Origin of the sequence: Sulfurospirillum sp. MES (assembly GCF_000789415.1) — a bacterium.
GTDB lineage: Bacteria > Campylobacterota > Campylobacteria > Campylobacterales > Sulfurospirillaceae > Sulfurospirillum > Sulfurospirillum cavolei.
In genome coordinates this window covers 345,098-402,768 of sequence record NZ_JSEC01000001.1, presented here as the reverse complement: position 1 = coordinate 402,768, position 57,671 = coordinate 345,098, and the positions used below count along the sequence as shown (strand labels likewise).

Here is a 57,671-nt window from a genome sequence, read left to right as displayed (position 1 = left end):
GGACTTCTTTTGGAGATGAACTTTTATTGTGTTCAAACCATAGCGTCGCATGGATCAAAATAGCGATTTTTGCGCTGATTTTTGCAGCGATTTTCTTTTCGAAACGTTTTTCTTTTCCTCTTCAAGACGAAAAATATACCGAACCTGTAGACGAGATCGCACAGCTTCAACAACTCTCCGATGTCCTACTCTCTTCGCTTTCGACCAAACTCAATACCGTCAAAGCATTGGAGATTCTTGAAAAAAACTTGTCCTTAGAAGCAACGCTTTTGTTTCTCTACGATAAAGAGAGCATGACGCTTTACAATGAAAACACTTTTATTAAAGTGCACTTTCGCACCAAAGAGATTCATCCTCTGCACACCAACCCGTACCAAAGCGAAATCGAAAAAATCGCGATTCAAATCTACACCAAGAAATCCGCGTTTTCCAAAGAACATGTTACGATCGATAAAAAGACTTTAACGCTTTTTGCTTTTGAGATTAAAGAAGAGCGTCATGAAAAGATTTTGGGAAACTTAATGCTGGCAAGCTTCGCGCCTGAAATCGTTGAAGCCCACATGTCGATCATTCGCCGTTTTCTTCAAATGCTAAGCTTTGCCCTTTCCCTTTCGGCAAAAAAAGAACTCTTGCAAAGTATGAATACGAGTTACGCCGGCGAAACGACGCAATACGATAAAACGCTTGACGTTTTTACCTATTTAAAACTCCAAGACGAAGTGCAACAAGAGTTTAAACGTCACAAACGCTACCACACGAATCTCACGCTCGTTCTCATCGAAATCAACGCCTTTAAAAATATCAGCAATATCTTTCCCGCCGCCGTTATCACGGGATTTAAAAGAGAATTTATTCAACTGGTGAAAAAAAATACGCGCGACATCGACGTCTTTGCAAAATGGACCGACGATCGTTTTGCGCTTTTGCTACCCGAAGTCGATTTTAGAGCGGGATTGGGCGTCGCTAAAAAATTTCAAGCCTTATTGGCTCAAACGAAGTTTTCCCATATCGGAACGATTAGTTGCAGTTTCGGCATTACCTCTTTGGCTCCCAAAGATACCTTATCGACGTTTAAACTTCGAGCGGAGAGCGCATTGAGCGTCGCTAGCACGCGCGAAGCAAGCGGCGCAATCGAAATCAAGTTGTTCGCGAGCTAAATCACGATACGTTTTAACGAAGCGGAAAGTTTGGTCGTAATTTCGTAGCTAATGGTATGAAATTGTTTTGCAAGCGGTTCTGCGTCATCAAACATACAGACTTTCGCGGCATCGCCGCCCACGCAAAAACTATCCATCGACATACGTCCTTTGGTTGCTTTGCCATCTGCCATCAACACGGGTTCAAACCCGTCGAAGCGGAAAAAACCGTCCCCGTAACCGATGTCGTACGTCGAGATCACTTCGTCCTCTTTCGCTTCGTAAATACCGCCGTATCCGACGCGTTCTCCTTTTTTAAGGATGCGCGTGCTCAATTTTTCCGCCCATAACGCCATAACGGGTTTTAAGTCGTACGTACCGATACGCGGATCGACCGGACTGTAGCCGTACATCGCAATCCCCGGACGTGCGAAGTCGTCGTCGCCTAAGGAGTTCGAGCGCAAAAGCCCCGCTGAGTTACAACAGTGAAAATGAATCTTCGGAAATGCGTACATGTTAGCAAAAGAGCGGATTTTTGCTTTTGCGCGTTCAAAATTGGAACGTTGCCAAAAAAACTCGCTCGTCAATTCGTCGGCACTGCGAAAGTGCGTAAAAACACCTTTGAGAAGCAACCCTTTTTGTGCAATCAATGCCAGTGCCGCTTCGATCATCTCTTCTTTAATGCCGTTTCGATGCATGCCCGTATCGATGCTCAAATGAATCGCCGCTCCGGGAGGAAGCGCATGCAATGCCTCTAGCGAATGCGTTGCAAACGAAATGCTCGGATGCAAGCTTTTATGCGTCGGATGATCGACTAAAGCCAAAACTTCGTCAAACATCGGAGCGATGATTTTAGCCTCGTCTATCGTCTTAACGGCGGCGCGGACGATGCCGTACTCTTGGCATAAACGCGCCATTAAGGCGACGTCGTGTCCGTAGGCATTGTCTTTTAAAACCGCCATCAGCTTTTTTTTGCCGCCGGCTTTATCGCTCAAAAGCGTGAGGTTATGGAAAAAATGCGCTTTGTTAATCGTAATATATGCCATCTCTAATGCCTTAATTCGAACGCTTTAACGACAAAACTCCTAATTTTGCGCGCTTGGTAATCAAGTTTGTAAAAGTGTTCGTAAACCGTTTTGGCATCTAACGTAGGATGGTTCGAAAAGTCAAAACCGATACCCTTTTCGTCTTTGGGAATCGTCTCGTCCATATACGCCAAAAAAGCTTCACGCGCTGCGATCAATTTGGCTAATTCTTCTTCAATCTCTTCGTGTTCTTGCATCTTTCTTTCCTATTTTTCCGCCAATATCTGCATTTTATCGCCGACCATCTCTATATACAGCTCTTTATCGCCTTTTGAAGCAAAAGAGGGACTTTTGTACGTTTGGTAAAACGAAACTTTGAACAGTTTTCGATCGTCTACGGTCGGATACGGCGAAATACTGATATTTTCAAACAGAATCGTTTTGTTCTCTTTGCGTGAGAAAATTTGTTGTTTCATCGCCGAAAATTTTGCTTTTCCGGAGCCGTCCGATTTTTTGAAATCGTTGGAATAGAGATTGAGATAGGTCGTGATGTCGTTGACCTTCCAAGCCCGTTGCCATTTATAAACTTCGCTTAAAATCGTTGCAACTTGTTCGCGCGTCATTTTAGGGACTTTCGATTCGCCGATAATGACGACCGCACTTTGTGCGTTAATCTCCGTATCAAGGGTTAAGATGGCGTTGTTTTCCATGACCACGCACCCTTTACTCAAATCGTCTCTGTCTTTTCCGTCAATCGGCATACCGTGAATCCAAATGCCGTCGCCCGTTTTATTGCGTAAGACGTCGAAAAGATTGGGATACGAGAGTGAAAACGCCAACGGGCCGTAAAATTGATTGGTCGGCTTGAAACGTTTAATGATCTCATACACGCCCACCGGCGTTTTAAGATCGCCGCGTTTGACTTTATCGCCGCCTTTGCCCATAATAACGTCGTCGTGAACGCGAACGAGTTTCAATCCGTCTTCTTCGACATGGAAGACGTCACAGCGTCTTTTCTCTTTTTCACACACGATCAATGACTCGACGTCTTCGTAGTAGCCGTAACTCACATCGATTCCCTTAAGTTGCTTCAACCAATGATCGCGCGAAACCGACTCTTTTTCGCTCGGCGTTTTGAATTTAACGAAACGTTTTTGACCCAATTTAACCGCCGGCTCTTTAGGCTCTTCTTTTTTCGCCTCTTTTACTTCTTTAAAGGGTTCTTTGACCTCTTTGATCTCTTTCACTTCTTTGACTTCGTACTCTCGTTTTAAAAGCTCCTCGACGGCTTTAATACCTTTTGTTTTGTAAACGTAGTAAATATCGTCTGCCGTAATCGCGGCATACAAACCTAAAGAGAAAAGAGACAAAAAAACCAAATAGCGCATACACAATCCTCTAACTTTAATAACAATTTTGGGTGCTATTGTATAAAAAAATCTCTTAAGCATCGCTCTTTTTTAGCGATAAAATTGATTTTCTTTTTTTACGTCTCTTTTACATTTCTTTGGTTATGATGATTTCAGACCTTAGAGGAGATACGATTAATGTCTGAAAACCTTTTTTTAGCGTCGTGTATCGTCGCCTTTTTAACGCTTTTCCTTCCTCTGCTTTTTTTAGCTTCGTCACGTTTAGGTCCTCGAAGCGAAACGAAAAACAAACACATGCTCTACGAAAGCGGCATCAGCTCTCCGATCGGCACGAGCGAGGGGCGTATGAGTGCCAAATTTTACCTGATCGCTATTTTATTCGTTTTATTCGACGTCGAAATTATTTTTATGTTTCCGTGGGCACTCAATTTAAGAGAACTCGGTTTTCTCGGTCTTTTTGAGATGCTGACGTTTATCCTGCTTTTAGCGGCGGGTTTATGGTACGTCTATCGTATCAAGGCACTCTCATGGCAGTAGGAGCCGAGGCGATTTTCGGCGATAGCGTCATTACGTCGACGCTCGAGAGCGCACTTTCATGGGCAAGAGAATCGTCGATGTGGCCGTATGTTTTCGGAACGGCGTGTTGTGCCATCGAGTTTATGAGCGTGGCAAGCAGCAAATACGACATCTCGCGTTTCGGCGCAGAAGTGGTGCGTTTTTCGCCGCGCCAAGCCGATTTACTGATCGTCGCAGGAACGATTAGCTACAAGCAAGCACCGATTTTAAAAAAAATCTACGATCAAATGTGCGAACCCAAATGGGTCATTAGTGCCGGAGCTTGTGCTTGTAGCGGAGGTTTTTACGACAATTACACTACCCTTCAAGGCATCGATGCGATTATTCCCGTCGACGTCTACGTCGCCGGATGTCCGCCGCGCCCCGAAGCTTTTTTAGACGCACTTTTGGCAATTCAAAAGATTCAAGCCGACGAACCTTTGCTCCTTGATCGTGCCAAACGCGTTTTTAAAGGACGCCTTGATGCCTAAAGCCTTTCTTGAACGCTTCGAAAAAGAGGTTTCAATCGACGCGTACGGTGCGTACAAACTCGATGCTTCTTTAATACTGAAAGCCTTACATGTACTGTATCAAAACGACGGTTACACGTTTTTAGTCGATATGACGGCCATCGATTATTGGCATCAGTCTTCGGCGTTACGACGTTTTGCGATCGTCTATCTTTTACGTGATCGACTTTTTTCCAACGTGATAACGCTTAAAATCGACGTGGACGAAACTTTAGCGGTCGATAGCATCGCTTCTTTATTTAAAAGCGCCAATTGGGCGGAGCGCGAAATCTGGGATCAATACGGCATTCATTTTAAAAACCATCCCAACCTCAAGCGCATTTTAAATCATAAAGAGTTTATCGGACATCCGTTGCGTAAAGACTATCCCATCACGCAAGGACAGCTCTGTCATAAAAGCGACGATTTGATGGACGAGATGACGCCTCGACTCAAACGCAAAGGCATTGAATCGCACGATGCGTTGATGTTTCTCAATCTAGGACCCGCACATCCGGCAAGCCACGGGACGATTCGCACGTTTGTGGCATTAGAGTCCGAAACGATCCGATGCGCCATCAGTGAAATCGGCTACTTGCACCGCGGTTTTGAAAAATCGTGCGAAAACCATACTTACAACCAAATCATTCCTTATACCGACAGGCTCAATTACTGTTCGGCGATTTTGAACAATATCGCTTTCGCGCATGCGGTGGAGGGTATTTTGGGCATTGAATTGCCCGATCGCGCCCAGTTTATCCGCGTCATTATCGGCGAACTTTCGCGTATGATCGACCATTTGGTCTGTTTGGCGGCGATCTTGGTCGATATGGGCGCGCTGACGAATTATTGGTATTTGTACAACCCCAGAGAGAACGTTTACGATCTTCTTTCCAAGCTCACGGGAGCGAGGCTGACCAACTCTTACATGCGCATCGGCGGTATGAGCCACGATCTCTACGAAGGGTTCGAACACGACTTACATGTCTGTTTGAAAGCCATCGATACGGGAGTCGGCGATACGCTCACATTGATAGAGCATAACCGAATCTTTCACGATCGAACGCAAAACGTGGGTATTATTTCCCAAGAAGAGGCAATCAACCGAAGCCTCAGCGGTCCCAACCTCAGAGCCTGCGGCGTGGCATACGACCTGCGCGTCAATGCGCCTTATTACCACTACGAGAGTTTCGATTTCGATATGGCGTTAGGCAGCGTGGGCGACGTGTACGATCGCATTATGGTACGTTTTGAGGAGATCAGGCAAAGCAAACGCATCATCGAACAAGCGATGAAACGCCTTCCCCAAGGTGCGGTGTGCGTTGCGGATCGCTCGATTTCGCTACCGCCCAAGCATGAAGTTTACGGCAATATCGAGGGCTTGATGAATCAGTTTAAGCTCGTTTTCGAGGGCGTCAAAGTGCCTCCGAGCGAGTCTTACCGCGCCATCGAAGGGGCTAACGGAGAGCTCGGCTTTTTTATCGTCAGCGACGGAAGCCCCAAACCGTATAAAGTCAAAGTCAGACCGCCGTGTTTTTATGCAATGGCGGCGTACCCGAGCATCATTGAAGGCGGTATGATCGCCGATGCGATACTTAGTTTAGGAAGTTTGAATATTATTGCAGGAGAGTTGGATCGATGAGTCGTTTTGGGTTTAATTGGGAGAACGAAGAAAAATTTGACGCGTTGTTAGAGCGTTATCCCGACAAACAATCGTTAATGTTACCCGCCTTGTGGATGGTTCAGTACCAAGAGGGGTGGATTAGCCTAGATGCGATACGTTTTATCGCCAAAAAATTAGAACGTACGCCTATGGAAGTCTATTCGGTCGCTTCGTTTTACACGATGTTTCAACTCCAACCCGTCGGCAAATACCATATTCAGCTCTGCCGAACACTCTCGTGCATGCTCTGCGGCTCGAAAAACATTCAAGAGTACCTTCAATATAAACTCGGCATCAAAGTAGGCGAAACGACGCCCGATCGACAATTTACGCTCTCACTCGTCGAATGCCTCGGCTCATGCGGTACGGCACCTTGTATGCGGCTCAACGATGCGTATATTGAGAACCTAACCCCTGAAAAAATCGACGAAATTTTAGACGGACTTTGCCATGATCGCTAAAGTGGTCAGCAAAAATTTCGATATTCCAAACGCCCATACCCTCAAAGTTGCGCGTGCCAACGGCCGTTATGCCTCCTTGGAAAAACTCTTTTGCCTCAGCCCCGATGAAACGATTTGCGAAATAGAACGAAGCGGACTTCGAGGCAAAGGCGGCGGCGGTGCCTTAACGGGAGAGAAATGGCGACTCATTCCGCCCCAAAGCTCCAAGCCCGTTTACTTGGTCGTCAATGCCGACGAAGGCGAACCGGGGACGTTTAAAGACCGTCAAATTTTAGAGTTTGACCCGCATTTGCTGATCGAAGGCATCATCTGCGCAAGTTACGCCATCAATGCACACCACGCTTACGTATACATTCGCGGCGAATACGTCTTTTGGATGAACCGCCTGCAACAAGCGATCGACGAGGCTTATGCGGCGGGACTTTTGGGAAATAGCGTCTTCGGTCGTGATTTTTCTTTACATGTCACGATTCACAAAGGTGCGGGAGCGTATATTTGCGGCGAAAAAACGGCACTTTTGGAATCGTTAGAGGGCAAGCGCGGACACCCGAGACTCAAACTCAAAGGCAAAGAACCCGAATGGTTTTTCGGCAATCCGACCGTCGTCAATAACGTCGAAACCATCGCCAGCGTGCCGTTTATTATTCGCGAAGGTTATGCGTCGTACCGTGCTTACGGTACGGAACAAAGCCCCGGAACGATGCTGTTTGGCATCAGCGGACATGTCAAAAAACCGGGCGTGTACGAACTGCCTTACGGGACAAGCATGAAACGCGTCATTTACGAGTTGTGCGGCGGCATCAAAGGGGATAAAAATCTCAAAGCGATCATCCCGGGAGGCTCTTCGGTGCAAATCCTCAGAGCCGATGAGATCGACGATATAACGCTTGATTACGAATGTCTCAAAGCACACGGCTCGGCTTTGGGCACGGGCGGTATGATCGTACTGGACGAGAGCGTGAGCATTCCCGAAGCAATGAAAAATCTGTTTGCATTTTACCATCACGAATCGTGCGGTCAATGCACGCCGTGTCGCGAAGGTACGGGCTGGGTCGATCGCATCTTAGCCAAAATCTTAGCGGGAGAAGGAAGCAAAGAAGACTACCAAACCATCCTCGATGCGGTCGATACGATGAACGGTAAGACCATCTGCGTTTTCGCCCCATCGGTCGCTTTTATCGCGCAAAGCTACCTTAAAAAATTTCCCGATGAGTTCGAGGCACTGCTTCGCGCACATTAGTATGTCGACATGCGATGCGTTGTTATTTGATAAACAACGACATGTAAGAAAGTCGTGCGGTGTCGATGAGAAAATCCACGCCCGGAAAGTAAGCGATAAAGGTATTGCCGATGCCGCCCCAGATGATTGCTAGGGCGATCAAACCGATCGTTAAGGGCGTAATACCCTTAAGGCTCGGTACGTCTTTCCAATCCGAATCGCACGCAGGGTAAAAATACATGAGCGCGATCAGTTTAAAGTAATAATACACCGATACAAACGTCGCCACCACGCCGCATACGGCAAGAAAGGTATAACCCGCTTCGATCGCTCCGGTAAAAATATAAAATTTACCCACAAAACCGATGGTGCTAGGTATTCCCGCCAAAGAGAGCATAAAGACGCTCAGCATCGCCGCCATGTAAGGATGCACATGGGCAAAGCCCCTAAAATCTTCGTACGTTACCCTGACATGTTCGTCCGCCGCAATATACGAAATCAGCCCGAACGCGCCCATTGCCGAGAGAAAATAAGCGACGAGGTAATAGATGATCGACGAAGCGGCACTTTCACCCGCGTAACCGATCGAGACGAAAGCGATCAGCAAATAGCCCGTATGCACGATGCTCGAAGCCGCCAGCATTCGCTTCAAGCTCTTTTGGATAATCGCCAAAAAACTGCCGTACAAAAGCGTTGCGATAATAACGACGATGAAAAGCGTATCCCACGTATCGCGGATCGGGTCGAAATCCACCAACATCAAACGAAGAATAAACCCGAAAATCGCCACTTTAAAGGTCGCCGCCATAAACGCGCTCACCGGAAGCGAAGAGCCGTCATACACGTCGATCGTCCAGTTTTGAAACGGAAACGCGGAGATTTTGAACAAAAACGTTACCAAAATCAAAGTCGCACCGATGATCACGAGTGAAACGTCTTTACCCATCAGCGTATCCAAGCGGTTTCCCATCTCTCCCAAGATCGTCGTACCCAGCCCCGCATACACAAACGCACTGCCTAAAAGAAAGAAGATGCCCGCCAAAGAACCTAACACGAGGTATTGAAAACTCGCTTCCACGCGTTTGTCGTGGACTTTTTGAAAGCCGATCATCACGTAGAGGCTTAGCGACGCGATCTCCAATGCGATAAAAGCACTGAGCAATTCGCTTGCATGCACCAAAAGCATCATCCCGAAAACCGAAAACAAGAAAAGCGAAAAAAACTCTTTTTTAAAGTGTCTCTTTGCCTGAAAATAGTGCGTGCCGATCAGTGAAGTTACCAATGCGCCGCTTAAAATAATCGCATCGAAATAGACCGAATAACTATCGACGATGAGCATTTTGTGAAAAAATTTCGGCAAAGGGAAAAAGGTGAACAACTCTCCGAACGACGTGAGCGTAAGGATCAAGCCGATCAGAAGCGTCACGAAAGCAAACACGGAACAGTGTTCCATACGAACTTTGGGCATCGCCGACAAAAGCATCAAAAGCACCGCGCCCAAGGCAATGCATCCAAGCGCGATCATGCATTCGCTCCTACATGTAAGATCGTATCGAGGTAATAGTGCAAGGTCGGCGTAATTTTTGCCAAGAAAAAATCAGGATAAACACCCATCGCGACGATCAAAAACGCCAAAGGAAACAGACCGACGATTTCGTGAAGACTCAAGTCGCGCATGTGCGAAACGTCGTTGCCGCTTTGCACCAAAATCGCTTTTTGAAAAACCCAGAACATATAACTCGCCGCCACCAAAACGGTCAATGCCGCTAAAACGCCCAAATAGGGATTGTAATGAAAAATACCCAAAACGATCAACAGTTCCGCCACAAAGCCGTTCGTTCCGGGAATGCCGACCGTACAAAAGAGCATGATCGCAAAGTAGACGCTAAACCACGGAGCGCGCTTGGCAATGCCGCCCAAGGCACTTAGCGGGCGAATCCCCAAATGGCGTTGCATCACGCCGACCAATAAAAAGAGCCCTCCCGTGGCAATCGCGTGAGCAACGATGAGAAAGGCACTGCCCGTTAAGCCTTGCATGTTGAGCGAAAAAACGCCCGCAGTGATCAGCCCCAAGTGCGACGCCGAAGAGTACGCGAGCATCTTTTTGATGTTATCCTGCACAATCGCCGCAATGCCGAAATAGATCAAACCGAAAATTCCCAAGCCGATAAAAAAGCGCGCGTAGGCGACAAAAAGATCGGGAAAAAGCGGCATCGTAAAGCGCACCAAAGCATACACGCCCAATTTTGCCATGATCGAAGAGAGTAAAAAAACGCCTCCGGTAGGCGAAGTCGAGTAGGTTTCCAAGAGCCACGAATGAAAGGGAAAAAGCGGGATTTTGATCGCAAAGGCGATCATAAAACCGGCAAACAAAAACATCTCTTGAGCCTGTGTCAAACTCGAAATCCGCACCAAATCCGAAAGTGCAAAACTCCATGCCCCGAATTCGTAGTAGTGCGACACGCCCAAATACAAAATACTCACAAACATAAAAAGCGACCCCATAATCGTGTAAACGGTGATCTTCAAGGTCGAAAAAACACGATTGCCCGAGCCGAAAAGCCCGATAATCATAAAAACGGGGAGCAGCATCGCTTCCCAAAAAAAGTAAAACAAAAACAGATCGAGTGAAAAAAGCGTACCGCTAATGCCCGATTGAATGAAAAGCATACTGATCCAATAACTTTTCGAACGTTCGTTGTGCCACAACAAAAGGTACGCACTCGGAAGCAACGTGGCGATGAGCATCAAAACGATCAGCGAAAAACCGTCGACGCCGACGCGATACGCGATACCGTAGCTTTTGATCCAATCGTATTGCTCGTAAAACTGCATCTGCGCGCTTGGCACAAAATGTTCATGCACGTAAAACGCCAACGCAAAAATAATCAAAGAGACGCCAAACGCTCCGTTACGCGTTGCTTTTGCGCCCACGGGAAGAACCAAAAGCACGCACGCAACCGCCATCGGTAAAAAAATAATCCAAGAGAGGATACCCATACGCTACCTCAATACTGCAAGTAAATAACACGAAGCCGCGCCGATACCCGCAATCATAATAAACGCATACAACCGAACGGAGGCATTTTGAACCCAAGCGATTCGAGTTCCCGCCGCGACAAATCCTCGACTCATTCCCATTACGACGCGATCGACAAGCTTTTTGTCCATTGTCTCGGCGATAAAACGGCTCAAGCGTTGAATCGACTGCACGAACAGTACGTCGTAGAGCTCGTCCACGTAAAATTTGCGGTATACGATTCCTTCGGGTTTGTATGCGACGCGTCTATCGTAAAAACGAAATTTTCGATAGGCGATTGCTATGCCTAAAAGAGCGGCAACGACGTTCAGTGCGATTAGTATTTCCTCGACAACGTGCGAAAGATGAAATGCCTCGCGCCTCCATGGGGCTAACCATTCGCCGATGAGATGCTTGCCGCCTAAGAGTTCGGGCAATCCTAAAAATCCCGCAAACGTCGCCCCCGCCGCTAAAACGACTAAAGGTGCTTTCATCACCCAATCGACGTCATGCGCTCTTGAATGCGACGCGTGCGTTCCTTCAAAAACGAGGAAGAAGAGCCGAAACATATAATACGAACTCAATGCCGCCGTCACCGTACCGATTAACCACAGTTCATAGTGACCGCTTCCAAACGCAACCGACAAAATTTCGTCTTTACTGAAAAATCCCGCAAACGGCGGAATACCGCTAATCGCCAAGGTCGCTATCAGCATCGTGACGTAGGTAACGGGCATGACGCGGCGCATTTCGCCCATTTTGAAGATGTCTTGTTCGTGATGCAACGCGACGATCACCGCTCCGGCTCCCATAAACAAAAGTGCTTTAAAAAAAGCATGCGTAAAGACGTGAAAAAGCGCGCTATCGTATGCTCCAAGTCCAACGGAGACGAACATGTAGCCTAACTGCGACATCGTCGAATACGCCAAAATCTTCTTAATATCGCTTTGTTTCGTGGCGATTAGCGCGGCAAAAAACGCGCTTAACGCACCGATATACGCGATAAAAATACCCACATGCGGCACCAAATCGTAGAGAAAATGAAACCGTGCAACCATATAAACGCCTGCGGTAACCATCGTTGCGGCATGAATCAACGCCGAAACGGGCGTGGGTCCCGCCATAGCATCCGGAAGCCAGACGTACAAAGGAATTTGCGCCGATTTTCCCATCGCACCGACAAAAAGAGCCACGGCAATTCCCGTTAAAATCTCAGGCGGTACCGCACCGATATGCAAGGCAAGCGTTTCGTAGCTAAAATTATGAGACTGCCCGTAAAAAAAGAGCATCGCCAAACCGATTAAAAAGCCCAAATCGCCGACGCGATTGACGATAAACGCTTTATTGCCGGCAACGACGTTGGCATTGTTTTGATAATAAAAGCCAATCAAAAGGTACGAACAAAGCCCCACCCCTTCCCAGCCGATAAAGAGCATCAAAGGGCCATCGGCCAAAACCAACAAAAGCATACACGCCGTAAAGAGATGAAAATAGGCGAAAAATTTGCCGTAACCCTCGTCTTTGTTCATATACGACGTTGCGTAAAGATGAATCAAGCCGCTCACGAGCGTGATAAAAAAGACCATAAACAACGACAATTTATCGCCTAAAAATCCCATATCGATGCGATAATCCCCTACATGTAACCAAACGTAGGCACGATAATGCAACGCGTGTCCGCGGAGCATCAGCTCACGCAGTGCCGCTAAACCCAAAACAAACACGACCGCAGGAGAAAACAGTGCGACGAAGGTAAAGTAGCGTTGCGCAATACGCCTTTGCGTGATCGAAAAAAGGTACATCGCTCCTAGCAGTACAAACGAACACAGCGGAAGCAAGACGATCCAAGCCAACACGATGCTCATGCCGCCTCCTTTTGAGACAACGCGCGAAACGCGTCGGCATCTAAAGATTGCTTTCGCCTAAACAGAACAACGATCAACGCCAAAAAAACCGCCGCTTCCGCCGCCGCCGTCGCAATAATCAAGACGGCAAAAATTTGACCGTCGTAAGAATGGCGGTATTGAGCCAAAGCGACGAAAAGAAGGTTGATCGCGTTGAACATCAATTCGATCGACATGTAGATTACGAAAATATTTTTGCGCGCGATCACGCCCAAAAGCCCGATCGAAAACAGCAGCATCGCCACCAGCACGTACGAAAAAAGCGACGAGACGATCATACCTCATCCTTTCGCGCAAAAACGACCGCACCGATAAGGGCGACCAAAAGCAACAATGAAATCAGCTCAAAAGGCAGTAGCCATTTCGTAAACAACTCCGCACCCAAAGGCTTGATCTCGCCGAAATCTTCCGCCAAAGGCTCTCTTAAAAGCGGCATCGCATAAAACGCGCGCAAAACGAGAAGATTGAGTGGAATCAAAACGATACCGCCGAGAAAGAGGTAAAGCGTTTTATTGGGTTCTTTGGGCAAATTGGACTCTTTAACGTTTAAAAACATGATAATAAAAATAAAAAGCGTCAAAATCGCTCCGGCATAAACGATAATTTGCACCGCAAACAAAAACGAAGCGTTCAAAAGCGCAAAAAGTCCCGCAAGTGCCAAAAGCGTCACGATCAAGCTCAATGCACTGTGGACGGGCTGATGCAATACGATCATCCCGAAAGCGCCGAGCAGGGCAAAAAAAGAGAGGAATATAAACAAAAGGTCGTTCATGCGTTTTCCTTGGCTTCACGGGCTAAGAGTTGCTCTTTCGTCTGGATAAAATCTTCGCGTTTTTTCCCGATAAAACTGAAAATACCGCTGTCCATGCGAATCGCGTCGCACGGGCACGCTTCGACGCACGCTCCGCAAAAGACGCACTCTAAAAGATCGATATCAAAGCGTTTGGGCATCTTTTCGTCCACGCCGTCTTCGCGCTCTTGCGCTTCGATAAAAATACACTCTGCCGGACATGCCGTTGCACACATAAAGCAAGCAACGCATCGCACGCTACCGTCTTCACGCTTGGTTAAACGATGCACGCCGCGGTAGCGCTCACCGATGTCGTGGGGCTGTTCTTCGGGGTAACTAAAGGTTTTAATCTGCGGCGTATCGCCTAAATTGACGGTAAAATGGCGCAAGGTCGTTTTCATACCGCCGAAAATGGCGGGAAGGTAAAGTTTTTCCCGTAGCGTTTTTCCGTGACGCGGAACGATTTTAACACCCATTTACGCCCCCCTCAACACGATGACGCTCGCGGTCACGATAATATTGGCAAGGGCTAAGGGCATCAGCACTTTCCAGCCTAACATTTGCAGTTGATCGTAACGAAAACGCGGCAACGTCCAACGTACCCATACGAAAACGAAATTCATCGCCAAGAGTTTAAGCGCAAAGGTCGCGACTTGCAACAATGCCGTTAACATCTGCGTCGAGAAAGACGACAATCCGACGATCCAAACATAACCGATACCCGCCGCCAAAATGCCGTTCAATCCGATAATAATGTTGCTAAGCCATGCACTTTCGCGGTTTCGGCAGTCATTTGGCAGTGCCCAACGGTTATGTTTTCGTATCCAACGAATACCATAAAAACTTCCCAAAGGTACGACGATTCCCAACGCGCCTAAGATGAGAGGCATCGTGACATGTAAGGTTTGGGTATTGAGATAGGGCAGTTGAAATCCGCCGAAAAAAAGCGTAACGATCAACGCGCTCGACGCGCTCATCGCAACGTATTCGCCGACGAAAAAGAGTCCAAAACGCATCGCACCGTACTCGGTATGAAACCCGCCGACGATTTCGCTTTCGCCCTCGGCTAAGTCAAAAGGCGTTCGGTTGGCTTCGGCAAAAGCGGTCACGATAAAGATTAATGCCGCCAAAGGTTGGAGGAAAATGCCCCAAGCGGGCAAAATGCCGCCCAAAAGCTCGCCTTGCGCACGGACGATATCGCCTAGCTGCACCGAGGGATAACACAAAAGTACCGAAATCAACGAAAGTCCCATCGCCGCTTCGTAGCTGATGACCTGAGCACCCGAGCGCATCGCGCCTAAAAGTGCGTATTTGTTACGGCTTGCCCATCCGCCGATCATAATGCCGTAAACGCTCAGACCCGCCAACGCCAAAAACCACAAAACGCCCGTATCGATCGGTAAGCCTTGCATGATAAAACGCTCGCCCTCAACGTACACGTCGTCCGCAAAAGGCATAACCATAAAGCTCAAAAACGCCGAAACGAAGACGATCACGGGGGCTAAAGAGAAGAGGAATTTTTCACGAATCGCGTTGGCTCTAAAATCTTCTTTAAAAAAAAGCTTGAGCATATCCGCCAACGACTGCACCAAGCCACCTAAACGAATTCCCGAGATATGGCAACGATTAGGGCCCAAACGGTCTTGAATCAATCCGGCGACCCGACGCTCAATCCAAACCAAAATCGGTGCGGCTCCGAGCGAAAAGAGCAAAGCCAATACCACGTTCAAAACGACGATACCGATCGCAAGTCCGCTCATAAGGCAATCCTCGGCGTCGAGGGAAGCAGAGCAAACGAGAGATCTTTAAACGGCTCCAAACAGACGATCTCTTCTTCCCAAACCTCTTGCGCGCGCGTAATGCCGTCTCCTAGCACCGTGCCTAAAAGCTCCAAAAGCGTTTTACGCCCTTTGTCGTTTGCGATCATGCACGCGCTGTATTGCACGTAACCGTCGACGTTGACGTACGTTCCCTCTTTTTGCGTGTGCGACGCGACGGGCAACATCAGCTCTACGGCTTCACATGTCATGCCTCCCGCGTCCAAGACGACCACACTCTTACGGCAAGGCGCATCAAACGTCAAAGCCACGTCGTGACGGCCGATTAAGACGATTAGTTCGGCATCTTGTAAAGCGTTTTGGAATCCCTCTTTCGTGTCGTCGATCCCCAACAAAGGCAACGCCCGTGCGTTAGCGGAGCGATCCGAACATTTTAAAAACGTGTCCCCGAAACATTCATCAAAACGGTCAGGCTCATACGCGCTTAGTTTAATATCGTAAAGCTTGGCGAGTTTTTGAAGGCGTACGAGCTCTTCCAAACAAAGCGATGAGGAGAGGACAAAGAGGGTTTTGCCTAAATAGCGTTTCAATAAACGAAGCCATTTTCCCTCGGCGTAGTCGTATTCGCTGACTTTTCCCCGAATCATCGCCTGTGCATCGAAAAGCGCGTTTTCACGGGCATAACTCAACCTTCCCGCATCGCAGATGAAATAACCGTTGATCGCATCATTAAAACGCGGTCGATAGCGGTAAATTTTTTCGCTTCGGTACTTTTCTTTATGGTGATCGACGAAAATCGAACACCCTCTTGCGCAAGCGTTGCAGATCGCTTTTTCGCTCTGCAAAAACCACACGCGTTTGGCAAAACGAAAATCTTTGCTGGTAAGTGCCCCCACCGGACACAAATCGACCACGTTCATCGCATAAGGATTGCTCAGCTTTTCGCCCGGAAACGTGTCGATGACCGACGTATCGCCGCGAGAAAGAATGCCCAGTTCGTGCGTTTTCGTAATCTTCTCGGTAAAGCGTACGCACCTCGTACACAACACGCATCGCTCTTGGTCGAGTACGACGTTCGAACCCAAATCGACATGCTTTTTCCCACGCACTTTAGGGGTGCTAAGACGGCTCTCGTAAAGTCCGACGTCCATGTAGTAATTTTGCAAAGAGCACTCTCCGGCTTGGTCGCAAATCGGGCAGTCGATCGGATGGTTGATGAGCTCCATCTCCAAAATCGAGCGTTTAACGCGATCAATCTTTTCGCCTTTCGTGCGAACGACCATACCCTCTTTGACCAAAGTATCGCAGGCGATTTGCGGACGCTTTTGCCCTTCGATCTCGACCATACACATACGGCAATTACCGTCTTTTCCTAATGCGGGATGATAACAAAAATGGGGAATAGAAATCCCCTGAGAAAGTAACGCTTCGATGAGTAACGTGTTTTCGCGGACTTCGATCCGTTTTCCGTCTACGCTAAATGACACCATGGACGTCTGAACCCTCATAATGAGCTTGTTTCTCCATTCTATCGACACCAAACTTTAAAGTAGCTGTCACTTCGCATTTACTAAATTTTAACAAAGTCGTGTTATATTAACATGTCAAAAAAAGGCTTTTTATGAATGGTTCAAAAATCGTTAAATATTTTTTAGTCGAATGTATCGTCGTTGTCTTGATTGCGGCGTACTTTTTAATCGATTCGAGCGACCTATACCGTTGGTGGGTCGGCGATACGCAGTTTGCGACGCTTTCGCTTCCGTGCGATTTGCATCAAAAACGCTGTGAATTGAACCTTAAAGACGATACGCCGCTTTCGTTTGAGATCGATCCCAAATCCATTCCGCTCATGCAACAGCTTCATTTTAAGGTCACGACGCCGCATGAACTCTCTTCGATCGAACTGAAAATTTTCGCCACCAATATGAACATGGGATTTCATACGTTCGTCTTAAAACCGACGGCTAAGGGCGTATACGAAGGTAGCGGTATCTTACCCACATGTGCGGTCGGGAATATGATATGGCAAGCCAACGTCATTTTAAACAAAAGCGATCGAAGTTTAGGGGCGATTTTCACGTTTCAAACCGATAAATAAGCTTTTTCTAACGTCGTCTTGAGCGTTTTATTTTCAAGGCGTTTCAAAAGCTTGACGCGGGCTTTCGTAAACGATTTGGACGGCATGTTCTCGTACGGATTGGATATTGCATTATCCATCGTGTAAAACGTATAAAATGTCACACATTCGACTAAAATATACTATTTTTTTGTTATACTAAGCACTTTAGGATAAAGACAACGAAGTTACTATAAGGAGATATTCCGTGGCTATTACGCAAAAGGGGAACGAGCTCTTCTTCGGCGAAGATCAGTTTGTCGTTTCCAAGACCGACCTTAAAGGTAAAATTACGTACGTTAACGATCTTTGCATCGAAATGTGCGGCTACACCGAAAAAGAGATGATCGGTGCACCCCACAATATTTTACGCCATCCCGATATGCCTCGTGCCATCTTTAAACTTCTATGGGACAAAGTCCAAGCCGGCGACGAAATCTTTGCGTACGTCAAAAACCGTACCAAATCGGGGCAATTTTATTGGGTTCACGCCTACATTACGCCGATCGTCGATACGAGAAGTGCCAAAATTATCGGCTACCACTCCGTCAGACGATGTCCAAATCCTAAAGGCCTTAGCGTAATCGAACCGCTTTACCGTCAAATGCTCGAAGCGGAAAAAAGCGGCGGTATGCAAAGCTCTTTAGCGCTTCTTGACAATACTCTTGCGAAATTAAAGGTTTCTTATGCAGAATTTATCCTCTCCTACGAATAGATCGTCTTCACTGGCGCGTGTCCAGAATGCCAACGTTATTTCGTTGGCTATTTTTTTTATCGCGTTTTGTTTGGAGGTCTATTTTAACGGTTTTCACTGGATTCAAATCCTAAACCTCAGCAATTTTGCTTTAGGTTGGTTTATGTTCGTCAATATCCATAAAGTCCGCAATACGATTCACTCTTTAGCCGGCATTATTCACGACAGTGCGTGCGGAGAACTTCACGGTCGTATCGTCAACGTCGACGATGGCGGAGAGCTTAAGCAACTCTGTTCCAATATGAACACGCTTTTGGATAACTTCGAATTGGTCACTAAAGAGATCAAAGCGACGATTTTAGCGGCTTCTAAAGAGGACTTCAGCCGTAAAATCCTCCAAAAAGGCATGCACGGCGAATTCAAAGATCAAGTACAAATGATCAACCAAGCCGTTCACGCGATGCAACAGACCCACGAATTTATCGCTCGCAACACGTTGAATGCGGAATTGGCGCAGATTAGCAGCGGTTCCAACGACTTCTCTACCGTCCAAGCTAACCTCACGACCATCGTCGAACGCCTCAAAGAGATCGCCAAAGACGGTGAAATCTACGCCGACGAGACCAAAGGAAGCTACCAAAACTTACGCGATACGATCGAAAAGATTACCGCTTTGATCGAATTTGTCAACCAAAACGAGCAAAGTATCGGTATTTTAGCGCAACGAACGCGCGACATCAGCAACGTCGTCGATATGATTAACGACATCGCCGATAAAACCAATCTTTTAGCCCTCAATGCCGCCATCGAAGCCGCGCGTGCGGGCGAACACGGACGAGGGTTTGCGGTTGTCGCCGATGAAGTACGAAAATTGGCCGAAACGACGCAAAAGGCAACCGCGGAAATTTCCGTTTCGATTAAAATGCTCCAACAAGAAACGGCGGGACTCGAGAGCAACGCCGAATCGATGAAAGAAAATGCCGACGCTTCCACCAAAACGCTCGATCAACTCAGTCTCACGTTTAACAGTCTGATCGAACACTCCAATACGACGTCGACCAATATCAATACGATTCAACAAACGATCTTCATCACGCTTGCAAAAATGAACCATGCGATTTTCAAAGCCAATGCCTACAGTGCCGTTTACGTCAACGACGCAAACGCTTCGTTTCAAAACCACGAGACGTGCAGTTTGGGCGAATGGTATCATCAAGACGGCGAGAAGATTTTCGGAGATACGCCAAGCTTTAAAGCTCTCTACGCACCGCATCAAAGCTTCCATCAACACGTTCTTGCCATTAGCGGCCTGATTCGTTCGACGCAATCGAATTTGTTAGATGAGAAAAAGCAAATCATCGACTTTTTTAAAGAGGTCGAGAAAGAGAGTAAAACGCTCTTTACGACGCTAGATACGATGATCGAAGAGAAAAACGCACGCCTCTAAAAAATCCTTACATGTAAGCAATTTTCTTACATGTAAGGCATTGATTCCGCTTCGGGAACGCTGGGTAATTTGATCGTGAACAGAGCTCCCGATTCGGTATTTTTGACCGTAATAATGCCGCCCATATTATTTTCGATGATCATCTTGGTCATATAAAGTCCGATGCCCGTTCCCTGTTTTGCATACTTGGTCGTGAAATAAGGCTCGAAAATACGCTCCATATGCTCTTTGGCGATGCCGCCGCCGTTATCTTCGATGACGATCAAAATATACTTATACCCTTTTTTGAGGTAAAGGCGAATAAACGGATTGCTAATCTCTCGCTCGCTTAAGACGTCTTTGGCGTTGGAGAGAATGTTTAAAAGCGCTTGCGCAAATTCGTTGGGATAACCGAGCACCTCCATCTTTTCGGAAATATCGAACGAAAACTCGATCCCGTGATAACGTAAAGATGCTTGCAAAATAGCGATGGCGCGTTCGCACGCTTCGGAGATTTCAAACACCTCTTTTTCCTTCGAAGGTTTAAAGAAATTTTGAAAATCGCTGATCGTGCCCGACATAAACGCATTGATTTTCATACACCGTTGAATGCTCTCAAGCAAATACCCCTCATCCAAATCGTGAAACTCGTGTTTGACTTGAAGGTTGATCAAAAGCGCGCTGAGCTCACCCAAAGGTTGTCGCCATTGATGTGCGATATTGCCGATCATCTCGCCCATACTTGCAAGTTTGCTTTGTTGAATCAGAAGTTTCTCCTGTTCCGTACGTTTGAGAATCTTTTCGTTAATTTTCGACTCTAAATTGTCGATCATCGCGTTGATCACATCTTTAAGCAGGCGCAACTCTTGCGCTTGTGCCGTCGAATGAAGGCGCGAAGAGAGTTTGCCGAGCTTAAGATCGTTGACCACGCTAATCGCGTCTTCGATAAAGAGTGTATCTTGGGTAATCGTTGCCGAAGCTTTGGAGATGCTTTGATTGAGCAGTTTTGCCATATCTTCAAGTTCGTCGCGACTGTGAAGCTCAATGGGTTTGGGTTGCGTCGTTTTGGTTTGCAAATAACCGAAAAACTCTTTGAGTCCCTCTTGCAATTTCAAAATCGAAGAGACGATATGGCTGGAGAGTAAATAGCCCGCGACGAACACCAATGCCGAAAGCAGAAGCACCAAAACGACCAATTCGTACTTCAGCGCACGCGCACCGGTTTGAATATCCGAAAAATTGTGTTTGGTTTGCATAATCGCATCGTGCTGAAGGGATTTAAGGCGATTTAGAAGTGCCGTATAGTTTTCCCGCTCGATGGAAGTGACATGGACAAATGCCGCCTCCTCAAAACGCGCTTCCAAATAACCGCACGTCTTTTGAACGCTGTTTGAATACGCCTTCCATGCACTGTAGGTTTGGGGATCTAACTTTGCGAAATTCTCTTCCAAGCGCGTACGCCGATCGATAATGTCCGCCTCGATATTTTTTCGGTAATCTTCATTGGGCGACATTACCAACGAGAGGCTCATTTCGCGTAAAGCGTTGGTCGGCTCGATGTAGTTTTCCTGCAAATGCTGCGTGCTTTGAGAATTCTCGAAAATCGTCGTCGCATTACGGATATTCTCTTGCGAGAGGCTAAACGTTCGTTCCGCCAAAATCAACATGCCGATAAACGAGAAACTAAAGAGCAGTAAAAGTTTGTATTTGATAGGGATTTTTTTCATGGGAACCGCTTGGGAATCAAAGGTTTTTGAAGTTCTTCCGGATACGCTTTATCGCCTCTTACCGACCAATGCCGATCGGTAATTTTCGCTTTCCAGAACGGCTGCATGCCGATGCCGAGCGGTTCAAATACCAGTTCTTTGTTCATAGCAAAAACGGCATTGGGAATCGGGACAAACAACATATACGCCTCCTCACGCGCTCGATCTTGAATCTTTTGGGTTAAAGTGTGAAACAACGCATCGTCTTGTTCCAATCCGAAAAACGTTTCGATAGAACTTTTCATCAAAGCGTCGTGTCGTACAAAACTCCACGGATTGTTCTCTTGATAGCGAATAAACACCGGCCACGGATGCCTACCGTACCAATCTTGGGTATTTTGAATCAAAATATCCCACTCTTGCGTATCGCGATGATTTTTTTGCGCCAAATCGTAAATCTCTTTTTCGCTCGTCGTAATGCGGTAACGGAGTTTCACGCCGTACGTTGAGAGCTGATATTCGATGCCTTTCCATAAAAAAAGCAACGAGTCTTGCGTGGCGACGTTTAGCTCCAGCCCTTTGAGCGTACGTTCTATCATTGCCTCGTCCAAAGGACATGCTCCGTCTTTGAACGCGGCGGGGTTGAGCCTGCCCTCTTTTTTATAGGTAAAGTCGAGTAAACTTTGCTGATTGAGCGCGCAATTGAGTGCTTGGCGCACCTCTTTACGCGCTACGGGCGAAGCGGTTTTGGCTAAATTAAAATAGATCGTAAAATTATGCGTTGAGGGCATGGAAACCAATTTGGCATAGGGAGAGAGCATCGTTTCGATCTTTTTATTGAAAGGAATTTGCATAAAATCAAGCCCGCCGTCTTCGTATAAAGCTAAACGCAACGCTTCGGCGGTTGAGAGTTCCGTATAAAACGTAATGGTTTCGATGCAAGGATACTGTTTTTCCCAATAATAAGGATTGGCTTTGAGAGTCGCTTTGGGCGTTTGTTTGCGCCCCGTAATCATTCCCTCGGTTAAAATGTACGGCCCCAAACCGTAAGGCCCCGATGCTTTGATATTCGCACCCGTTTCCGCACCTTTCCAACCGAACGTCTTTAAGTACGCTTCGGAATAGATGTAAATCCGTGCAAGATCGCGGTAAAGCATACCGTAAGGTTGAGACAGATGCAAACGAATCGTATAGTCGGAAATTTTTTCGATGCTTTTGAGGGAACGATGAATGTTGGTGTAGTTAAACGGTTGTTTCAGAAAGTAGTGAAAATTGTGCATGACCGAATCGGCGTTAAAGGGCGTACCGTCTTGAAAACGAACACCCCTGCGCAGTTCAAATTCGTACAAAAGCGGCGATAGTTTGGTGCTCTTGGTCGCTAAAGCGTACTCCCATCCTTGATCGTTTTCCGCCAAGCGCACCAAGCCCTCGTTCACCAAACGCGAAACGTAGTTATACGGCATCGAGGGTAAAAAGACCTTGATATGCGAACGCGGATCTCTTACATGTAAGGCGTGACGCTCGCTCGTATCTTCAACGTAAGGTTCCTCTTGCGCCGCAAAAATGCCGCAATGAAGGCTTAAAAGAAGTAAGCAAACAAGCTTATACCTCAAAGCTGTACCCCGTTTGCGAATGGTTTTTAATCGAACTGTTCGGAAGTTTTTTTCGCAAAGACTTAACCAAAGTCCGAAGGGCGGCGATGCTCATAAACTCCTCTTTCCAGACGTTGAGTTCAATCTCTTCGTAACTCACGATCATCCCATTTTTACGCAATAAAAGCTCCAAAAAATCGGACTCCTTGTGCGTCAACTCGGTCTCTTTGCCTCCCTCGTGTAAAATCCGTCTGTTTTTAAAATCGAATTTACAGTTTTTGCATTCAAGGAACAACGAACGTCCCGATTCGATCTCGCTGACGCAAAGCCTCAAACCGCTTAAAAGTTCGTTGAGCGCGATGGGTTTAATCAGGTATTTTTCGATCTTCAGTTCGATTGCGCTGAGCAGATACTCTTTATCGGTATGCGCGGTAATCATTAAAATAGGGGTTTTCTTGTCGTTTTTACGTATCTCTTTGACCATATCGAGCCCATCTTTTCGGGGCATTCGAAGATCGGTTAAAATGATGTCGGGACGTTGCTCGTAGTAGATGTCGAGTGCCTCTTCTCCATCACGCGCCTCAAGAACCTCTTTAAGGTAATATGCCAAGGTATTGGACATAGGCTTTCGAATCCCCTCTTCGTCTTCGGCATACAAAAGCTTCAAAGATTTGAGTTTTTCCAACCAAAGTTCCATCAGTGATCCTTTGAAATGAGCTTACATGTAATGATTCTAGCCAAGTTTATCTTTGGATGCTATAAGCTTCCTCCGCCTTTAGGGCGAAGGAAGCGGATATTACTGATAGTTTTGCAAGTACTTCATAATCGAATATTTTTCGTCTTTGGAAAGCGCAGCTTGTTCTCCCATCGCATCCAAAATACTCGGCCACACATTGGCATCAAACTCGCTTTCGGCATGCAAAGCGTGACATGTACCGCATTTGGCACCGAAAAGCTCTTTTCCCGCTTGCAAAATGCTCCCTTTGTCTTTGCCCAAAGCACTGCTAGCGACAAAACCTTTCATCGAGACGTTGAGCCAAACCGTTCCGTACTCGTCCGTTTTTTCGCCGATAACCTTAAGTGCACCGGCATTGGCGACCTCTAAGCCCACAATCAGCACTCCCGCTTTTTCGTACACGACGGCGCTGTCTTTAGGCTGATAACCGATAAATTCGACTTCGGTATACTCACCGCTTTTGGAAAGCTCTTTGACTTCCGCCGAGACGATCAATTCGCCTATCGCTTCTTTGGCACTGGCATCGGAAAACAGAGGGCTATTTTTGCTCATAAACGACCCGCCCGCCCCGAAAAGGAACGAGGCAAGGCATAGGGTTAACGTTATCGTTTTGACGAACATTCTCTACGCTCCTTTAATGCTCGGGGCTTTAAAGATACCGATGGCAGGTAACTCCCCTTTGAATTTCTCAATCTCCACAAGTGCCGTGGCTTGATTACCTTGGGCAAGTTCGGAGGTCGGAATATCGGCGATCAACACATTGACGTCGCCGTGTACGCATAAAGAGCCGATTTTGCCGGGCTCTTTAGGATCATACCAACCACCCTCTTGCATTCTAACAACGCCTTCCATGACCGCTTCGGTTACCACCGCACCTCCAAGCACTTGACCGCGTTTGTTGAAAATGCGCACGACGTCACCGTTTTGAATACCTCGTTTAGCGGCATCTTTAGGGTGCATCCAGATAGGCTCTCTACCTTGAACCTCTTCAAGATCGCGCAACCACGTGTTGTTGAGCTGTGAGTGAAGGCGGTATTTGGGGTGTGGAGAGACCAGATTGAGCGGGAACTCTTTTGCCACGGAACTGCCAAGCCACTCCATCGGCTCAAACCACGTCGGGTGTCCTTTGCACTCTTTATAGCCAAATCCCGCAATTTTTTTCGAGAAAATTTCGATTTTACCCGAAGGGGTTCCCAAACGATGCGTTACGGGATTGTCTCTAAAGGTTTTATACTTGATGAAATTTTTAGCCGCTTCGGGTGTCTCAAACTTCACAAATCCTTTTTCCCAAAATTCATCAAATAAAGGCATCGCAACACCCGATTTTTTCGCTTTGTTGAAGGACTCTTCGTAGAAGGATTTGATCCACTCCATCTTACTTTTACCCTCGGTAAACGCCAACACCTCAGCGGCACTAAAACGTCTGAGAATGTTCACGAAAATATCAAAATCGTCCATCGCTTCGCCCGCGGGTTCAACCGCTTTTTTCATGGCAAAAATGTAGCTATTGGTATGTGATTTGGTGATGTCGTTACGCTCTTGCTCCGTGGTTGCGGGAAGCACGATGTCTGCCATACGCGCCGTTGCCGTCCAGAAACACTCATTGACGACAAAAGTCTCAAATTTTTGCCACGCTTTGATCATACGGTTACGGTCTTGGTGGTGATGGAACGGATTGCCGCCCGCCCAATACGCCATTTTCAAATCGGGATAGGTCAGTTTTTTACCGTCAAATAAGATCTCACGGCCGGGATTTTCTAGACATTCCACAATGCGTGAAACGGGAATCACGGGAATTTTACGTTGTTTCCAAGGACCGTCCACTTTAGAATTCACGCTAATGCCTGTAAGTCCGGGAGAGGCCGCAGGGGCATCCGCACCAGCAGCCGTTCCTTGGCTACCGTTGCCCATTTTGACATCGCTTAAAGGATTGCCCGTCGCCGCCGCAGGAGCCGGAACACCACCGTCTGAGTAGTGATATGCACATCCGAACCCTCCGCCGGGAAGTCCGATTTGGCCGATCATACTCGCAAGCGTGATCAACATCCAGTGCGGTTGCTCCCCATGGTGCGCTCTTTGGAATCCCCAACCGCCCATCAGCATCGTACGTTTGGAAACAAACTCTTTGGCTAGCATTTTAATCACGCTTGCTTCCACACCGCAAATTTTAGCCGCCCATTCGGGTGTTTTAGGGGTTTTATCCTCGCCATCGCCCAAGAGGTATGCTTTAAATTCCGCAAAACCGCTGGTATATTTTTCCACAAACTCTTTGCTGTAGAGGTTTTCACTGTAAAGGTAATGTGCCATACCGAGCATCATCGCAACGTCGGTCGTTGGGCGTACTTTGATATGTTCTGCTCCAAAATAGACCGCGGTGTTGTTATAAACCGGATCGATGCAGTAGAACTTGATACCGCGCTTTTTCGCTTCGGCTTTGAGTTGTTTCATATAGTCGTAGGATTGATGATCGGGCACGCCCCACGCAATTTGATTGGTGTTGATCGGATCGCTGCTCCAAAAGACGATGCATTCGGAGTTGGCAATGAGATTGGGATACGCTGTTTGTTGATTGCTCGACTCGTCGCCGCCCGTAACGTAAGGGGTAATCGCACGAATCGCATGGGTTGAGTAGGTTAGCGTACGTGAAGTATACCCACCGGCGATACCGAGCATTCTGCCTAAAAGTGCTTGAGGGTTATTGAGACTTCCGACGCAAAACCAACCGTAACTTCCGCCGTATACCGCGTCAGGCCCGTAACTTTTATAGACGCGTTTGAGCTCGTCGGCAATCAAATCAAAGGCTTTTTCCCATGAAACGCGCACAAATTTGTCCGAACCGCGTTTGCTTTTATCGCTTTTGTAACCGTTTTTCAAATACCCTTCGCGAACGCACGGATATAAGATACGATCTTGCGCATAGGTACGTGCCGGAAGTCCTTGAATTAAGCTCGACGGATAACGATCTTCCGCAAACGCCTCAACGCTCTCAAATCGAGAGTTGCGTACTTTGGTCGTTACCGCACCGAAGTGTGAGGCACTCACGCTATCAACGCCGTCTTGTAAAATCGAATCGCCGACTAAGGGAATCGCTTCGGCGTTCACCGTAGCAACCATCGCGCCTGCCGCCGCACCGCTTGCTTTTAAAAACGATCTTCTGTCCATCTTCTTTGTCATTGTCTGCTCCTTGAATTGAACGATTTGAGCCATACGAAAACGTATGAATCTTAAGTAAAAGTTACGTTTAGAATGTAATTTTTACTTTTATAGATGAAGCTTAACGAAAAAAAATGAGGAATTAATGAGTGTTGAGAAGCGTTCAAACGATCGAAAATCTATTGCAAAAACCTTACATGTCAGCTAATATCCTATGCTAAGCGCATAGAGAATCATGCCTTCTTGTTGTAAAAAAGCCTTGACTTCGTCGTCGTAATAAGCACCGATACCGCTACACCCGAACCCTAAATACGTAGCGATCACGTACAAGCGATGTCCGATGATACTCGCTTTTTGCATCATCGCTTGGTAGTTTTGCGCATCGTCTCCTACGATAAAAAACGTCACGCCGCTCTCTTCACCGAGGGCTTGCTCCAAGCATAAATAGCCCGCATATTTTGAAAAATCGCCTTTTTGCACGTATTTTCCCTCCCGCCAAATACCCTGCTCCATGCCGTTCACGCGGTTAATAACCGCATAAAGATCGACCCTCACGTCGCAGTCGCTGGGAATCGGCTCCGTTACAAAACGTATCGTTTCGAAAAACTGTTCTTTCGAAAGAGGCTTTTGCGTAAAGTCGCGAATGGAGCGACGCTTCCAAATCGCTTGTTCCCAACGTTTGCGATCGAACGCAAACGCGGGCATAGCACGTTGTTCTTCTTCCGCTTGAAGCGTACATGTCCTCCGGTACGCCTCTTCGATACGAGGATCGCATTCAAACCGTCCCGTTCCATCCACCCGCATAAGGCGCAACGCCGCTATTTGAGGGCTCAATGCTTCGTCCTCTTCTCCGACAATCACGCTCGAGAGAAAAAACTCTTCGTTTTCAAAAGCAAAAAGCGTGTTCAAACGACTTCTATCCAAGCGATAACAGACACGATAATCGCGCTTGAAAAGCAAGCACGAAGCTTCCAATGTACCTATCATATGCCCCGTATCGAGTAAGCAGTAGCGAAACGCACGCGTTTGATACTTCCATGACGAGCGATAGTAAAGTGCCGAAAACAAGAAAACGAAACCTTTGATTTTTTTTACATGTAAAAATGTTTCTACGCCTTCGTTCTCATTTAAATCGCCTAAACGTACCAACGTGTTTTCCAAAGTGCATAGATGGTAAATTCCGTCTTCCAATCCCTCGACCGTGCGAATTTGTACGTACGTTTCCGTCGGATACAAAGCTCCGGCACTTGGATTGGTACGCAAAGCATACGTAATGCCCGGATAGCTTTTTTGCGCCGTAATGCCGCCGATAAGCATCAAAAAGCGATGCGAAGGTACTTTCGCATCAAGCATAATGCGAGGAAAGTTTTCAGGGTAAGTTTTAAACGGTTTGGGAGGATTGTCCCAGTCGATACGATGCGACTTCATTCGCACCGAGCGGTACGTGTGGGCCGTTTGATCATGGTAGCTAGACATGTTTGCTCCTTTAGCGTATGCTATCTTTTCATCGCTACTAAAAGCTTTACATGTCAGGATTAATCACGTCTTGAAAGTATCCATAGCGTTCTTGCGCCAGACGTTTGCAAGAACGCTATGTTATGATACAGTATATCAAGCGACGGTTTGAATCGTCGCTTGTAAAACAGACGTATTAAAATTTATACGCGGCTTTAAATCGAAATTCGTTGGTATCTTTAGCACCGCTATCGGCACTAAGATCTTCATACTGCGCTTCTAAGACGAAACCTTTGAGTGCACCCTCGAAAGCATAACTGGCGTAAAAATCTAAAGTGTTATAATCTTTACTTTTAGCACCCGCTGCTTGAGGAAGATCGACGCTAACGTAGCGTGCACCGATTTTAGCTTGTGCATTAATCGCGTAATTGCTATCGATTGCATACGCTTTGGCATCCGCGCTGTAATTACCGCTACCGATCACGTTAGCGGTATAGATGATATCCGATCCGCTTCCCACGCCCGCATTGCCGCTGGTTGCGATCGTATCGGCATTACCGTCTTTATCGACTTTCGTATACGCAACATAGGTATTAAGGCCGCTAAAGCCGATGCTGGCTTTTAAACCGTAAAATCCGGAATCTTCCCTGCGCATAGCGTTGTCGAAGTTGATCACGTCATACTGTCCTGAAAAGCCGTACGCAAAATCGCCTGCTTTTCCGGCATATGCAAGTTCGGCATAATAGACGTCTTCTTCATCCGTAACTTCCGCCCATTGTCCCGTAACCGTTAGACCGGGGATCGATTTGTTGATCGCCAATAAAGTGTACGCACCATCACCTTTTTGTCCGACTTGCGCAAATTCAGGCACGCCCGTCTCAGATGAGCTGGTTTGCGTTAAGGTACGGTTTTGGTATTTGTCGACGTATCCGGCAACCAAAGTGGTTTGAGGAAGATCAGTATTAACGATCGTAGCACCTTCAAACGATTGTTTGATCATACGAGAACCGCTTCCGGCAACCAACGGCGTAGAGATAAATTGACGACCGATTTTTGCGGTTGTTTGACCGATCGTGTATTGTAAATAAGCTTCGGAAAGAACGGCACCTGAACCGTATTCGTCACCTTTAAATAAGTTTTTAGCGTCCTTGTCGGCAAACGGAGCAAAGTTGGATTGCATCGTCGCTCCGAATTTAAATCCGTACAAAGAATCGCTCACGTAACCAAGAACGACGCCCGTATTGAAAATGGAAGCATTTCCTTTTTTAGCCGTACCCGTATTGGCATCGCCCGTATCTCTATCGAAGTAGTACGCGCGAAGTTCTCCGCTCACTTTACCGTTTTTAAAAGCGTCGGCTAAGGTATCCGCTGCAAATGAGCCGGACGTAAGTCCCGCAACTACGATTGCCGCCAAGCTAAGTTTAGCTAATTTCATCTATTTTCTCCTGCTGAATTGTATGAAAAGGCACGATGAGTTTAGCAAAAGCAAAAAGGCATCACAACCGTATTTTTAAGCGTTTTTTCAGATTATGACCGTTTGGTAATCAAACCGTAACGAAGCTGTAACCATTGGTTAAAAAGAGGAAATTGAGACGTTTTTATTACCGATCGGTAATACGTTAAAAGGCAATACGAAGCGTTTTTTTCAAACCTTCGTATCGCGAAAAAGGCTAAAAACTATTTTTTAGCGCACGGTTTTTTCGTACCGCATGTTTTAGAAGAAGCCGGTTTCTCAACTTTTGTCTCTTCACTGACTGATTTAGCCGCAGGTTTTTTGCATGCCATGTTTGTCTCCTTAAAAGATTGGATAGTGAAAGTATACTCCCATCGTGAAACAAAAATCGCTAAAAATAAACTAAAACCGTTGTCAATACTTACGGGATTTTCGTTTAGCTTTTGCCAAGGTGATGAGAATAACCGCACCGATAATCAGCGTTGTTGCAAGAAGTGAGCGTAAAGAGAGCACTTCATCTGCAAAGAAGTATCCTAAAAACAGGGCAACCATCGGATTGACGAAAGCATACGTGGAGGCAAGATAGGGTGAGACGTTTTTTAAGAGCCAGACATAGGCGCTATAGCCCACCAACGAGCCGATAAAAACCAAATACACAAAAGCCCATACCGAGCGTAAAGAGAGTGTTTCGGCATGAAACTGCTGCCATTCGCCAAAGAGCGTGGCGACGATGATGAGCACAAGTCCGCCTGAGATCATCTGCATGGCGGTTGAGAGCATCACGGAAGTCGGTAAGATCGCTTTTTGAGAATAGATAGAGCCTAATGACCACAAAATCGCCGCCAAAAGCGTCAACACGAGTCCAAGCGTATCAAAGTGAAGGTCGGCTTGCTCTGAGGGCAACATCAACATCACCACTCCGATAAAGCCGATGAGCGTTCCAATCAGCGTGCTTCTATTAGGTCTGGTCTGAAGTTTTAAGAGCCAAGCGATCGCAATCATCCACAACGGAACCGTTGCGATCACAATCGCGGCAATCGAAGAAGGAATCATTTTTTCAGCCACTACCACAAGCCCGTTACCGCCCAAAAGCAGCAACGTGCCGATAATCGTGGTATCTCTCCACTCGATCAGTCGTGGACGCTTTTTTTCTTTGTACGCAACAAACTCATACAACAGCACTCCCGCGATCACAAAACGAATGCCCGCCATCAAAAAAGGCGGAAAGGTTTCGATGGCAATTTTAATCCCCAAATAAGTACTGCCCCACACGATATATACCGCCAATAATGCCACACCAATACTCAGGTTTTTGCGATGTTTGGTTAAAAAATTTTCGTTTACATGTAAAGTGTTCATGCCCGTTTCCTTGGTGTTTTTGGCGATGTATCCGTGTTCTAGTTTGGCTCGAAAGGGTCTCAACGAGTCGTTTGAGGAGATCAAGAATCAAAAGGTGGTGTCCCCAGCGCGATTCGAACGCACGGCCTTCAAATTAGGAATTTGATGCTCTATCCTGCTGAGCTATGGGGACGAAAATGAAGTTTGATGTGGCAGGATTATACCAAAAAGATACTTAGGAAATCTGAAAGAAGAAGCCTCAAAGTGCCGACATTAAGACACTTTGAGACGAAGGATTAAAACGCAGGAACGATAGCGCCTTTGTATTTTTCAACGATAAACTTTTTCACTTCATCCGATTGAAGCGCTTTGAGTAACGCTTTGGTTTTGTCGCTGTTCTCATTGCCCGCTTTGACAACCAAGATATTGGCATACGGAGAGTTAGAAGACTCTAACGCTAAAGCGTCCGTACTTGGATTGAGTCCTGCTGGAAGCGCGTAGTTGGTGTTGATGACTGCAATGGTAAAATCTTCGATTACACGTGGTAATTGTGCCGCTTCAAGTTCTGTAAATTTAAGATTTTTTGGATTTTCAACGATGTCTAGTTTAGTTTTATGATCAGCATCTTTGAGTTTGATCAACTCCGCATTGGCTAAAACATCGAGTGCTCGTCCTGCGTTGCTTGGATCGTTAGGAATCGCTACGCTATCACCCTCTTGAAGCTCTGAGAGTGCTTTGATTTTTTTAGAATAAACACCGATCGGTTCAATGTGAATATTGCCCACACTGACCAATTTCGTGCCTTGGCTTTTGTTAAACTCGTTCAAATACGGTGTATGTTGAAAAAAGTTCGCATCGATCTCTCCGCTGTCTGTGACTTTGTTGGGAATCACATAGTCGTTAAAGACCTTAATTTCAAGCGTATAACCCTCTTTTGCCAAAAGCGGTTTGACCACTTCAAGAATTTCAGAGTGAGGAACAGGTGTTGCTCCAACGATGATGGTTTTTGCGCTTTTATCTTCTTTTGCCGCCACTTTATTCTCAGCTTTTTTATCGCCACTGCATCCGACGAATGCTAAAGCCGCGCTGACTAAAATAACCCCTAAACCCTTAAACATGTGTGTGCTCCTTTAAATAGCTAATTGTTTAGTAAATCACTTTATTTACTAAACAATTCTGAAATCGTAACGTCATTCGTATTAAAAAGGACTGAATCGCTCTTTTAATGTTTGATGATTTTATAGAGAAAATCCCCGATACTCTGAAAAATCTGCACCAAAACGATCAAGATAAAGACGGTCCAAAAGATGTAAATACCATCAAAACGGTAGTAACCGTAATTCATCGCAATCGCCCCAAGACCCCCACCTCCAACGGTTCCTGCCATCGCTGAAAAGCCAACAATGATGATGAGAGAAAGGGTGATCGCTGAAATGATGCTCGGAAACGCTTCGGGCAAAAGCACGCGAAAGATGATTTGAAACTTACGCGTTCCAAACGATTTTGCCGCTTCTACGACACTGGAATCAACCTCTTTAAAAGCCCCCTCGATCATACGCGCGATAAACGGTGCCGTTCCAATTGTTAAAGGAACGATCATCGCGAAGGTTCCCGTGTGTTTTCCCACCAAAAACTTGGTCACAGGAAAGAGCACGATGATAAGGATAATAAACGGGAAAGATCGCAACATATTGATCGTAACGTCTAAAAACTTATAGGTGTATGCATTCGGTGCGATGCCGTTTTTATCGGTAGTGATCAAAATAATGGCAAGTACAAAGCCGATTAATGTCGCCAAAAAAGTCGAAACCAGACTCATCGTCAATGTCTCCATGAGCGCATCGATAAGAACACTTTTCATCGCTAAAGATTTTTCAAAAAACATTACAAGCGCTTCCATTTAGAGTATCTCCCAAATCACTTCAGTTTTTGTTTGCAAATAATGCGTTACCGCACTTGCCGTTTGTTCATCGACGTTGATGACCAGTGAACCAACCACATGGTTGTTCAGCTTTTCAAGTTTTCCCCAAACGATGTTAAAATTGAGATCAAGTTCTCTCGCCATTTGCGTTACAATGGGCTGATACGAAACATTGCTTGGAAAGAACAGTCGAATATTTACCCCTTCGCTTGGAAGCTCTTCATCTTCACCTAAAAATTTCATCATCTTTTCATCGGGTTTTAAAAATAGTTCTTCGATGCGCCCCAGGCCGATGACTTTCCCATTTTCCAGCAACAATGCACGCGAAGCAACTTTTTTAACCACATCCATTTCGTGCGTCACGATAATGATCGTAACGCCCAGTTTGGCATTGATCTCTTGCAAAAGCTCCAAAATCGATTTGGTGGTATTGGGATCCAAAGCCGATGTCGCTTCATCGCTAAGAAGAATTTTGGGATTGAGCGTTAAAGCCCTTGCAATCGCCACACGCTGTTTTTGGCCGCCGCTAAGCTCTTTAGGGTAAGCAAATTTTTTATGTTCAAGCCCGATGAGGGTTAAGAGTTCATCAACCCTTTTTTGAATGGCTTCTTTACCGTATCCCCATACTTTCATTGGAAGGGCAATGTTATCGTAGACGTTTTTTTGATTGAGCAGTGAAAAGTTTTGAAAGATCATACCGATGTGACTGCGTAAAGCACTCAGTTCACTTTCGTTCAGCTCTTTGACCTCTTTGCCCAAAACGCTTAAACTTCCCTCACTGTAGCTTTCAAGTCCATTGATGCAACGAAGCAGTGTGGATTTTCCTGCTCCACTGTGCCCGACAATGGCAAAAATTTCGCCGGTATTGACATGTACACTGATGTCGTCTAAAACTTTTTGATCGTTAAAATATTTGTTTAAGTTTTTTATCTCTATCACATGTGACCTTTATAAAGAGGTTGAAATCCAAAACGTATGATTATAGCCAGTTATAAGCTGTTATCAAAAAAAGTGTTGTTTGAGAAAAAACGCATTTGGCTCATTGAGGCACAGTTCGCAGAAAAAAGGGGTGTAAAGAGCCCGAAGACTCTTTACATGTAAAAAGATTAACCGTTTCGTTTTTTGATAATTTCGTCGGCAACGTTTCTTGGAACTTCATCGTAGTGATCAAATTCCATAGAGTAAGACGCACGACCTTGTGTTTGAGACCTTAGGTCTGTAGAGTAACCGAACATCTCAGCCAATGGGCAGAACGCGTTAACGATTTTGTTACCGCTTCTATCGTCCATTGAGTTGATTTGTCCACGACGTCTATTAAGATCGCCGATAACATCACCCATAAAGTCTTCCGGTGTTTCAACTTCCACTTTCATGATCGGTTCAAGAATAACCGGTTTTGCTTTTCGCGCACCCTCTTTAAAGCCCATTGAAGCGGCCAATTTAAACGCCATTTCTGATGAGTCGACTTCGTGGTAGCTTCCGTCATACAATGTAACTTTAACGTCTTCCACTTTATAGCCCGCAAGAACACCGCTTTGAAGTGCTTCTTTAATACCTTTATCAACCGCAGGAATATACTCTTTCGGTACGGAACCACCCTTGATATCGTTAACGAATTCATAACCGGCACCCGCTTCTTGAGGCTCGATTTTGAGGTAAACGTGACCGTATTGACCGCGACCGCCGGATTGTTTTGCGTATTTGTACTCTTGGTTAACCGCTTGACGAATCGTTTCACGGTAAGCAACTTGCGGTTGTCCGACTTCGGCACTCACTTTAAACTCACGTAACATACGATCTACAAGAATCTCTAAGTGAAGCTCACCCATACCGGAGATGATCGTTTGACCGCTCTCTTCATCGGTCTCAACTCTAAAGCTTGGATCTTCTTGTGCCAATTTTTGAAGCGCAATACCCATTTTCTCTTGATCCGCTTTGGTTTTTGGCTCAACCGCAACAGAGATAACCGGATCTGGGAATACCATTCTCTCTAAGATTACAGGATCTTTTTCGCTTGCAAGCGTATCACCGGTGAGTGTGTCTTTAAGACCTACAACCGCGCCAATTTCACCGGCGTGAAGGACTTTAATCTCTTCACGTTTGTTCGCGTGCATTTTTAAAAGACGTCCGATTCTCTCTTTTTTATCTTTGGTCGTATTGTACGCATAACTTCCGCTCTCAAGCGTACCGCGGTAAACACGAACGAAAGTTAATTGTCCGACGAACGGATCGGTCATAATTTTAAACGCAAGTGCTGCAAATTCACCCTCATCGGTTGAATCAACGACACACTCGCGTCCGTCTTCGTACTCGCCTTTGATTGCGTGAACTTCCGTAGGAGCCGGCATGTAATCAACAACCGCGTCTAGCATCGGTTGAACACCTTTGTTTTTAAACGATGTTCCACAGATCATAGGGATAAATGTCATCGCAAGACATCCCGCTTTGATACCCGCTTTAATCTCTTCTTTGCTTAACTCTTCGCCGCCGAGGTATTTTTCCATCAACTCGTCGCTGGTTTCAGAAACTGCTTCTACCATTTTTTCACGGTATTCTTTTGCTTTATCCATCAACTCAGCAGGAATATCAACGACTTGGTAGTTTGAACCCATCGCCGCATCGTCATCCCAAATCAAAGCTTTCATCTCGACAAGATCCACAACGCCTTTAAAGGTATCTTCTGCACCGATAGGAATTTGAATCGGCACCGGATTGGCTTTCAAACGATTTTTAATTTGTGCTTCGACGTTGTAAAAGTTCGCACCGATACGGTCCATTTTGTTTACATAAACCATTCGTGGTACTTGGTAACGGTTTGCTTGTCTCCAAACGGTCTCTGATTGGGGTTGAACACCGCCTACCGCACAAAATACCGCAACGGCACCGTCCAAAACACGCATAGAACGTTCAACTTCGATCGTAAAGTCGACGTGGCCCGGAGTGTCGATAATGTTAATTTGATGATCTTTCCAAAAACATGTGGTTGCAGCAGAAGTAATCGTAATACCTCTTTCTTTCTCTTGTTCCATCCAGTCCATGGTTGCCGCACCATCGTGTACCTCACCGATTTTATGGGAGATGCCGGTGTAAAATAGAATTCTTTCGGTTGTCGTAGTCTTACCCGCATCAATATGCGCAGCAATACCGATATTACGAACCATGCTTATAGGGGTATTTCTTGCCATTGTCGTTTCCTTAAATGTAATAGGAGTAAAAATTGAGAAATGAGAAAGCGTGTCGCATTTGTTTGGACACGCTCATCGTCATTCTACCAGCGATAGTGAGCAAACGCTTTGTTTGCTTCTGCCATTTTATAAGTGTCTTCTTTTTTCTTAAAGGTTGCGCCTCTACTGTTAGCCGCATCTAAAAGTTCATTTGCCAACCTCTCGATCATCGTTCTTTCACTTCTCTTGCGAGCATATGAAACCAACCATCTAAGAGCCAATGCTTGTTGACGTGCAGGTCTTACTTCTACCGGAACTTGGTACGTTGCACCGCCGACGCGTCTGCTTTTTACTTCCATAACGGGTTTAACATTATCCATAGCCGCGTTAAAAATTTCAATACCTTTTAGGCTTCCGCTTCGTTTTTCGGCTAATTCTAATGCACCGTAAAATACTTGGGTTGCAACGCTTTTTTTACCGTCGTACATTAAAGCATTGATGAACTTCGTAATGACTTTATTATTGTAGATTGGATCGGGTAATACTTCTCTTACGGGCGCTTTTCTTCTTCTCATATTATTTCCTTCAAATTTTTAAAAATTTTACTCAAATGATGTCAAAACCAAAGGACATCACCTGTGTTTAAATTTATTTAGCTTTTGGTCTTTTTGTACCGTATTTACTTCTAGACACCGTTCTTTTTGCAACACCTGAGGTATCAAGCGCACCACGTACGATATGGTATTTAACACCCGGTAAGTCTTTTACCCTACCGCCGCGTACCAATACGATGGAGTGTTCTTGAAGGTTGTGTCCCTCGCCACCGATGTAGCTAATGACTTCAAAACCGCTGGTCAATTTGACTTTGGCAACTTTTCTTAAAGCTGAGTTTGGTTTTTTAGGAGTCGTCGTATATACTCTGGTGCAAACGCCTCTTCGTTGAGGACATTTCGCCATTGCCGGAGATTTTGACTTCTTAATTACCTTTTTTCTCTCATTTCTGACGAGTTGGTTAATGGTTGGCACATTAATTCCTTTGTTTTGTAAAAAATAGGTGCTAATTTTATTTAAAAATAGCTTAAAAAAAGGTTAAGTTAAGGAAAAACCTTAACTTAACCTCTACTTGGATTCAATTCGATATTGAATTTTTTGTTTTGATACAAGCCGGTACCGACCGGAATCATACGACCTAAAATAACGTTTTCTTTCAAGTCTTCCAAAAGATCCATTTTACCCGCGATACTCGCTTCGGTAAGAACTTTCGTCGTTTCTTGGAACGATGCCGCCGAAATAACGCTATCACTACCGATGGCAGCACGCGTAACGCCTAAGAGTGTCGGTTCGGCAATCGCCGGTTCTCCGCCCATTTTCATCACCGCTTCGTTTTCTTCTCTAAAACGTCTTCGACTCACTAAATCGCCGATAATAAACTTCGTATTGCCGCTATCGACGATACGGACTTGTCGTAACATTTGAGAAACGATAATCTCGATATGTTTATCGTTAATCGCAACGCCTTGACCGCGATAAACTTGTTGAATCTCGCTAATCAAATAGTAATGAAGCGCTTTCTCGCCCATAATACGTAAAATATCGTGGCTTGAAATAACGCCGTCGGTCAAACGTTCACCCGCATGCACAAACTCACCCGCTTGTACGTGGATTTGAGTATTTTTATCGACCAAATACTCAACACTTGTTCCGTCTTTGGCTTCGATAATAATACGCTCTTTTGAACGAAGCGGTTTACCGAAACGAATCGTTCCGTCGATTTCCGCAATGACCGTTGCATTTTTCGGACGGCGTGCTTCAAAAAGCTCACTAATACGAGGAAGACCCCCGGTAATATCTTTCGATTTGGCGATCGCTTTCGGCGTTCTACCGATTAAGTCGGCAAGACCTACGCTTGTGCCGTTTTGAACGAAAATAGCCGTTTTAGGCTCTAATTGATACTTGATCACTTCGCCGTTTTTATTGACGATAATAATCGTCGGCTTCATACCGCTCGGTAAGTATTCGTTAATCACAAGTCTGCTTTGACCCGTCATATCGTCGAATTGTTCGGTCGCACTAATGCCCGGTTCAATATCTTCAAACGTAATCGTACCCGCGTCTTCGGCAATAATCGGCGTTGAATACGGATCCCATTCGGCAATCGTAATTTGTTCGCTCGTAGACGGATACCCGATTAACGTTTTTGCTTCTACGACGCTATTGTCCGCTATATCGATAATCGTATCGCGCGGAATATAGTGGCGAACCGCTTCTCGGTCGTCTTTATCCGCGACAACGGCAAAAATACCTTTTTCTTTAACGATATGCCCTTTAACGATTTCATGAATACGCTCTAAATAATCGCCTCTAAGCTTATAATATTTTACGATTCCTTTAGCGTCGGCATGAATTTTTTGAATAATCGGCTCGCCGTTTTTCACTTTCAACTCGCTCGCATACGGAATACGACTCGGTACATTCCATCCTTCGCGAATGACTTCAACGATACTTTCGTTTTCTTCAACAATATCGCCGCTGTTATACGGAATAAAAAACTTACCTTCAATTTTTCCGCTCACGCCGGCAAGCTCGTTTGGTTTCGCAAAGTCGCTTTTACGAAGCGTGTATCGAGCGTTAGCGTCGTTAGCACCGATGATAGAAATAACCGTCTCTTCATGCGCGGTATCAATTTCGATGCGTCCTTTAAACAAAGCTTTGATTTTTGGTTCAACCAATAAAACTGCCGCATTTCTACGGTTAGCAACGATATTTTTATTCTCTTTCGTCGTATAGGTTTTTACATTGTAATAACGGATAAAACCCTCTTTTTGTGCGATAACCTGACGATCTTGCGATTCAGTCGATGCCGTACCACCGATGTGAAACGTTCTTAGCGTCAACTGCGTACCGGGCTCACCGATGGATTGTGCGGAGATAATACCCACCGCTTCGCCCGGACGGACTAACGTACCCTCCGCCAAGTTTGTACCGTAACATTTCGCACATACGCCTTTTTTAGCTTTACATGTAATCGGTGTACGAATGACGACCGATTTAATGCTGGCCTCTTTTAGGGCTTGCGCTTTTTTCTCATCGATAATCGTTCCTTCGGTAAAAAGAACCTCGTTGGTAATCGTATCGATCACGTCTTCGGCTAAAACACGTCCCAAAGCTCTTTCGTAAAGCGATTCGACCAACTCGCCGCTTTCGCTAATATCGGTAATCTCGACGCCTTCGTGCGTACCGCAATCATCCATCGTGACTTTAACATTTTGCGCAACATCGATCAATTTTCGGGTCAAGTAACCTGCATTCGCCGTTTTAAGCGCGGTATCGGCAAGACCTTTACGCGCACCGTGCGTTGAAATAAAGTACTCTAATACGTTTAGACCTTCGCGGAAGTTTGAAATAATCGGCGTTTCGATAATCGAACCGTCCGGTTTTGCCATCAAACCCCTCATACCGGCCAACTGACGAATCTGTGCCGCAGAACCACGCGCACCTGAATCTGCCATCATGTAAATCGAGTTAAACCCGCCTTTGTCGCTCTCGGTGAGCTTCATCATCTCCGACGCCACTTCGTTGTTCGTATCCGTCCAAATATCGATAATTTTATTGTAACGTTCTTGCTCGGTCAACAAACCCGAACTGAACTGCTTTTGGATTTCACGAACGCGTTTTTTCGCCTCTTTAATCTTTTTAATTTTTGCTTCAGGCACGCGAATATCGTCAATGGATACCGAAATACCCGCTTGCGTCGCGTATTTAAAACCGAGATTTTTCAAGTTATCCAAAAAGCTTGCCGTAATACCGATACCGCCCTCTTTAAAGATATAATCGACCAATCCGCCGATATTTTTCTTTTTCAAAACGCGATTCCATAGTTCTTCGGGAACAAAATCCGGTAGAATCGATTTTAAAATCAAACGACCTGCTGTGGTAAATAAAACACGTTCGTTAATACGCGTTTTAATTTTGGCGTGAATATCCAAAAATCCAGCGTCGATGGCAATATGAACTTCATTAATGTTTGCAAAAATTTTGTTACTTCCCATAGCATGCGGTTTTTCCAACGTTAGATAATAAAGTCCCAAAACCATATCTTGTGTTGGAACCGTTACCGCTTTACCCGAAGCCGGAAGCAAGATGTTCATAGAACTTAGCATCAAAATCTTACACTCAGCAATCGCCTCTTGTGACAATGGAACGTGAACCGCCATCTGGTCGCCGTCGAAGTCCGCGTTAAACGCAGAACATACGAGAGGATGCAAACGAATTGCTTTACCGTCTATCAAAACAGGGTGAAACGCCTGAATGGAAAGTTTGTGAAGCGTTGGCGCACGGTTAAGCATAATCGGATGACCTTTAACCACTTCGGCAAGGCATTCCCACACTTCATTGGTTTTCATATCGATCATTTTTTTGGCTTGTTTGACCGTTGTCGCATACCCTTTTTCTTCAAGGCGTGCTAACAAATGCGGCTTAAACAACTCAAGTGCCATCTGTTTTGGAAGACCACATTGATCCATTTTTAAGTTGGGTCCTACAACGATAACCGAACGACCTGAAAAGTCAACCCGTTTACCGAGTAGGTTTTGACGGAAACGTCCTTGTTTACCTTTGATAATCTCAGAAAGTGATTTAAGAGGACGTTTGTTCGCACCTTTGACGGCATTTGCACGACGACCGTTATCAAAAAGCGCATCAACGGCTTCTTGAAGCATACGTTTTTCGTTGCGAATAATAATCTCAGGCGCATCCAATTCCATCAAACGCTTCAAACGAGCATTTCGATTAATTACGCGACGATACAAATCGTTCACGTCACTGACCGCAAATTTTCCGCCGTCAAGTGCGACAAGCGGTCTTAAATCAGGAGGTAGCACCGGTAACATCGTAATCATCATCCATTCAGGTCTGTTGCCGCTATTTAAGAATGCTTCAACGACTTTCAAACGTTTGACGATGGTTTTTTTCTTGGCTTCGGAGCTAGTTTGATTGATCTCTTCTTTGAGTTGTCCTAAAAGCTCGACTAAATCAAGGTTGGCTAACATATCGCGAACGACTTCGCCGCCCATTTTTGCCACAAAACCGCTATCACCGAATTTTTGCTGCAAAGCTTGGTATTGTTCTTCGTTCAAAACGTCGTATGCCGCCACTTTATTTTTATTTTCGGCATCGTAAAACGCATCGCCGGCTTGTTCGACGATGTATGCTTCATAATAAAGTACGCGCTCTAAATCTTTCATTTTAACGCCAAGTAGCGTTCCCACACGGCTTGGAAGCGAGTTAACGTACCAAATATGTGCTACGGGCGTTACTAATTCGATATGTCCCATACGTGAACGTCTAACTTTGGTACTGGTAACTTCAACGCCGCATTTTTCGCATTTGATACCTTTATAACGCATCTTTTTATATTTTCCGCACAGACATTCATAATCTCTGACGGGTCCAAAGATTTTGGCACAAAAAAGGCCGTCACGCTCCGGTTTTAAGGTACGATAGTTGATCGTCTCGGGTTTTTTAACCTCACCGTAACTCCATGAGCGAATCTTCTCGGGACTTGCAAGTCGTAATTGAAATGCTTTAAAATCCCTCGGACGACTCTCTTCGTGAATCTCAATTGGTTCTAATCGTTTCATCTTCTTCCACCTCGTCATAAATCTCAACATCTAAAGCCAAAGACTTCAACTCATTCGTCAAAACATAGAATGTTTCCGGAATTCCCGTTTGAGGGACATTTTCCCCTCGTGTAAGTGCTTTATACGCCAAAATACGTCCTTCGACGTCGTCTGATTTGACCGTTAACATCTCTCGTAGGGTATGTGCCGCGCCGTAAGCCTCGAGTGCCCATACTTCCATCTCTCCGAATCTTTGACCGCCGAAGAGCGCTTTACCGCCCACCGGTTGTTGTGTAACTAAGGAGTACGGTCCTGTACTTCGCGCATGCACTTTTTCGTCAACCAAGTGGTGGAGTTTTAACATGTACATGTAACCCACGTTAACTCTTTCATGCATTTTTTGACCCGTCATACCGTCATAAAGGTCTGTCTTTCCGTCCGTATCGATTTTTGCCATTTCAAAAAGTTTGGCAAACTCTTCAACATTAACACCCTCAAAAATAGGCGTTGCAAATTTAACGCCCTTGCTCCAATCGCGAGCATAGTCGATCAATTTTTCGTCGCTCAAGGTTTCAATAAAACCAGCCGCATTCATCAACTTAGCGACATTTGCGATGTCGATCATTTTTGCGCGAAGTGCTTTAATCCAGCCCTCTTGTTTCTCTTTAAACATCTCTTCAATTTGAGTACCGAGTCGCTTACCTGCTAAACCTAAATGCACTTCCAAAATTTGTCCGATATTCATACGGCTTGGAACACCAAGAGGGTTCAAAACAATATCGACGATTTCGCCGTTTTTAAGGTACGGCATATCGACTTCGCGTACAATGTTAGAAACGATACCTTTGTTACCGTGACGTCCCGCCATTTTATCGCCGACTTTCAGCTTACGTTTGGTAGCCACATAGACTTTGACAAGCTTCACGACACCGCTTGGCAGAATGTCGTCTTTTTCGATAATGTTAAGTTTCTCGTCATGCTCTTCTTTAAGCTTTTTCTTCTCGTTTTGGAAATAAGCTTTCAAATCTTTATAAGCATCTTGAACCTCGTCCGAAAACGCTTTAACGATCGAGTTAATCGAAAAACGATTGACGTTGTGAAGGTCTTCGGCTTTAATCATATCGCCTTTTTTATAGGCGTGCTTGTTGATTTCTTGATCTTCGTGCAACGGGTTTTTCAAAAGCAACGCATTGATACGAAGCATCTCTTCACGATCCAGCATTAAAAGCTTATCGTGGTGTTCGCGATCTAAAATTTCTTTTTCTTCTTCATACGCTTGAACCGCACGAGGATCTTTGTCGTAGCCTTTTTTCGTAAAAATTTTCACGTCGACGACGATACCTTCCAAAGAAGGCGTTGCATAAAGCGATTTATTTACGACATGTCCCGCTTTTTCACCGAAAATGGCACGTAAAAGTCGCTCTTCGGGAGTGGGCTTTACTTCGCCTTTGGGTGAAACTTTACCGACCAAGATCATACCCGGAGTTACGTACGTACCGATTTTAACGATACCGCTATCGTCAAGGTGTGCTAACTCTTCTTCTTTGACGTTGGGAATATCTTTGGTAATCTCTTCCACACCGTCTTTAAGTTCACGTGCTTCAATCTCTTTTTCATAAATATGAACGCTTGTAAACGCGTCTTCGCGAATCATACGCTCGGAAATAACGATCGCATCTTCGTAGTTATAACCGTTCCACGGCATAAAAGCAACCATCGCATTTTTACCGATAGCAAGCTCACCTTGATCCATACTTGGACCGTCCGCTATCACGCCGCCTTTTTCGATAAAATCGCCTTTTTTCACGATCACTTTTTGCGTAAACGTCGTATTTTGGTTGGTACGAAGATTTTTTTGAAGTGCGTAATGATCGATAAATGCACCCCCCTCGTCTTCGCCTAAAATGTAAACGTTTTTATTATCGACTTTTTCAACGATACCGGCACGTTTAGCTTTAATCGCTTCCCATGAGTCGCGTGCTGCGATTTTTTCAACACCCGTACCGACGATCGGAGCATCCGATTTGACTAAAGGAACGGCTTGGCGTTGCATGTTTGAACCCATCAACGCACGGTTCGCGTCGTCGTGTTCCAAGAACGGAATCAATGAAGCCGCAACACCGGCGATCATCATTGAAGAAAGGTCGATCAAGTCAACCTTTTCTTTCTCGATCAAGACGGTTTCGCCGTCGACCCTAACCTCGATCAAATCTTCAACGATTTCGTTGTTTTCATTGATTTTCGTACTGGCAGGTGCAATAACGAGTCCTTCTTCTTGGGTCGCCGTGATGTAAATAATCTCGTCCGTAATACGTGCGTTTTCAACCTTGCGGTACGGTGCTTCCACAAAACCCAAATCATTGACTTTCGCATACATTGAAAGGGTGTTGATCAAACCGATGTTTTGCCCCTCTGGGGTTTCAACCGGACAGATACGACCGTAATGCGTCGGATGAACGTCGCGCACTTCAAAGCCTGCACGTTCTTTTACCAAACCGCCCTCACCGAGTGCCGATAAACGACGCTTATGCGTAATTTCACTGAGTGGATTCGTTTGGTCCATAAACTGCGATAACTGACCACTAGCAAAGAATTCCGCAATCGCAGACGTAATCATTTTAGAGTTAATCAAATCATGTGGCATTAACTCTTCGACGCTTCCGCTAAGTGCCGTAAACTTATCGCGAATCGCTTTTTGCATTTTGATCAAGCCTGAATGAAGTTCATTTGCCAAAAGCTCACCGATGGCTCTAATTCTTCTGTTACCCAAGTGGTCGCGGTCGTCGATATGACCTTGTCCGTTTTTGACTTTAATTAAATATTTTGCGGTTTTAATAATATCTTCGCTGGTCATAATCGTCACATACTCAGGAACCGTAAGTCCTAGTTTGTGATTCATCTTCATACGACCGACTTTGGTTAAATCGTAACGCTCGGAATTGAAGAATAAGTCTTTTACGAAGAGCTTCGCAGCTTCTTTCGTTACCGGCTCGCCGGGGCGCATTACTTTGTAAATACGAATTGCCGCAAGATCGTTTTCATCTTCGATACTTTCGGTTTGACGTAAAAGTTTCAACGTTTCGTTATCGGCGATAAACGAGTTGATAATCGCATCGTCTACACCGCTGGCAAGATCGTTCGCAATCTCAATCGTCGTACATTTTTGCTCGATAATTTTGGTCAATTTACCCTCATCGAGCTGCGTCAGCGTGTCGTATAAAATCTCGCCGCTTTCTTGATCGATAATCGGGGAAGAGAGGAAACGATTGACCAAAATTTCAACCGGATATTCAATATATTTGACACCGTCTTCAATCAATTTTTCCGCTTTTTTTCGTGCCAAACGTTTACCGGCCGCTAAAAGAAGCGTACCGTTTTCATCTTTCAGGTCAAAATCGACACGACCTAAAAAGTTATCTGCCGAAAATTCAATCAAAAATTTGTTATCACGAATTAAAATATTCAATACGGGGTAGAAAAGTTTTAAAATATCTTGTTTGCTGTATCCTAATGCCCTAAAAAGGATCGTAATCGGTACTTTTCTACGTTTATTGATTCTGACGAACAACGTATCTTTGGCATCGTATTCAAAGTATAACCACGATCCGCGATCGGGAATAATTTGAGCGTTGTAGATGAGTTTATTGGCAACCGTCGGACTCTCTTCTTCTTTAAAGATAACACCGGGGCTTCTGTGAAGCTGGTTGACGACGACTCTCTCGACGCCGTTAATAATAAACGACGTTCGATCCGTCATTAAAGGAATTTCACGAATAAAAATGGCTTGTTCTTTAATATCTTTCACGCCGGTTTTTTCACCGGTTTTTTCATCTTTATCCCACAGGATAAGGCGAATGTTCATTTTGATGCTAACCGAATACGTCAGTCCTCGCTCCATACACTCTCTAACCGTGTATCTTGGTTTGCCGATTTCTGATCCTGCGTATTCTAAAGTAAGTCTATTTTGGGGATCGTGGATGGGGAAAATGGATTTAAAAACCTTCTCTACACCGCTTTCATCTTGAAGGTTTTCGACATTTAAAAATTGTTCATAACTCTTTTGCTGAAGTTGTAATAGGTTGGGTACATCAATTTTTTTCGGAACTTTAGAAAAATCGACTCGTAAGCGATTTCCTGATTTTAAGCTATTTAACATGAGTCTACCTCGTGTAGTTGTTTGAAAAGGGCAGTAGGTTCATCTATCGCTGGATAGAATGTATAACGACTAAAAATATCCTAGGAAAGTTAATGAGAGAAACCGAAGTTTCTCTCGAAAATCAGATTACTTGATTTCAGCGACAGCGCCGGCTTCTTCAAGTTTCTTTTTAATTTCTTCTGCAAGTTGTTTAGATACGCCTTCTTTAATCGTTGTAGGTGCGCCCTCAACTGCGTCTTTAGCCTCTTTAAGACCAAGACCCGTAATCTCTCTTACGACTTTAATAGCGTTGATTTTTTTCTCGCCACCGTCTTTAAGGATAACGTCAAACTCAGTTTTCTCTTCAACCGCTTCAGCCGCAACCGCAGCACCAGCGCCCGCTACCATAACCGGAGCGGCAGATACACCGAATTTCTCTTCGAAATCTTTAACCAATTGGCTTAATTCAAGTACGCTAAGACCTGAAATATACTCTAATACGTCTTCTTTTGAAATTGCCATTTCAAATCTCCTGATGATTTTATAGTTATAAATGATTCTACAAGAGTCTCGCTCTTGCATTTTACATGTAAAGCTTATACCTTACAAACTTTTTATTCTGACTCTTGTTTTTTAGCACGAAGTGCATCAAGACCGATCGTAAAGTTTGTAATCGGTGCCATCCAAGTTGATAGAAGCATTCCAATAAGCTCGTTGCGAGACGGCATTTTAGAAAGTGCTTCAACTTTAGCAGCATCAACAACTTCGCCGCCTGCATAACCGAATTTCACGACAAAATTCGGATTCGTTTTGGCAAAGTTTGCAACAACTTTAGTGACGGCTAGTTGATCTTCGCCCCAAACAAAAATGTTGGAGTCTTTGAGTTCCAAACCATCTAAGCCCGCATCTTTCATAGCAATCGATGCCAAAGTATTTTTGATAACTTTTACTTTTACGGATTCCGGCCTTGAGTTGTTTCGTAATGCTTCAAGGGATTTCGTATTAAGACCTTTGTAGTCACACACAATTAAACCGTCGGAAGCTTTAAACTCTGAAGCTAGCGTACTGATAAATTCCGCTTTCTCTGTTCTTGTCAATTTTTCTCCTTTCCAACTGGCGATTTCAAGTAGAGGCGGAGGCACTCCGCATTAAGTCTGGCGACCTCTACTATCTCCAATCAAAGATTAACGTACGATATTTAAGGAAGAGTTATCGAAGGTCGATTAACTCTTGGTTTTCAAGATTCATTGACGGGCTCATCGTTAATGAAAGAGCCGCACTCTTAATATACTTACCTTTTGCGGCAGCCGGTTTATGTTTGTTAATCGCTTTTACGAACGCTTCGAAGTTTTCACGAATTTGCGCATCGCTAAAACTGATTTTGCCGATACCTGCGTGGATATTTCCTTGTTTGTCCACACGGAAATTGACTTGACCGCCTTTATTATTTTCAACGGCTTTGGCAACATCCATTGTAACGGTACCGGTTTTTGGATTCGGCATAATACCTTTTGGTCCTAGAATTCGGCCGACTTTACCGACCAAACCCATCATATTAGGCGTAGCGATCAAAACATCGAAATTAATACGACCTGCTTGAATCTCTTCGATTAAATCGTCGCTTCCTACGATATCCGCACCTGCCGCTTTTGCTTCATCGGCTTTTTCGTCTTTTGCGATAACCGCAACGCGAACAGTTTTACCCGTACCCGCAGGTAAAACAACCGAACCGCGAACCATTTGATCCGCGTGTCTTGGATCGACGTTTAGTTTAAGTGCAATTTCGATGGTTTCGTCGAATTTTGCGGAAGCAAGGTTTTTAATGTTTGCCAATGCTTCGTCGACGGAATATTTTTTCTCTTTATCTACTTTTTTCAATAATTCTTGAAAACGTTTATTTACTCTTTTTGCCATACTTATCTCCGCATAATTTTGCTTCCGCTTATTATATCCCTAGCGGTAGAGGGGTGTTTTCAATCGACGACGTTAATACCGATACTTCTAGCAGATCCGGCAATAATTTTCGCCGCTTGCTCGCGATCGTTAGTATTAAGATCGGCAATTTTTTTCTCAACGATCTCAAGAACTTGTGCTTTTGTCAAAGTAGCGACTTTGTTTTTAAGCGGGTTACTTGAGCCGCTTTTAATGCCGGCTGCTTTTTTAATGAGATCCGTTGCAGGCGGTTGTTTTGTGATAAACGTAAAACTTTTATCCGCATAAACCGTAATCACGACAGGGATTCTAAATCCAGCTAAATCTTTTGTTCTTTCATTGAATGCTTTACAAAATTCCATAATATTTACGCCTCTTTGACCAAGAGCCGGACCAACCGGTGGTGATGGATTTGCTTTAGCGGCTTCAATTTGTAATTTAATTTCGCCAATGACTTTTTTTGCCATTTCTTTTCCTTTACGCTTAAACTATTTTTTCAACTTGAGAATAAAGAATCTCAACGGGTGTACTTCGACCAAAAATTGAAACATTGAGTGTGAGTTTGCCGTGAACCATATCGTATTCTTCGACTGAGCCGGTAAAGTTTGCAAAAGGACCTTCCGTGATCCTAACGCTCTCGCCCGTCTCAAAGAAAATTTTCGGCTTAGGCGCACCTTTTTTCTCGGCTTTTTCCAAAATCAACGCGATGTCTTTTTCGCTTAACGGTGTAGGTTTTTTAGCCTCTCCGATAAATCGTCCGACTTTCGGCAACGATTGGATTAAATGCCAAAGTGCCGTATCTAAATCGAGTTTTGCAAACGCATAACCCGGATACAAGCTTCGCTCACTAATCTTTTTTTTACCATTCTTAACTTCAATGACATCTTCTGTCGGAACAAGAATTTGCTCTAACTTATCGGCAATACCATGATCATTAACAAGAGTGATAATTCCTTTTTTAACTGCTTGCTCACTTCCTGCATACGTTTGAATTGCATACCATCGATGTGCCATTTTCTCTCCTTAAATTAAAGAGGACAAAGAAAAAGACATAACAGCGTCAATCAATGCTAAAAAAAGTGATATAACGGTTACGACGACAAAGACAGAAATAAAGGCATTTCGAATCTGCTCTTTAATCGGGAAAATAACCTTTGACAACTCAGCTTTAGAATATTGATAATAAGCTCTTAATTTTTCCATTGCATTACCTCGACTAGTGGCAGGGTAGGAGGGACTCGAACCCCCAACCTGCGGTTTTGGAGACCGACGCTCTACCGTTGGAGCTACTACCCTACATATAAAGTTAAGTCAAAAAATTCGACTTAACTTTTTAACTTCACTTCTTTGTGAACGGTATGTTTTTTCAAACGTGGACAATATTTACTGAGTTCTACTTTCTCGGTATTTGTCTTACTGTTTTTTGTCGTCGTGTAGTTAATATCACCACACTCTGAACATTTTAATCCGATTTTAACGGTCATTTGACTTTCCTTAACGAATTGACATGTAAGGGTTTCCCCTTACATGTGAAACTTACTTACTTGATAATTTTTGCAACAACACCGGCACCGACGGTTCTACCACCCTCACGGATTGCAAAACGAGTACCTTCTTCAAGAGCGATCGGTGCAATCAAAGCAACTTTGATTTTTACGTTATCGCCAGGCATAACCATCTCAGTACCTTCAGGTAATGTGATAGAACCTGTTACGTCAGTTGTACGTACATAGAATTGTGGTCTATAGTTGTTGAAGAATGGAGTATGTCTACCGCCCTCTTCTTTGCTTAGTACGTATACTTCCGCTTCAAAATCAGTGTGCGGAGTGATTGATTTTGGTTTACAAAGAACCATACCGCGCTCAACTTCTTCTTTTTTGATACCGCGTAATAAGATACCGCAGTTATCGCCTGCTTCACCGCGTTCCATCTCTTTACGGAACATTTCAACACCGGTTACGGTTGTTGTTTTTGTATCTTTAATACCCACGATTTCGATAGTCTCACCGATTTTTACGGCGCCTCTTTCGATTTTACCCGTAACAACGGTACCACGACCTGAAATTGAGAATACGTCTTCGATAGGCATCAAGAAATCTTTATCGATTTCACGCTCTGGAGTTGGGATATAAGCATCAACGGCAGCCATCAAATCAAGAATTTTTTGACCCCATGCATCAACTTTACCCGCTTTAGCTTCTTCAAGAGCTTTAAGCGCAGAACCTGCTACGATTGGTGTATCGTCGCCAGGGAAGTCGTATGAGCTAAGAAGTTCTCTAATTTCCATTTCAACGAGCTCAAGCAATTCTTCGTCGTCAACCATATCGGCTTTGTTCATAAATACAACAATGTATGGAACACCGACTTGGCGAGAAAGAAGGATGTGCTCTCTAGTTTGCGGCATTGGGCCGTCTGCTGCAGAAACAACAAGGATAGCGCCGTCCATTTGAGCGGCACCGGTGATCATGTTTTTAACATAGTCGGCGTGGCCTGGGCAGTCTACGTGAGCGTAGTGGCGATTTTCTGTTTCGTATTCAATGTGTGAGGTTGCGATAGTAATACCGCGCTCTCTCTCTTCAGGAGCGTTATCAATACCATCATAATCTTTAAAATCAGCAAGACCCTTGGTTGCAAGAACTGCTGAAATTGCTGCCGTGAGCGTAGTTTTACCATGGTCAACGTGACCGATAGTTCCGATGTTAACGTGTGGCTTGGTTCTAGAGAACTTTTCTTTTGCCATTTTTTCCTCCGTAATGAGTTTTTGTTTTTAATGCATGTTCAATTTGCAAAGTTTTTAAAACTTTATAGTAAATGGAGCTCATAGAGGGACTTGAACCCTCGACCTCTTCCTTACCAAGGAAGTGCTCTACCCCTGAGCCATATGAGCCGACGACATAAAAGGGAACCGACATGATATCTAAAAACTGTAACAATCTGATTTCATAGAACGTAAGAAAGGTAAGCCTACTGAACTTGTTCTGTAGTGCATTAATGCAGAAGAAATTCAACAGCTCCCAGTTTATGTTACAAAATCGTTGGAGCGGGAGACGGGACTCGAACCCGCGACCCCCAGCTTGGAAGGCTAATGCTCTAGCCGACTGAGCTACTCCCGCAAATGGTGGTGAGAGAAGGATTCGAACCTTCGAAGACATAGTCAGCAGATTTACAGTCTGCCCTCGTTGGCCACTTGAGTATCTCACCGTATCTATACCATTTTACTTCTGGTCAAACACTGTCTTTCACAAAAAAGTGGAGCTGGTGAACGGAGTCGAACCGCCGACCTACTGCTTACAAGGCAGTTGCTCTACCGACTGAGCTACACCAGCACCCGTGATTGTGAGGTGAAAGTATATCTTAATTGACAAGCAAAGTCAATACTATTCTACGCTAAAATAATCGGTATCTTTATCTGAGGAGATTTATCGCATGAAAATTCTTTTTTCACCGAGCGAAACAAAAACACTTTTTCGCAAAACACCCCCTTTAAATCCCGATAGTTTTATCTTTCCCGATCTTTATAAACGACGTTTGGAAGTCTTAGAACGCTATCAATCGTTACTCAAAACCGCAAACGAGGCAAGCCTTCGTTCGTTTTTCGGACTCAAAGATATTTCGCTTTGCAAAGAGTGGACGCAAACACCTTTATTCGAAGCTCCGACATGTAAAGCAATCGAACGTTATAGCGGCGTCGCTTACGATTATTTAGATTATGCTTCTTTGAATCCTTCGTCCCAAACGTTTCTCGATCAAAACGTAATGATTTTTTCCAATCTTTTCGGACCGATTTTGGCGCAAGACGAAATTCCCAACTACCGAGTTCATCAAGGTGCATCACTTGAGGGCTTTAAACCCGAAACGTTTTATCATTCTTTTTTTTCACAGGCCATTGATGATTGGATTGCGAACGAGACGCTCTTAGATTTACGCGCCGGATTTTACGAAAAGTTTTACATGCCGCAAAAACCTTATATTAAGATGAAGTTTCTCAAAGGAGGAAAGGTTATAAGCCATTTTGCCAAAGCATACCGCGGTAAGGTCTTACGACAGATTGCTTACGAACAACCCGTCGATGATGCGGCACTGCAAACGATTGCTTTTGAACATCTTCGTATCGTCGAAATACACCGTAAAAAACTCAAACACGAATATGTTTACGAGATTATTGATTGATTTAGAATAAAAAAGGTACAATTAGCCGCAAATCTATTATTTAGGTAAGGAGACGCTATGGATATTTTACAATGGATCGTCATCGGCGTATTGGTTTATACGATCTACTATCTTATTAACAAATACGAACAACGCGTCAATGAACTGACTCGTCTTATCGAGCTGAACCGCGAAGAGATTAACCGCAATAAAGAGAATATTGCAAAAAATGCCGACGGCGTCGCGAAAAATAAAGAAAAGCTTGATCTCAACCAAGCGATTATCGAAAAACTCAAATAATCCGATCGAATAGTCTAAGAATCAAAGAGCTATACCGCTCTTGATTCTTGGATAGACGACATGCCAAACAATCCGAGAATTCCTTCTCTTCTTTAAAAAGATTCGGCAAATATCCGAAACTCTTCTTGCGGCATCGGTTTGGCGAAATGAAATCCTTGAACCTCATCGCATCCGTGTCCGCCTAACACTATCAACGTTTCGCCCTCTTCTACGCCTTCGGCGATCGTTTTGAGATTCAGGCTCTTTGCCATTTGGATAACGGCCTTGACAATGGCGGCGTCTTCTTGATCGTGCAATAAATTCTTAATAAACGATTGGTCGATTTTCAGTTTATCTACGGCAAATTTTTTCAGATACGACAAAGACGAATATCCCGTTCCAAAATCGTCGATGGAAAGTTTAACCCCGATCGCTTTGAGATTTTGGATCGTCGTTCGTATTTTTTCCGTATCGTACATCATTGCGGATTCCGTGAGTTCAATTTCAAAGAACTCAGGCGAAAGTCCCGAGCTTGCAAGTGCTTTTTTGACAATTTCTTCTAAATTTCCTCGTTTAAACTGTACGGTCGAAATATTAACCGCCACGACGATTTGAATTCCCTGTCGATGCCAAAGTACCGCTTGTTTGCATGCCTCGTTGATTACCCATTCGCCGATTTTAATAATTAAACCGCTATTTTCGGCAATCGGTATAAACTTAGAAGGCGCAATCAGCCCTTGCGTCGGGTGAACCCATCGAAGGAGAGCCTCGGCACCCGTAATCGTTTGACTTTGAATGTCGATTTGCGGTTGGTAATGCAAAATAAACTCTCGATTGGTGATCGCGTTTTTCATATCGTGTAAGATTCGAAAATATTCTATCGTCTCTTCGTTCATGGAAGCATCGAAAAAATAAAACATATTTTTACCGAGTTCTTTGGCTTTGTGCATCGCAATGTCGGCTTTTCGTACCAGTGCGTCAAAGTCTTCCCCTTCGATCGGATAAACCGCAACGCCGATCGAAACGGAAGACGTAAGGTGATGCGTATCAACGGTTAAAGGAGTTTGAAAACTTTCCACGATGCGTTCGCATACCGACGTAATATCTTCATTAGAATAGATATTGTTTAAAATAATTAAAAACTCGTCTCCGCTATGCCTTGCTAAAATATCGTTATCCCGAAGATTGTCCTGAAGCCTTTGCGCCACGCTTTTTAAGAGCATATCTCCGATAGCATGCCCAAAAGAGTCGTTGACGGTTTGAAAGTCGTCCACGTCGATAAATAAAACAGCCATTTGGTGGCTATGTTCCGTTTTAGGTTTATGCAAAAGGACTTGCTCCACTTCCAATTTTGCGCGTACTCGATTGGGTAATTCCGTTAGGTGGTCGTGATAGGCTAAAAATTCAACCTTTTTTTCTGCCTTTTTTTGCATGCTTACATCGCGCCCTATTGCGATGATACCGACGACGTTTCCTAATTTATCGAGCTCGGGAACCATCTGTATGTGATGGACATGCTCTTCGTCTTTAAATCGAAACGTTTGGTCGTATTCCATCCCTTTGCCCGTTTGAATAACGGAGTGTAGCTTTTCGATATACTCGGCGTACGTTTCTCCAAAAGTATCTACGCTTACCTCTTTTCCGATTAAAGTTTCGATCGGAACGTCAAAATATTTTTGGATTTGGTAGTTCAAATAAACAACCCTGCACTGTGAATCGTACCATGCGATATTGTTCGGAGAGTTATCGACGACGTCTTTAAACTTAAAACAGGTCTCTTTACCGAGCATCTGTTCCACAAAGCTTTTTTGATCGGCAATTTCTCGACAGACCGCTAACTGGTACGACTTGCCTTCAAAATCAAAACGGCTGATGCTCATGTCTATCGGGATCGTATGCCCTTTTTTCGTTTTATGGCGCGTCGTAAAACGAATCGTTTTTTCCGCTTCCATTTTTATAGAAAACTTTTGGGCTATATCGGGTGACCAACTCGGATCGATGTCGAAAAGGCTCATGCCGTTTGTCAACTCATCCCGCGAATACCCTAACATTTTTGCCGCCGTTTCGTTCACGTATAAAAAATGAGGACTCTCTTGATAGGTTAAGAAAATCGCTTCACCCAGATGATCTAACACAACGGGAAGCGCACATTTGGGAGAGGCTTTGGACGCGTAACATTTCATAAACGGAAAATCGGGGATTTTTTGAAGAATCGTATCAAACAGAAGGTGGCGTTGGTCTTGAGATAGCATGGACATAGTTGTATGATAGCCTTTGGGAAAATAATGCACCGACGATTTTCATCATTTCGTCACATCTTAGTCACATCATTTTACAAACCTATCCTAAAATTTTATTGAAATGCCGACGATCAAACGCCGTGACGATACGTACATGTAGCAAATCGGCATACCTCGTTTCAAACCTTTCGCCGTTTCGGAAATAACACGGTTCAAAAGATTCTTGCATACCGACGCTTTTTGTCGCTACATGTCACGCAAAGGGGCGGGTTCGCCCCTAAGGTATTTTCACTCTTTAATGCCGCGTGCACCGAGATTTCCGTAACGGTGGTAACTGTGAGAAATACTTTGTTCCATAAAATAATGCAACAACTCCAAGCGTCCTTCCATCAACGGTTTTTCCCGAACGATAAACGTGGCACTTTTTGCCGCTTCTTCAAATACGAACGGCGAAATACGTGCCGCATCGGCGTAGAAAATCTTTTGTACCGAAGCGAAGCATTGCGCAAACTCGGCTTCGTTTTCGCGTATGAGCGTATCGTGCGCACCAAGCCAACGCTCTTTGGTTTCATACATAAATGAAACCACACTGTTTTCCGCCTCCGAAGCGATACTGACATGTAAAGGTACTTGAGCGATTTTCGCCGCTACGATACGACTTAAAACATCAAATAAGCTATCTTCTTGGCAGACGCGTAGGGCGACTTTACGTAAGGGTAAATATTTAAAGATATTGTCTTCACCTCGTACCTTGGCAAAATCGACCTCTTTGGCGAAAACCTCTTCATAATTTTCAAGATAGCTTGCCGTAGCGAAAGAGAGTTTTTCAAACGTCTCTTTAAAAGCACCGTGCGTTCCGTGTTCGGCTTGGAGAGCCCATTCGCCGACCAAATCGCTCCATGCGTGTTTGAGTCCACCTTTGATCTTCGGCGTACCGACCTCTTCGACGTCCATAAAAAGCGTCACGTAGTTATACGCACCCGCTTTGCGTCCCGCACCTACTGCGGATTTTCCCATACCGCCGAAAGGTTGGCGAAGTACGATTGCACCCGTTGTTCCGCGATTGACGTAAAGATTGCCCGCTTTAAGGTGCGCTTTCCAATACGCCACTTCCCTTTCATCCAAAGATTCGATCCCCGAAGTCAAACCGTATCCCGTCGCATTGACGATATCGACTGCGTGTTTAAGGTCTTTGGCACACATCACGGACAGTACCGGTCCAAAAAGTTCGTTCATATGGCAAAAACTGCCCTCTTTGACGCCCCACTTAATCGCAGGTTTTAACATGTAAGGATTACCCTCGACGTATTCGGGTGCTAAAGCCCAGCTCTCGCCGGCTTCCAAACTCTCCAATGCACGTTTGAGTGCGCCGCTTGGTTGGTTGGCAAGCGTTCCTAAACGATTTTTAAAATCCCAAACGGAACCTACATGTAAGCTTTTCGCGGCGTCGATTAACCCTTTTTTAAAATGCGGATCATGGTAGACTTCTTCTTCCAAAACCAAAAGCGAAGTTGCGGAACACTTTTGACCGCTGTTGGAAAACGCCGAATGAATCACGTTTTTAATCGCCTGATCGCGATCCGCCATCGCCGTAACGATCGTCGCGTCTTTCCCGCCCGTTTCCGCGCTTAAGAAAAGATTCGGTCTGTCTTTAAGCATGGCATACGCCGTCTCTTCGCCGCCCGTTAAAATCACGAAATCGACTTTTGCGTTTTTGACGAGGTGTTCACCCGCCAATACTCCCGAACACGGAACGAATTGAAGCGTATTTTGGCTGATTCCCGCATCCCAAAAACATCGGCACAACTCATACGCGCACAAAGTCGCCGCGCTGGCAGGTTTAACGATAACGCAATTGCCCGCCGCCAAAGCCGCAACGATACCGCCTGTGGGAATAGCAATCGGGAAGTTCCACGGAGGCGTGATAACGCCTACGCCTTTTCCGTTAAGAGAGAGGTTTTCGTACGATTCAAAAAAACGTACCGCGTGAGGGTAAAACTCTAAAAAGTCGATTGCTTCGCTGACTTCAACGTCGGTTTCGCTAAACACTTTACCCACTTCAGCCGCCGCGACACCGATCAAATCGCCGCGTCTGGCACGTACGTTATTGGCGACTTTGCATAAAATCTCATGGCGAGCCGCATGGCTAAGCGTTCGCCAACCGTCCGCATCTTGCGCGGCAACCTCAACCGCGCGTTTTAAATCTTCGGGCGTTGCCGTAGCGTACCTTCCGCAAAGCACGCCCTCTTTGAGTTGCGATTTATCGATGACGTCGTTGAGAGGACGATCGCACAACGCTTCGCCGCCGACGACGACAGGTGTCGTCTCTAGCGTCTGGGCTGCTTGTTTCATCCAACGCGTTCGAATCTGTTTTGCCCACTCTTTGTTGGGGCTTAAGATAAAGTCCGTATCGCTCTCTCCGTGAAACGTTCCGGTGTAAAAACTGCCGCCTTTAAAATCGTTCCATTGCTCTTCCAAACGATTTTGGCGACGTTTTGAACCGATGAACACCTGTTTGGCATTTTCAAACGAAGCGATGAAACGCTCTTTTTGCGCTTCCCATTCGGGAGTGCCGACTTTCAATCCGAACGAGTAACGAATAAAGTTTTCCGTGCCCGTATTTTCATCCAAACGGCGCACCAAATAGCCGATGGCGTTGGTAAACTGCTCTTTTTTTGCCGTCGGCGCGTACAAAATAATCTCTTGACTGATTTGCTTAATCGCCAAACGTGCCGACTCGCTCATACCCTCCAACATCTCCATCGTAAAGTATTCGCCGGTACCGTATTGTTTCGCCAATTCATATCCGTAGGCATGCTCAAAGAGGTTGTGCGAAGCGATTCCGATATTGACAAACGGCGCATTTTCGGGACGTAAAGCAAACTCCGCCATGATTTTGTAGTTACTGTCGGTGTCGATTTTTTTCGTATGCGTGACCATCTCCCAATGGCGAAGCGCCGCTTCGGTCTCTTCCATTTCCATATTCGCACCCTTCACCAAACGCATCTTCACGGGTTTTCCGCCCGCTTGAACCCGCTTACGTGCCCATTCGACCAATTTTTGTTGCCACAAATGCGAATCGGGTAAATACGCCTGAAGGACGATACCCGCATAAAAATCTTGAAATTCAGGCTG

General features: G+C 45.1%; 49 protein-coding genes and 6 tRNA genes (2 of these 55 running past the window's edge). 11 read left to right on the top strand and 44 right to left on the bottom strand.

Annotation, left to right across the window (positions count from 1 at the left end; genetic code table 11):
- On the top strand, positions 1-1,157 hold the 3' portion of the coding sequence (locus OA34_RS02055) for a GGDEF domain-containing protein (RefSeq protein ID WP_039672158.1). Its footprint begins 91 nt before the window's first position; the window shows 1,157 of its 1,248 coding nt (coding positions 92-1,248); its start codon lies off the left edge, out of view; the stop codon is at positions 1,155-1,157.
- On the opposite strand, the gene OA34_RS02050 is transcribed toward OA34_RS02055, so the two are convergent.
- Genes OA34_RS02050 through OA34_RS02040 form a run of 3 tightly spaced genes read right to left on the bottom strand, consistent with a single transcriptional unit; the run spans position 1,154 to position 3,549 of the window.
- A complete protein-coding gene (locus OA34_RS02050; protein WP_039672157.1) occupies positions 1,154-2,182 on the bottom strand; it encodes an alanine racemase in 1,029 nt (342 codons plus the stop codon). The two genes, OA34_RS02055 and OA34_RS02050, sit on opposite strands and share 4 nt — an antisense overlap.
- Positions 2,183-2,184: 2 nt before the next feature.
- The gene (locus OA34_RS02045) at positions 2,185-2,418 is read right to left on the bottom strand and encodes a hypothetical protein (RefSeq protein ID WP_039672156.1); all 234 of its coding nucleotides are present in this window, start codon (positions 2,416-2,418) and stop codon (positions 2,185-2,187) included.
- Between the two features lie 9 nt (positions 2,419-2,427).
- A complete protein-coding gene (locus tag OA34_RS02040; RefSeq protein WP_039672155.1) occupies positions 2,428-3,549 on the bottom strand; it encodes a L,D-transpeptidase family protein in 1,122 nt (373 codons plus the stop codon).
- 159 nt (positions 3,550-3,708) lie between these two features.
- Here OA34_RS02040 and OA34_RS02035 point away from each other — a divergent pair, with 159 nt between their 5' ends.
- The 5 genes from OA34_RS02035 to nuoF are packed head-to-tail and all read left to right on the top strand — an operon-like array spanning position 3,709 to position 7,959.
- Positions 3,709-4,068: an NADH-quinone oxidoreductase subunit A gene (locus OA34_RS02035; protein ID WP_039672154.1), complete on the top strand. Its 360-nt coding sequence runs from the start codon at positions 3,709-3,711 to the stop codon at positions 4,066-4,068.
- Positions 4,059-4,577, top strand: a complete 519-nt coding sequence (locus tag OA34_RS02030; protein ID WP_039672153.1) for an NADH-quinone oxidoreductase subunit B — start codon at positions 4,059-4,061, stop codon at positions 4,575-4,577. The genes OA34_RS02035 and OA34_RS02030 overlap by 10 nt, the downstream gene beginning before the upstream one ends.
- Positions 4,570-6,237: an NADH-quinone oxidoreductase subunit D gene (locus OA34_RS02025; RefSeq protein ID WP_039672152.1), complete on the top strand. Its 1,668-nt coding sequence runs from the start codon at positions 4,570-4,572 to the stop codon at positions 6,235-6,237. The genes OA34_RS02030 and OA34_RS02025 overlap by 8 nt, the downstream gene beginning before the upstream one ends.
- Positions 6,234-6,719, top strand: coding sequence for an NADH-quinone oxidoreductase subunit NuoE (nuoE, locus tag OA34_RS02020; RefSeq protein WP_039672151.1), 486 nt, complete (start codon positions 6,234-6,236; stop codon positions 6,717-6,719). Before OA34_RS02025 ends, nuoE begins: the two co-directional genes overlap by 4 nt.
- Positions 6,709-7,959, top strand: coding sequence for an NADH-quinone oxidoreductase subunit NuoF (gene nuoF / locus OA34_RS02015; protein WP_039672150.1), 1,251 nt, complete (start codon positions 6,709-6,711; stop codon positions 7,957-7,959). Before nuoE ends, nuoF begins: the two co-directional genes overlap by 11 nt.
- A gap of 22 nt (positions 7,960-7,981) precedes the next feature.
- Here nuoF and OA34_RS02010 read toward each other — a convergent pair whose 3' ends face one another.
- From OA34_RS02010 to OA34_RS01975, 8 genes are read right to left on the bottom strand one after another with little or no spacing between them, the layout of a single operon-like run.
- Positions 7,982-9,463, bottom strand: a complete 1,482-nt coding sequence (locus OA34_RS02010; protein WP_039672149.1) for an NADH-quinone oxidoreductase subunit N — start codon at positions 9,461-9,463, stop codon at positions 7,982-7,984.
- Positions 9,460-10,938 carry a complex I subunit 4 family protein gene (locus tag OA34_RS02005; protein ID WP_039672148.1) on the bottom strand — a complete coding sequence of 493 codons (1,479 nt, stop codon included), beginning with the start codon at positions 10,936-10,938 and terminating at the stop codon, positions 9,460-9,462. The genes OA34_RS02010 and OA34_RS02005 overlap by 4 nt, the downstream gene beginning before the upstream one ends.
- Positions 10,939-10,941: 3 nt before the next feature.
- Positions 10,942-12,822, bottom strand: a complete 1,881-nt coding sequence (gene nuoL, locus OA34_RS02000) for an NADH-quinone oxidoreductase subunit L (RefSeq protein WP_039672147.1) — start codon at positions 12,820-12,822, stop codon at positions 10,942-10,944.
- Positions 12,819-13,139, bottom strand: coding sequence for an NADH-quinone oxidoreductase subunit NuoK (gene nuoK / locus OA34_RS01995; RefSeq protein WP_039672146.1), 321 nt, complete (start codon positions 13,137-13,139; stop codon positions 12,819-12,821). The genes nuoL and nuoK overlap by 4 nt, the downstream gene beginning before the upstream one ends.
- Positions 13,136-13,633 carry an NADH-quinone oxidoreductase subunit J family protein gene (locus OA34_RS01990; protein ID WP_039672145.1) on the bottom strand — a complete coding sequence of 166 codons (498 nt, stop codon included), beginning with the start codon at positions 13,631-13,633 and terminating at the stop codon, positions 13,136-13,138. The genes nuoK and OA34_RS01990 overlap by 4 nt, the downstream gene beginning before the upstream one ends.
- Complete coding sequence (locus tag OA34_RS01985) at positions 13,630-14,127, bottom strand: NuoI/complex I 23 kDa subunit family protein (RefSeq protein ID WP_039672144.1); 498 nt, start codon at positions 14,125-14,127, stop codon at positions 13,630-13,632. The genes OA34_RS01990 and OA34_RS01985 overlap by 4 nt, the downstream gene beginning before the upstream one ends.
- Positions 14,128-15,411: a complex I subunit 1/NuoH family protein gene (locus OA34_RS01980; protein ID WP_039672143.1), complete on the bottom strand. Its 1,284-nt coding sequence runs from the start codon at positions 15,409-15,411 to the stop codon at positions 14,128-14,130. It lies immediately after the preceding gene.
- Positions 15,408-16,937, bottom strand: coding sequence for an NADH-quinone oxidoreductase subunit G (locus OA34_RS01975; protein ID WP_286682804.1), 1,530 nt, complete (start codon positions 16,935-16,937; stop codon positions 15,408-15,410). Before OA34_RS01975 ends, OA34_RS01980 begins: the two co-directional genes overlap by 4 nt.
- A 113-nt stretch (positions 16,938-17,050) precedes the next feature.
- Between OA34_RS01975 and OA34_RS01970 the strand changes: the two genes are divergently transcribed.
- From OA34_RS01970 to OA34_RS01960, 3 genes are all read left to right on the top strand, one after another.
- Complete coding sequence (locus OA34_RS01970; protein ID WP_039672141.1) at positions 17,051-17,527, top strand: hypothetical protein; 477 nt, start codon at positions 17,051-17,053, stop codon at positions 17,525-17,527.
- Between the two features lie 226 nt (positions 17,528-17,753).
- Positions 17,754-18,260 carry a PAS domain-containing protein gene (locus tag OA34_RS01965; RefSeq protein ID WP_060826636.1) on the top strand — a complete coding sequence of 169 codons (507 nt, stop codon included), beginning with the start codon at positions 17,754-17,756 and terminating at the stop codon, positions 18,258-18,260.
- Positions 18,232-19,686, top strand: a complete 1,455-nt coding sequence (locus OA34_RS01960; protein ID WP_039672140.1) for a methyl-accepting chemotaxis protein — start codon at positions 18,232-18,234, stop codon at positions 19,684-19,686. The genes OA34_RS01965 and OA34_RS01960 overlap by 29 nt, the downstream gene beginning before the upstream one ends.
- A gap of 26 nt (positions 19,687-19,712) precedes the next feature.
- On the opposite strand, the gene OA34_RS01955 is transcribed toward OA34_RS01960, so the two are convergent.
- From OA34_RS01955 to OA34_RS01815, 30 genes are all read right to left on the bottom strand, one after another.
- Positions 19,713-21,392: a sensor histidine kinase gene (locus tag OA34_RS01955; RefSeq protein ID WP_039672139.1), complete on the bottom strand. Its 1,680-nt coding sequence runs from the start codon at positions 21,390-21,392 to the stop codon at positions 19,713-19,715.
- A complete protein-coding gene (locus tag OA34_RS01950; RefSeq protein ID WP_039672138.1) occupies positions 21,389-22,984 on the bottom strand; it encodes an ABC transporter substrate-binding protein in 1,596 nt (531 codons plus the stop codon). The genes OA34_RS01955 and OA34_RS01950 overlap by 4 nt, the downstream gene beginning before the upstream one ends.
- Positions 22,974-23,660 carry a response regulator transcription factor gene (locus OA34_RS01945; RefSeq protein WP_039672137.1) on the bottom strand — a complete coding sequence of 229 codons (687 nt, stop codon included), beginning with the start codon at positions 23,658-23,660 and terminating at the stop codon, positions 22,974-22,976. Before OA34_RS01945 ends, OA34_RS01950 begins: the two co-directional genes overlap by 11 nt.
- A 99-nt stretch (positions 23,661-23,759) precedes the next feature.
- Positions 23,760-24,320 (bottom strand): hypothetical protein, encoded by a 561-nt coding sequence (locus OA34_RS01940; protein WP_039672136.1) that lies wholly within the window; start codon positions 24,318-24,320, stop codon positions 23,760-23,762.
- Positions 24,321-24,323: 3 nt separating this feature from the next.
- The gene (gene torA, locus OA34_RS01935) at positions 24,324-26,873 is read right to left on the bottom strand and encodes a trimethylamine-N-oxide reductase TorA (protein WP_039672135.1); all 2,550 of its coding nucleotides are present in this window, start codon (positions 26,871-26,873) and stop codon (positions 24,324-24,326) included.
- Between the two features lie 183 nt (positions 26,874-27,056).
- A complete protein-coding gene (locus tag OA34_RS01930; protein ID WP_039672134.1) occupies positions 27,057-28,328 on the bottom strand; it encodes a nitroreductase family protein in 1,272 nt (423 codons plus the stop codon).
- A gap of 175 nt (positions 28,329-28,503) precedes the next feature.
- Complete coding sequence (locus tag OA34_RS01925) at positions 28,504-29,742, bottom strand: OprD family outer membrane porin (protein WP_039672133.1); 1,239 nt, start codon at positions 29,740-29,742, stop codon at positions 28,504-28,506.
- Positions 29,743-30,174: 432 nt separating this feature from the next.
- Complete coding sequence (gene yedA / locus OA34_RS01920) at positions 30,175-31,182, bottom strand: drug/metabolite exporter YedA (protein ID WP_286682803.1); 1,008 nt, start codon at positions 31,180-31,182, stop codon at positions 30,175-30,177.
- Positions 31,183-31,214: 32 nt separating this feature from the next.
- Positions 31,215-31,291: transfer RNA gene (locus OA34_RS01915), tRNA-Arg, on the bottom strand.
- A 103-nt stretch (positions 31,292-31,394) separates the two neighbouring features.
- Positions 31,395-32,216 carry a MetQ/NlpA family ABC transporter substrate-binding protein gene (locus tag OA34_RS01910; RefSeq protein WP_039672132.1) on the bottom strand — a complete coding sequence of 274 codons (822 nt, stop codon included), beginning with the start codon at positions 32,214-32,216 and terminating at the stop codon, positions 31,395-31,397.
- Between the two features lie 104 nt (positions 32,217-32,320).
- Positions 32,321-32,998 (bottom strand): methionine ABC transporter permease, encoded by a 678-nt coding sequence (locus OA34_RS01905; protein ID WP_286682802.1) that lies wholly within the window; start codon positions 32,996-32,998, stop codon positions 32,321-32,323.
- Positions 32,999-33,958 carry a methionine ABC transporter ATP-binding protein gene (locus OA34_RS01900; protein ID WP_039672131.1) on the bottom strand — a complete coding sequence of 320 codons (960 nt, stop codon included), beginning with the start codon at positions 33,956-33,958 and terminating at the stop codon, positions 32,999-33,001.
- Positions 33,959-34,125: 167 nt separating this feature from the next.
- On the bottom strand, positions 34,126-36,204 hold the full coding sequence (fusA, locus tag OA34_RS01895; protein ID WP_039672130.1) for an elongation factor G: 2,079 nt from the start codon (positions 36,202-36,204) through the stop codon (positions 34,126-34,128).
- A gap of 83 nt (positions 36,205-36,287) precedes the next feature.
- Positions 36,288-36,758, bottom strand: coding sequence for a 30S ribosomal protein S7 (gene rpsG, locus OA34_RS01890; protein WP_039672129.1), 471 nt, complete (start codon positions 36,756-36,758; stop codon positions 36,288-36,290).
- Between the two features lie 73 nt (positions 36,759-36,831).
- Positions 36,832-37,209 (bottom strand): 30S ribosomal protein S12, encoded by a 378-nt coding sequence (gene rpsL, locus OA34_RS01885; RefSeq protein WP_039672128.1) that lies wholly within the window; start codon positions 37,207-37,209, stop codon positions 36,832-36,834.
- Between the two features lie 86 nt (positions 37,210-37,295).
- The gene (gene rpoC / locus OA34_RS01880; protein WP_039672127.1) at positions 37,296-41,822 is read right to left on the bottom strand and encodes a DNA-directed RNA polymerase subunit beta'; all 4,527 of its coding nucleotides are present in this window, start codon (positions 41,820-41,822) and stop codon (positions 37,296-37,298) included.
- Positions 41,800-45,957: a DNA-directed RNA polymerase subunit beta gene (rpoB, locus tag OA34_RS01875; RefSeq protein ID WP_039672126.1), complete on the bottom strand. Its 4,158-nt coding sequence runs from the start codon at positions 45,955-45,957 to the stop codon at positions 41,800-41,802. Before rpoB ends, rpoC begins: the two co-directional genes overlap by 23 nt.
- A gap of 126 nt (positions 45,958-46,083) precedes the next feature.
- Positions 46,084-46,458: a 50S ribosomal protein L7/L12 gene (gene rplL / locus OA34_RS01870; RefSeq protein WP_039672125.1), complete on the bottom strand. Its 375-nt coding sequence runs from the start codon at positions 46,456-46,458 to the stop codon at positions 46,084-46,086.
- A 92-nt stretch (positions 46,459-46,550) separates the two neighbouring features.
- The gene (rplJ, locus tag OA34_RS01865) at positions 46,551-47,033 is read right to left on the bottom strand and encodes a 50S ribosomal protein L10 (RefSeq protein ID WP_039672124.1); all 483 of its coding nucleotides are present in this window, start codon (positions 47,031-47,033) and stop codon (positions 46,551-46,553) included.
- 112 nt (positions 47,034-47,145) lie between these two features.
- Positions 47,146-47,850 (bottom strand): 50S ribosomal protein L1, encoded by a 705-nt coding sequence (rplA, locus tag OA34_RS01860; protein ID WP_039672123.1) that lies wholly within the window; start codon positions 47,848-47,850, stop codon positions 47,146-47,148.
- A 59-nt stretch (positions 47,851-47,909) separates the two neighbouring features.
- Positions 47,910-48,335 (bottom strand): 50S ribosomal protein L11, encoded by a 426-nt coding sequence (gene rplK / locus OA34_RS01855; protein ID WP_039672122.1) that lies wholly within the window; start codon positions 48,333-48,335, stop codon positions 47,910-47,912.
- Between the two features lie 16 nt (positions 48,336-48,351).
- Complete coding sequence (gene nusG / locus OA34_RS01850; RefSeq protein WP_039672121.1) at positions 48,352-48,882, bottom strand: transcription termination/antitermination protein NusG; 531 nt, start codon at positions 48,880-48,882, stop codon at positions 48,352-48,354.
- Between the two features lie 9 nt (positions 48,883-48,891).
- Positions 48,892-49,071 carry a preprotein translocase subunit SecE gene (gene secE, locus OA34_RS13440; RefSeq protein ID WP_082006872.1) on the bottom strand — a complete coding sequence of 60 codons (180 nt, stop codon included), beginning with the start codon at positions 49,069-49,071 and terminating at the stop codon, positions 48,892-48,894.
- Between the two features lie 17 nt (positions 49,072-49,088).
- Positions 49,089-49,164, bottom strand: a tRNA-Trp gene (locus tag OA34_RS01845).
- A gap of 29 nt (positions 49,165-49,193) precedes the next feature.
- A complete protein-coding gene (rpmG, locus tag OA34_RS01840) occupies positions 49,194-49,352 on the bottom strand; it encodes a 50S ribosomal protein L33 (protein WP_039672120.1) in 159 nt (52 codons plus the stop codon).
- A gap of 56 nt (positions 49,353-49,408) precedes the next feature.
- Positions 49,409-50,608 (bottom strand): elongation factor Tu, encoded by a 1,200-nt coding sequence (tuf, locus tag OA34_RS01835; protein WP_039672119.1) that lies wholly within the window; start codon positions 50,606-50,608, stop codon positions 49,409-49,411.
- 72 nt (positions 50,609-50,680) lie between these two features.
- Positions 50,681-50,755: transfer RNA gene (locus tag OA34_RS01830), tRNA-Thr, on the bottom strand.
- Between the two features lie 149 nt (positions 50,756-50,904).
- A tRNA-Gly gene (locus tag OA34_RS01825) sits at positions 50,905-50,981 on the bottom strand.
- Positions 50,982-50,984: 3 nt separating this feature from the next.
- Positions 50,985-51,069 (bottom strand) — tRNA-Tyr (locus OA34_RS01820).
- Positions 51,070-51,118: 49 nt separating this feature from the next.
- Positions 51,119-51,194 (bottom strand) — tRNA-Thr (locus tag OA34_RS01815).
- Between the two features lie 100 nt (positions 51,195-51,294).
- Here OA34_RS01815 and OA34_RS01810 point away from each other — a divergent pair.
- Positions 51,295-52,038 carry a YaaA family protein gene (locus OA34_RS01810; RefSeq protein ID WP_039672118.1) on the top strand — a complete coding sequence of 248 codons (744 nt, stop codon included), beginning with the start codon at positions 51,295-51,297 and terminating at the stop codon, positions 52,036-52,038.
- 57 nt (positions 52,039-52,095) lie between these two features.
- Positions 52,096-52,317: a hypothetical protein gene (locus tag OA34_RS01805; RefSeq protein ID WP_039672117.1), complete on the top strand. Its 222-nt coding sequence runs from the start codon at positions 52,096-52,098 to the stop codon at positions 52,315-52,317.
- 92 nt (positions 52,318-52,409) lie between these two features.
- Here the strand turns inward: OA34_RS01805 and OA34_RS13435 are convergent, their stop codons facing one another.
- The 3 genes from OA34_RS13435 to OA34_RS01795 all read right to left on the bottom strand — a co-directional run.
- Positions 52,410-54,554: a sensor domain-containing protein gene (locus tag OA34_RS13435; protein WP_286682801.1), complete on the bottom strand. Its 2,145-nt coding sequence runs from the start codon at positions 54,552-54,554 to the stop codon at positions 52,410-52,412.
- Positions 54,555-54,636: 82 nt separating this feature from the next.
- Positions 54,637-54,765 (bottom strand): hypothetical protein, encoded by a 129-nt coding sequence (locus OA34_RS13430; RefSeq protein ID WP_280936890.1) that lies wholly within the window; start codon positions 54,763-54,765, stop codon positions 54,637-54,639.
- A gap of 59 nt (positions 54,766-54,824) precedes the next feature.
- A protein-coding gene (locus tag OA34_RS01795; RefSeq protein WP_286682800.1) for a bifunctional proline dehydrogenase/L-glutamate gamma-semialdehyde dehydrogenase crosses the window boundary here: on the bottom strand, positions 54,825-57,671 show its 3' portion. Its footprint extends 750 nt past the window's final position; 2,847 of the gene's 3,597 nt are visible here — the last part of the coding sequence; the start codon falls outside the window, past its right edge; it ends in the stop codon at positions 54,825-54,827.

Coding starts and splice junctions, on each gene's coding strand:
- tuf (WP_039672119.1), bottom strand. CDS start 50,608: ATGGCAAAAGAAAAGTTCTCTAGAACCAAGCCACACGTTAACATCGGA.
- OA34_RS01905 (WP_286682802.1), bottom strand. CDS start 32,998: ATGGAAGCGCTTGTAATGTTTTTTGAAAAATCTTTAGCGATGAAAAGT.
- OA34_RS01925 (WP_039672133.1), bottom strand. CDS start 29,742: ATGAAATTAGCTAAACTTAGCTTGGCGGCAATCGTAGTTGCGGGACTT.
- OA34_RS02030 (WP_039672153.1), top strand. CDS start 4,059: ATGGCAGTAGGAGCCGAGGCGATTTTCGGCGATAGCGTCATTACGTCG.
- rpmG (WP_039672120.1), bottom strand. CDS start 49,352: ATGACCGTTAAAATCGGATTAAAATGTTCAGAGTGTGGTGATATTAAC.
- OA34_RS01975 (WP_286682804.1), bottom strand. CDS start 16,937: ATGAGGGTTCAGACGTCCATGGTGTCATTTAGCGTAGACGGAAAACGG.
- OA34_RS01960 (WP_039672140.1), top strand. CDS start 18,232: ATGCAGAATTTATCCTCTCCTACGAATAGATCGTCTTCACTGGCGCGT.
- OA34_RS01945 (WP_039672137.1), bottom strand. CDS start 23,660: ATGGAACTTTGGTTGGAAAAACTCAAATCTTTGAAGCTTTTGTATGCC.
- nuoE (WP_039672151.1), top strand. CDS start 6,234: ATGAGTCGTTTTGGGTTTAATTGGGAGAACGAAGAAAAATTTGACGCG.
- OA34_RS02045 (WP_039672156.1), bottom strand. CDS start 2,418: ATGCAAGAACACGAAGAGATTGAAGAAGAATTAGCCAAATTGATCGCA.
- OA34_RS01805 (WP_039672117.1), top strand. CDS start 52,096: ATGGATATTTTACAATGGATCGTCATCGGCGTATTGGTTTATACGATC.
- rplA (WP_039672123.1), bottom strand. CDS start 47,850: ATGGCAAAAAGAGTAAATAAACGTTTTCAAGAATTATTGAAAAAAGTA.
- nusG (WP_039672121.1), bottom strand. CDS start 48,882: ATGGCACATCGATGGTATGCAATTCAAACGTATGCAGGAAGTGAGCAA.
- rplL (WP_039672125.1), bottom strand. CDS start 46,458: ATGGCAATTTCAAAAGAAGACGTATTAGAGTATATTTCAGGTCTTAGC.
- OA34_RS02010 (WP_039672149.1), bottom strand. CDS start 9,463: ATGATCGCGCTTGGATGCATTGCCTTGGGCGCGGTGCTTTTGATGCTT.
- OA34_RS01980 (WP_039672143.1), bottom strand. CDS start 15,411: ATGAGCGGACTTGCGATCGGTATCGTCGTTTTGAACGTGGTATTGGCT.
- rpsG (WP_039672129.1), bottom strand. CDS start 36,758: ATGAGAAGAAGAAAAGCGCCCGTAAGAGAAGTATTACCCGATCCAATC.
- OA34_RS01985 (WP_039672144.1), bottom strand. CDS start 14,127: ATGGGTGTTAAAATCGTTCCGCGTCACGGAAAAACGCTACGGGAAAAA.
- OA34_RS01990 (WP_039672145.1), bottom strand. CDS start 13,633: ATGAACGACCTTTTGTTTATATTCCTCTCTTTTTTTGCCCTGCTCGGC.
- secE (WP_082006872.1), bottom strand. CDS start 49,071: ATGGAAAAATTAAGAGCTTATTATCAATATTCTAAAGCTGAGTTGTCA.
- OA34_RS01940 (WP_039672136.1), bottom strand. CDS start 24,320: ATGTTCGTCAAAACGATAACGTTAACCCTATGCCTTGCCTCGTTCCTT.
- nuoK (WP_039672146.1), bottom strand. CDS start 13,139: ATGATCGTCTCGTCGCTTTTTTCGTACGTGCTGGTGGCGATGCTGCTG.
- OA34_RS01955 (WP_039672139.1), bottom strand. CDS start 21,392: ATGAAAAAAATCCCTATCAAATACAAACTTTTACTGCTCTTTAGTTTC.
- rpoB (WP_039672126.1), bottom strand. CDS start 45,957: ATGTTAAATAGCTTAAAATCAGGAAATCGCTTACGAGTCGATTTTTCT.
- OA34_RS13430 (WP_280936890.1), bottom strand. CDS start 54,765: ATGCAAGAATCTTTTGAACCGTGTTATTTCCGAAACGGCGAAAGGTTT.
- nuoF (WP_039672150.1), top strand. CDS start 6,709: ATGATCGCTAAAGTGGTCAGCAAAAATTTCGATATTCCAAACGCCCAT.
- OA34_RS01970 (WP_039672141.1), top strand. CDS start 17,051: ATGAATGGTTCAAAAATCGTTAAATATTTTTTAGTCGAATGTATCGTC.
- OA34_RS02005 (WP_039672148.1), bottom strand. CDS start 10,938: ATGGGTATCCTCTCTTGGATTATTTTTTTACCGATGGCGGTTGCGTGC.
- rpoC (WP_039672127.1), bottom strand. CDS start 41,822: ATGAAACGATTAGAACCAATTGAGATTCACGAAGAGAGTCGTCCGAGG.
- nuoL (WP_039672147.1), bottom strand. CDS start 12,822: ATGAGCATCGTGTTGGCTTGGATCGTCTTGCTTCCGCTGTGTTCGTTT.
- fusA (WP_039672130.1), bottom strand. CDS start 36,204: ATGGCAAGAAATACCCCTATAAGCATGGTTCGTAATATCGGTATTGCT.
- OA34_RS02050 (WP_039672157.1), bottom strand. CDS start 2,182: ATGGCATATATTACGATTAACAAAGCGCATTTTTTCCATAACCTCACG.
- OA34_RS01910 (WP_039672132.1), bottom strand. CDS start 32,216: ATGTTTAAGGGTTTAGGGGTTATTTTAGTCAGCGCGGCTTTAGCATTC.
- OA34_RS02040 (WP_039672155.1), bottom strand. CDS start 3,549: ATGCGCTATTTGGTTTTTTTGTCTCTTTTCTCTTTAGGTTTGTATGCC.
- OA34_RS01930 (WP_039672134.1), bottom strand. CDS start 28,328: ATGTCTAGCTACCATGATCAAACGGCCCACACGTACCGCTCGGTGCGA.
- OA34_RS02025 (WP_039672152.1), top strand. CDS start 4,570: ATGCCTAAAGCCTTTCTTGAACGCTTCGAAAAAGAGGTTTCAATCGAC.
- torA (WP_039672135.1), bottom strand. CDS start 26,873: ATGACAAAGAAGATGGACAGAAGATCGTTTTTAAAAGCAAGCGGTGCG.
- OA34_RS13435 (WP_286682801.1), bottom strand. CDS start 54,554: ATGTCCATGCTATCTCAAGACCAACGCCACCTTCTGTTTGATACGATT.
- rplK (WP_039672122.1), bottom strand. CDS start 48,335: ATGGCAAAAAAAGTCATTGGCGAAATTAAATTACAAATTGAAGCCGCT.
- OA34_RS01810 (WP_039672118.1), top strand. CDS start 51,295: ATGAAAATTCTTTTTTCACCGAGCGAAACAAAAACACTTTTTCGCAAA.
- OA34_RS02035 (WP_039672154.1), top strand. CDS start 3,709: ATGTCTGAAAACCTTTTTTTAGCGTCGTGTATCGTCGCCTTTTTAACG.